The sequence below is a fragment of the Serratia sp. BW106 genome (assembly GCF_002607755.1).
In the GTDB taxonomy this organism is placed as follows: Bacteria; Pseudomonadota; Gammaproteobacteria; order Enterobacterales; family Enterobacteriaceae; genus Serratia; species Serratia proteamaculans.
Genome location: NZ_MCGS01000012.1, coordinates 57,672 through 115,342 on the forward strand (window position 1 = coordinate 57,672; position 57,671 = coordinate 115,342).

Below are 57,671 nucleotides of genomic sequence, written 5' to 3' on the forward strand. Positions count from 1 at the left end.
TTGGTGAAGGTGAAACCGCGACTTCGGAATGGAGCAAACAGCTTTCGGGTCAGGTTGCCGGCAAATCATTGAAGGAGGGCGATAAGGTTATTGCTCGTTTCTTTGACGACCAGGGTGAAGTGGCGTCACTACGTACCGAAATGACCATTGCCAGCCAGGCGCAGACGGATAAAAACCGCTGGTCACATGACCTGGCCGTGTTGATCAACAGCAAACACAGCGATATCCGTGTTGGCGTCAAGGATAACCAGGGCCAGGTCAATCCGGTTTATGGCAACAACAGCGCGTTCGTCAAGGATGACAGCCGCCTGAGCAACGTGGTCATCTCGTATGAAGAGCAGACCCAGGCCGTTGAAGAGGAAGTGGAAGTCTCCGGCGTTCAGGTGGATAAAATCCAGGATGGGCACGCCAACGTGAGTTTCAAGGTTAACGTCAAGGGCGCGGTCACGTTTGAAGCCAGGGTGATTAATCATCAGGGCAGCGAAAAAGGTTACCTGAAGCAAAACGTCGCGGACGATAGCCTGGAGATGACGTTGCCTCTGAATGAGGTGACTGCCGGCCATCATATGCTGAAATACTTCGCGACCAACAAAGAAGGCCAGTTAGTCAAACAGGATGTGATTAACCTACAAATTGAAGACACTTCTTCCGGCAACTATCAATATATCTTCCCCGAAGGCCTCGATAGCTACACCGCTGGGACAGTGGTGCTACAACCCAAGAATGGCAAAACCTACCAGTGCAAACCTTTCCCTTACAGCGGCTATTGCAAACAATGGACAGGTTCTACTACCCAATTTGAGCCCGGTGTTGGCAGCAACTGGCAAGAAGCCTGGATATTAAAAAACTAACGGCAACGCTATTTTTTGTCGGCCTGTCCCGGCCGACTTTTTTCATCAATAATAAGGAGGTTACTGAATATGAAAAGCCATGTGCCACGTTCTCGCTACGATCGTTTTTCACGCATATTACACTGGGTATTGGCCGTAGGGATTATTTATGCTGGGCTGGTAGGCTATGGTTTGCATTTTATTTCAGATCCCCAGATTTTTAGCTTTTTTTCAGAGCTGAATATGTCATTGGCAACGGTGATGACGCTGTTGATGATTGTGCGTTTCACCTGGCGTTTTTTCAGACCGGCAGTGCCCTACGGTGAACATATTCAGGGTAATAAAAAAGGGTTGGTTATTTTATTGCATGAGGTTTTTTATCTGATCATCTTCGTGGTGTTAATCAGTGGTTTTTTAATGTTGAAGGACGGCTATAGCTTATTTGGCATGCTGCCGGTTCCGCAACCGCTGCATAACCTGGAGGTGAATCTCTTCTTTTTCACCGTTCATCGTTACAGTTGTATGGCCCTGGGGCTGATGCTGTTAATGCATGTTGCTGCGGTAATCAAACACCAGCTAATTGATAAGAAAAATATTCTTTCAAGAATGGTGTAACTGCCGGGATGCCCATGATTAATCCAGGCCTAGCGTGCGCAGTAATAAAATGTAGCCTATTTACTTAAAAAAGGAAAAAGTATGTTCAGGAGCAATATTGCGAGTCTTATTTCTCTGGCTCTCTTCTTTCCTTATTTAACGCTCGCTTCCCCTTTGGTACCCGAGTTCACACCCACAGAGGTGATTGATGGTGGCGATGTTGGCATCTTTAACGTGGTATGCGATTACTCCCATACGCTGGCGGACGATGCCATTGTGATGCCGAATTTACCGGGGTTATCGATGATTCATGATTTTTTTGGCAATACCGGGGGTAATGCCATGAGTACCGCCGAATCATTGCTACAGGCCCCGAGCACCACCTGCACCTCGCCCTATGACGCCTCTTCGTATTGGGCACCGCAGCTTAAACGGGCCGATGGCAGCATAGTCACCCCCAACTATATCAAGGTCTATTACCGCAACGAGAAACCGGCACAACAAGCTGCTGCCCCCCTCCCAATGGGCTTACAACTGTTGGCCGGTAATCACCATCGGCCGCAGGGGCAATATGATCCCAACATCTGGTTTTATTGCCGCACGACGCTTGAGGGAGGGGAACATTCAAATGCTCCGCCGGAAAGCTGCCCGCAGATAGCCGGGTTTTATGAAGGCGCCGAATTCAATATTTCGCTCACCTTCCCGGACTGTTGGGACGGCCAAAGCCTGACGACTTCCCCGCAAAAACGCAATGCAGCTTACAGCGATGTGGAAAGTGGGCTGTGCCCTGCAAACTATCCGGTGAAAATCCCGCGGCTGAATATGCGTATTCACTATGCGCTGGGCGATAATGGCAACCTGAAAGGCGCTCTGTTGTCCATGAACCCGACCCTGCAGGCAGATGGCAGTTTGCAACCGATCTGGGGCAATCTTTATAGTGCCCATGCGGATTTCTTCTCTGCCTGGAGCCCGCGCGCTACCCGCTATAGTGTGGAGGAGTGCCTTAATCGCACCCTGGCCTGTGACAAGGATATACCAGGGGATTTCGAACGTAGCAGCGCCGATGCCTGGGTTTCACTGGCAGATGGACGTTTTCATGGTGATGATCCGATCATCAAAGTAGGCGGAGAGCAAAACATCGGGCTGCTGAAGTTTGCTTTGCCGGAACGCCTCGACAACCTCAACATCAGCAAAGCCGACCTGCGTCTGTATGGGCGTCAGGTCAGCGGTGAAACCGGGCAGGTGCGGTTATACGCGTTAGCGGAGGGGAACTGGGATGAAAATGAAGGCGGGCATGCTCTTACCCACTGTCCATCTGCAGCTCCACTGGATCACGCGCAGATGTGGAGTGATTCCGTGCAAAAGACCTTTAATGTGACTGCCGCCGTTATGCTGGCGATACAAACAGGCCAGCGTGAAATCAACTTTTGTCTAAGCGGCGGGGAAGCCACGGATGCCGAGTTCAGCAGCAAGGAAGGGCCTCGCAGCCCGGTGCTTCGTTTCAATTTCTCCCCCGTTACAAACGGCTAATATCCCGCCGGTCATTATGAACGCAGTGATGAAGGCGACTGACCAAAATGACGCCGAAAGTGCGTACTGAATTGGGCCGGGGCACTGAACCCACATTGGGCGGAGATCTCTGTCAGAGACAGCCGGCTAGTGATGACCAGTTGATACGCCCGTTCCAGGCGTCGCTGCAGGACATACTGATAGGGCGGCAGGCCAAAATACTGTTTAAAGACCCGGGAAAAATGGAAGGTGCTTAACTCCACGAGCTGGGCCAGAGCCTGGAGTGTGATGGTCTCGCCCAGGTTTTCTTCAATATAGCAGGCCAGCTGTTCGCGTTGTGTTTTGGAGAGTGCTTCGTGCCTGTGCGTGGTGGTGAACAACGTTCGCAGGTACTGCGAAGTTTCTGTTAGCAATGCCAGCATCAGGGACGAGGCATGCAATTCATCGGTGCTGGTTTTAAGGCTGGCACACAGCTGTTTGATTATTGGGCTGCGTATGTTAGCGCTCGGTTCAATGTTCAGCCCCGTTTCACCGGCAGGGAATAACGAAATCAATGCGGGGGAAACTGAAATGGCGGTATATTTGAGAGTGCCTTCTATATAGGTCATAGCTTCAAAGCCGCAACCGCAGGGGATCAGGTCTGCAACCTGGGCAATCGCACGTTTGCAGGGTATCCGTTTTTGGTCAAACCAAATGTCGCCATGGACGGTGGTACTGCCGTCAGGTGCCTGAAAGCTGTCATAAACGATCAGGGTGTGGCTGGGGCGTACAAGCTGAGCCAAATGAGCGCCGCTGACCTGAACGTTATCAATCTGACCGTGTTCCCATTGTGTAGAGAAAATAGTCAATTCTGTTTCATGACGGTAAGTCAGTCCATTATTATTATTTTTCATGGACAGGAGGTCTCGATAATTTAAAAAAATGACAGGTTAGGTGTCCATTGTGCCGAAATAAATAGTTAACCCTGCGTTTAATTATCTTCAATTATTATTCCTAATGATATTTTTTTGGGGTGGTTACCCACGGTTAATTTATGGCTTTTTTATAGTCAGGCCATCTGTTTTTTATCGGTGGTGAGACAGGGACATTCTTGGGTCAGGCCAGTGAATCAGAATTCAATCGCCTGAAAGCGCATGGCATTGCTGGCGGTATAGAGTACCGTATGGTGAATGTTTCGGTGCCCCAGATAGTCCTGAATCAAACGGGTATCAATACCTTGATTTGCCAGACAATAACCGCAGGCATGGCGTAGCATGTGGGGATGTGTCGGGATTTTGATATTGGCATTTTGACCATAGTGGCGTATCAGTCGATAAATTTGCTGGCGGGAGATACGTCCGCCTTTTCGTGAGAGAAAAAGCCAGGGCAGATCGGCATAACGCCAACTTTTTCTTATTTCCAACCAGCCGCTCAACATGGCAATTTCATTTTCATGCAATGGGTGCTGTACGGAAAGACCATTTTTCAGACGGGGTATGTAGATTCTTTTTGCATCCAACTCGATATTATCCAATGTCATACCGCTCAGTTCGCTGGCGCGCAGCCCATGGATAAAACACATACTGATCATGCATCGGTCACGCCAGGCGTTCAGGCTTTTTGGAATACTCTCGATCATGCTTTTTATTTCTGATTCATCCAAATATTTTCTTATATTTTGTTTCATATTTACCTCCGTTGTATATATGTGTGGTGATAATTAAATAGGTGGGTCATTCAATGATATATTTTGTAACAGATCGCAATCCTTAGGATAAGTCTTACGTGTTTATAGTTGCATAATTAGATGTTCATCTTCTACTTGATTTTTGCTGTGGCTTCATAATTTTTGCCGTATTCTGTTTGTTGGTATCTATATCATTTAAAAACAATGAGATGGCTTTATTTTATTTTTGATAAATTGCTATTTATTTATGATTTTCCTATGTATTTAAGACTATTCTTTATAAAGTCATAAGGGTTAAACAAATATCTTAATGGTTTTTGTTTCAATTCTATTCTGTATTTTTTATTACAATTGGGTAGATATTAACCATAATTAAACACCACAGGGACCTGTGCCGAACGTCAGCTCCTTCCAATCTCGTCAACCCAGGCTGGCAGGCTTGCGCGCAGAGACCGATGTCACAGCTCCTTCCTCCCGTGATGACTTCCGATAAATCTTGGTCCCCGGCGCCAGCCCCGAGATGTGACCGATCTGTGAAATAACCATGCTCTTTTTGCCACTAGTGCGTATAATCGCCGCCCGGCGATTAATTAACCTGTGAAAGAGCACCAGAATGAGCACTACCAGCCTGATCCAACCCGACCGTGAATTGTTTTCCTATAAGCCTTATTGGGCCGAATGTTATGGCACCGCGCCGTTTTTACCGATGTCGCGCGAAGAGATGGATCAACTGGGCTGGGACAGCTGCGATGTGATCATTATCAGTGGTGACGCCTATGTCGATCACCCAAGTTTTGGCATGGCGATTATCGGCCGCATGCTGGAAGCGCAGGGCTTTCGCGTGGGCATCATTGCGCAGCCGGACTGGAGCAATAAAGAAGATTTCATGCGTTTGGGCAAACCGAACCTGTTTTTCGGCATCACCGCCGGCAACATGGACTCGATGATCAACCGCTATACCGCTGACCGCAAACTGCGCCACGATGATGCCTATACCGCCGGCAACGTGGGTGGCAAGCGTCCGGATCGCGCCACGCTGGTTTACAGCCAACGCTGTAAAGAAGCTTATAAAGATGTGCCGATTGTCCTGGGCGGCATTGAAGCCAGCCTGCGTCGCATCGCTCACTATGATTACTGGTCGGATACCGTGCGCCGCTCGGTGCTGGTGGATTCCAAAGCCGACATGCTGATCTACGGCAACGGCGAACGTCCGTTGGTGGAAGTGGCGCACCGTCTGGCCGCCGGTGAAAAAATCAGTGAGATCCACGATATCCGTAATACCGCAGTGATGCGCAAGGGCGCATTGCCAGGCTGGACCGGCGTGGATTCTACCCGGATGGACAAACCGGGCCGCATTGAGCCTATTCCCAACCCTTACGGTGATGACCTGCCGTGTGCCGACGGCGGCAAGCCGGAGCCGGAAGCCAAGCCAGTCACCGTACGTGCTGCCAAGCCGAAGCCGTGGGAAAAAACCTACGTGCTGCTGCCTTCCTTCGAAAAGGTGAAGGCCGACAAGGTGCTGTACGCGCATACCTCGCGTATTTTGCATCATGAAACCAACCCGGGCTGTGCCCGTGCGCTGATGCAGTCACATGGCGACCGCTACGTGTGGATTAACCCACCAGCTATCCCGCTGACCACGCCGGAAATGGACAGCGTGTTTGCCCTGCCGTACCAGCGTATTCCGCATCCGTCCTATGGCAAGGAAACCATTCCAGCCTATGACATGATCCGTTTCTCGGTCAACATCATGCGTGGCTGCTACGGCGGCTGTTCATTCTGTTCGATCACCGAGCATGAAGGGCGCATCATCCAGAGCCGTTCGGAAGACTCCATTATTCGTGAAATCGAAGAGATCCGTGACAAGGTACCGGGCTTTACCGGCGTGATCTCCGACCTAGGCGGCCCAACCGCCAACATGTACATGCTGCGCTGCACCAACCCGCGCGCAGAGCAGACCTGCCGCCGCGCCTCGTGCGTGTATCCGGAAATCTGTACCTACATGGACACCAACCACGAGCCGACCATCAAGCTGTATCGCCGTGCGCGTTCGCTTGAGGGCATCAAGAAGATCCTGATCGCCTCAGGAGTACGTTACGATCTGGCAGTAGAAGATCCGCGCTATATCAAAGAATTGGCTACCCACCACGTGGGTGGTTATTTGAAGATTGCTCCGGAACACACCGAGGAAGGCCCGCTGTCGAAAATGATGAAGCCGGGCATGGGCAGCTACGATCGGTTTAAACAACTGTTTGACCATTACTCCAAGCTGGCGGGCAAAGAGCAATACCTGATCCCGTATTTCATCTCTTCGCATCCGGGCACCCGCGATGAGGATATGGTGAACCTGGCGCTGTGGTTGAAGAAAAACCGTTTCCGCCTCGACCAGGTGCAGAACTTCTACCCGTCACCGATGGCTAACTCCACCACCATGTATTACAGCGGTAAAAACCCGCTGAGCCGGGTCGGTTACAAGAGCGAAGATGTGGTGATCCCGAAGGGCGATCGTCAGCGTCGCTTGCACAAGGCGCTGTTGCGTTATCACGATCCGGCCAACTGGGCGATGATCCGTACTGCGCTGGAAGAGATGGGTATGAAGCACCTGATCGGCAGCCGTCGCGAGTGTCTGGTACCGGCGCCAAGCATCGACGAGCAGCGTGAAGCCAAGCGCTTGCAGCGCCATACTCGTCCGGCGTTGACCAAGCACACCGATATCACCCGTCAGCGTACGCCGTCCAATAAGCCGCCACGCAAGCCGATCCGTAACAGCAAACCCTAACGGCCAGGTCAGGCGCTTAAACGAAAAGGAGAACCCCCGGGTTCTCCTTTTTTGCTTTTGAACATCACAATTGTTCGTAGGCGGCTTCCACTTTCATCAAATGGCGTGGCGCCTGCGAGGAAGGATGGTATTTACGGACATGCCAGTTAAAGGCTTCCGGCGACAGATTGTTAATCATTGAGATGGCCTGTTGACGGTTACTGGAGAAGGTCCGCAACAGTGCACCGGTGCCATTCACGTAGGCGATGATGGTGGCGTAACGCATGGTGACAGGATCCTCGATCCCTTTAAGCTGCTGTTTTTGCAAGGTGGCAATATAGGCGGCACCGAGATCGATATTGGTATCGGGATCCAGCAGATCGTCTTCGTCCGGGCAACCGCGTTTTCCTTTATAGCGATAGGCATCGCAACCGGCGGTATCGGCTTTCAACTGCATTAAACCGATAGCATTTGACCGGCTGATGGCTGCCGGGTTAAAGCCGGACTCCACCTTGATCATCGCGGCGATCAGTTTTTGGTCGACATCGTATTTATCCGCAGCATCTTCAATCGCATCATCAAAAGCGTGAGCATCGTAGCTGGTGCGTGGTTTTTTGCTGGAACAACCGGCCAGGATCAGCATCAGGCAGACAATGCCTGCGCGTGACCAGCCTCGTAGAGTGGGGTTCATGGTGCTCCGTCTTGTTTTTGCTGGGATAAAGTCGGGCATCATAACATCTCCGTCAGTGCCTGTTCGACATACAGATAACCAATCCCCATCACCTGCTGTGCGCGCGTCAGTTGGCCAAAACCGATATGCGTGGCCTGAGCCTGGATTTGGTCGTGTCGGTCGAAAGGGTTGAAACCGGTCTGGCTGATGATGGTGTCCAGCCAGGCCTGACCGAATCCACAGCTGCGACCATACAGATAAATACGGTTGATATTGAGGATGTTAAGGAAGTTATACAGGCTCAGCCCAATCGCCTGGGCGGCGCGTTGCACCAATACCTGCAACGCAGCATCTCCCTGATGATAACGAGCAATCAGTTCAGCGGTGGTGGGGGTTTTAATCCTTTCGCCCTCCTGCTGTGCCCAGGGGGTGACTTTGAGCTGAATGCGGGCCTTTTTCTTCAGCGCCGACAGCGAAGCGATGGTTTCCAGACAGCCGTAGCGGCCACAGGCGCAGAGGCTGCCATCGGGGTCGATAATGGTATGGCCAATCTGACCGCTGCCAAACAGGCTGCCCCGGTAAATCTGCTGGTTAATCACGAACGAGGATCCTATACCGTAATCGACGTTAATCACGCAAAAGTCCTGCAGATTAGCGTTATTTTGCCACTTTTCCGCCAACCCCAGCATCACGCAGTCGTTATCCAGCAAAACCTCGGTCTTCAGACGTTCTTCCAGCAGGTATTTTATCTCTACCGGACCTTCCCACGGGGCCTGTGGCATGCGCTGCGATACCCCGGTCAGCGGGTTGACCTGGCCGTGGATCGACAAAGCGATTTTTAGCGGCATGCCCTGCTGGCGGCTGTGCAGATGGTAGATCTGCACCATTTCCTGCAGCATCGCCTGCGGCGTGGTAGCGACAATCGGCAGTGGGGTGAAAGCGCTGCAAGGTGTCATCAGGCCGTCGACCACGATGCTTTCAATCAGATAGGGGGAGACGTTCAGACACAGAATACGTTGTCCTGCGGCGGCGATGCGATAGCTGCCACCTCCCAATCCGCGGCTGTGCAGGTTATGCGGATCGTGCTCTACCCGCTGCTCTTCCTGCAGTTCGTCGAGGATTTTGCCGACCGCAGGAATAGACAATTGCGAAAGCCGCGCCAACGTCGACTTGCTGGCAACCTTTTCCCGATACAGCAGCGCGCACAGCACCCGTTTATTAAAATTGCGCACCCGCTGGTTGTTCAAACCTTGCAAGGCCATTCATTAAACCCCGTTTAGTGTATTGCGTGATGGTAGCGCATAAAGTCATCAATTCTGTCATCTAGACTGCCTGAAACGCAATGTTCAGTATTTTTAGAGAGGAAAGCATGCACGGGACAGTCAAGGTTTGGCAAGAACAGGTTGAATTACCCACTTACGGTACCGGTGAGCAGGACTCGCACCCGATGTTCCTGGAAAACCGCGTCTATCAGGGATCTTCCGGCGCGGTTTACCCCTACGGCGTGATTGATACCCTGAGCGGTGAAAGATCCCTGCGCCGCTATCAGGCGGTCTATCTGGAAAATGACTACCTGCGAGTGATGCTGCTGCCGGAGCTGGGTGGGCGTATTCACCGGGCTTACGACAAGGTGCAACAGCGTGATTTTGTCTACCACAACGACGTGATCAAGCCGGCGCTGGTGGGGCTGCTGGGGCCGTGGATCTCCGGCGGGATCGAATTCAACTGGCCGCAGCACCATCGCCCGACCACCTACATGCCGGTGGATTGTCAGACTCAGCAACAGGATAACGGTGCGCAGACCGTCTGGCTGGGGGAAGTGGAGCCGATGCGCGGACTGCAGGTGATGGTCGGTTTCACTCTGTATCCCGACCGGGCGTTGATCGAAATCAGCGCCAGGATCTTTAACGCCAACCCGACACCGCGCCATTTCCTTTGGTGGGCCAACCCGGCGGTGAAGGGCGGGGACGATCACCAGAGCGTGTTCCCACCGGATGTGACCGCCGTTTTTGACCACGGCAAGCGCGATGTGTCTTCGTTCCCTATCGCCACCGGCACCTACTACAAAGTGGATTACTCGGCTGGCGTGGATATTTCGCGTTACAAGAATATCCCGGTGCCGACGTCTTATATGGCGCACAAGTCGGACTATGACTTTGTCGGTGCCTACAGCCACGATGAGCAGGGCGGTTTGCTGCATATCGCCGATCACCATGTGTCCCCCGGCAAGAAGCAATGGAGTTGGGGCCACGGTGAGTTTGGCCAGGCCTGGGATCGCAACCTGACCGACAGCAACGGCCCGTACATTGAGCTGATGACCGGGGTTTACACCGATAACCAACCGGACTTCACCTGGCTCGATGCTTACGAAGAAAAATGCTTCGTACAGAATTTCCTGCCCTACAACACCCTCGGCATGGTGCAGAACGCCAACACCCGTGCGGCATTGAAACTGGAAAGCGACGGCCGGCAGTTGGTATGGGGGCTGTATGCGGTTGCGCCATTGCTGCAACATCGGCTGGTGATCCGCAGCGATAGCGACCAACAGTTGCTGCTCGACCGCCGTGTCGATCTCAACCCCGGAGCGGCGCTGTTGGAGACCCTGAGCGGTGATTTCCCGGGTCGCCTGACCATGGAATTGTCGGACTCGCAAGGGCGCAGCGTACTCAGCTATCGCCAGCATCAGGCCGATCCGGCAGCAGAACTGCCGCAGCCTGCCAAAGCGCCACGGGAAGCCGGACAAATCGACAGTGCGGATGAGGCCTGGTTTATCGGCCAGCATCTGGAGCAATACAATCACGCCAGTCGTTCGGCATTCGACTATTACCAGCGCGGTCTGGAGCTGGATCCGCTTGATTATCGCTGCAATCTGGCTCTGGCGACGCTGGAATATAACCGCGCCAATTTCAAACGCGCCATCGCCTATGCTGACGACGCGCTGGCACGCGCACATCACCTAAACCGTAACCCACAGTGCGGATTGGCCAGCCTGATCCGCGGCTGCGCTCATGAACAATTGGGTGACGACAGCGCGGCCTATGAAGATTTTTACCGCGCCATCTGGAGCGGCAATGGTAAACCGGGTGGCTTCTACGGCTTGGCACGAGTCGCGGCACGGCGCGGGGATGATGCGCAGGCGCTGGAATTCTGTGAAAGCAGCCTGAGCGTTAATGCCAGCCATTACCCACTGATCGCCCTGAAGGCACTGCTGTTGCAACGCCTGGGTCAGGGGGAGCAGAGCCTGGCCTATATTGCGCAACAGCTGGCCGCTCGCCCATTGCATTACAGCCTGCATTACCTGCGCTATGCGCAAACCCGCGAAGCGGTCGATTTACAGCGTTTGCGGGCGGTGACGGGCTGCCGCGGTATCAATGCGCTGACGATTGCCGGTCAACTGTGTGAGTGGGGGGCCAAACGGCAGGCGGTTGAACTGTTGACGCTGCTGGACAGCCAGGAAACCCTGCCACTTTATCTGCTGGCCAGCTTGCGCAAAGGCGAGGTGAGCGACAGTGAATACCAACAGTTGCTGGCGCAGGCGCGCGACAGCTTTAGCCGACAGGTGCGCTTTCCCAATACGCTGAACGAAGTACAGATGCTGAGCCAACTGCCGGAGTGCGATTTTGCGCAGTACCTGTTGGGTTGCTTCCATTACAGCAAGCGCAACTACTTGCAGGCGGTGGCGTTATGGCAGCGCTGTGTCGAGCGACAGCCGGGGTTTGCCGATGCCTGGCGCAACCTGGGGATCTACAGCTTCAACAAGCTCCAGCAGCATGATGTCGCGCTGGAATATCTGCAGCGGGCGTTCGCCCTGCAGCCTGATGATGCCCGGTTACTGTTCGAGCTGGATCAACTGAATAAGCATCTGCGAGCGGCTCCTGAACAGCGGCTGGCCTTGCTGGAACAACATTTACCGGTGGTGGCCAGGCGTGACGATCTTACTGCCGAACTGCTGAGCCTGTACAACCAGTGCGGGCGGCTGAGTGACGCGCAACAGGTCCTGCAACAACGGCAGTTCCACCCGTGGGAAGGCGGTGAAGGCAAGGTCACCGGCCAGTACCTGATCAACCTGCAGCGGTTAGCGTTTCAGGCGCTGCAACAGGGTGAGTTACTGCAGGCACATGACTTGCTGCAGTCGGCGTTGCACTACCCGCACAATCTGGGGGAGGGCCGCCTGGCCGGACAAAGCGACAATGATATTTACTATTGGCTCGGGATCGGTGCTGCCCGCCAGGGCAACCTCGACGCTGCCGCAGGCTATTGGCAACAGGCCTGCGCGGGGCACAGCGAGCTGACGCAAAGCCGCTATTACAACGACCAACCGGTGGATTATCTGTTCTATCGCGGCATGGCGCTCAGGCAACTTGGGCAGTCAACGCAGGCCGAACAGGTGTTCACGCAAATGCAGCAATGGGTGCACCAACAGCCTGAGGTGTCGCCTGGCGCCGATTTCTTTGCCGTTTCTCTGCCGGATCTGATGGCATTGGACAACGACCTGCAACAGGCCCATCAACAGCATTGCCTGCTGGTGACGGCGCTGGCGCAGTTGGGATTAGGGCAGCTCACGGCAGCGCAGCAAACGTTGAAAGCGTTGCTGGCGTGCAATCCGGCGCATGACAAAGCGCATTTATTCAGTGTACTGGCCGAAGCCTTAGCAAACTGATGCCCGAAGGAGGTTGATGTGACGAATAAACTGAACATGTCCTATGTCTGGACCATCTGCCTGGTCGCCGCCTGCGGCGGCCTGTTATTCGGCTATGACTGGGTAGTGATCGGCGGTGCCAAACCCTTTTACGAGGCGTACTTCGGCATTACCGATCCTGCGCAGTCCGGCTGGGCGATGAGCTCGGCGCTGGTGGGCTGTATTTTTGGTGCCCTGATCTCGGGGCTGCTGTCGGATCGTTTTGGCCGAAAGTTGCCGCTGGCGATCGCCGCGTTAACCTTCGTGATCTCCGCCTGGGGCACGGCCATGGCCACCAGCTTCGATGCCTTTATCTTTTATCGCATTGTCGGTGGAGTCGGTATTGGTCTGGCTTCGGCTCTGTCGCCGGTGTATATCGCCGAGGTCAGTCCGGCGGCGCAGCGGGGTCGTTTCGTGGCGGTGAACCAACTGACGATCGTGATTGGCGTGCTGGCGGCGCAGTTGATCAACCTGTTGATCGCCGATCCGGTGGTGGCCAATGCCAGCCAGGCGGATCTGCTGGCCAGTTGGAATGGGCAGATTGGCTGGCGCTATATGTTTGGCGCTGAACTGGTACCGGCGCTGGCTTTCCTGCTGTTAATGCTGGCCGTCCCCGAATCACCGCGCTGGTTGGCGAAGGCTGGGCGTCATGAGCAGGCGCAGCGGGTATTGAGGCGTATCGGTAACGAACAATACGCACGGCAAACACTGACGGAGATCCGCCAGACGCTGGACAAGGACAGCGGCAAGGTGCCATTCCGTGCTTTGCTGCGCGGGGATGTGCGACCGGTGCTGGTGATTGGCATTGTGCTGGCGGTCTTCCAGCAGTGGTGCGGTATTAACGTGATCTTCAACTATGCGCAGGAGATCTTCGCTTCGGCAGGGTTTGATATCAACGATACCCTGAAGTCGATCGTTGCCACCGGGTTGATCAACCTGATCTTCACCCTGCTGGCCTTGCCGCTGGTGGATCGCATCGGTCGACGCCGGTTGATGTTGATCGGCGCCTGCGGACTGACGGCTGTCTACCTGCTGATGGCGGCGGCCTATGCCTATGGTCTGTTGGGTCTGCCGGTACTGCTGCTGGTTCTGGTTGCCATCGCCATTTATGCCGTCACGCTTGCGCCGGTCACCTGGGTGCTGCTGGCGGAAATTTTCCCCAATCGTATCCGTGGCGCGGCGATGGCGGCAGGCACCTTTGCCCTGTGGGTCGCCTGCTTCGTGCTGACCTACAGCTTCCCACTGTTAAATGCTGCGTTAGGCGCCGCGGGCAGTTTCCTGCTGTACGGCGCGATCTGCCTGGCCGGAGCACTGTTTATCTACGCCAGAGTGCCGGAAACCAAAGGCATCACGCTGGAGGCGCTGGAGCAGCAGCTCGTCCCGACAGGAGCTGCCGCCGGCAAGGAAAAAGAGTTTACTTAACTCTGTTTAGTTTAATGCGTGATCCTGTGGTGAAAAGTAATCAACTTGATCATTTAGTGTAATGAGTTGGTGCTCTGGGACTGGGCCGCACAGGCGGCAAGTCCCGGCCATCAGTCGCAATAATGAAAATATGCAGCAAGGGGTTAATAAACATTAACTGGAGAACAACAATGTTGCTGAAAAAAATAAGACACATGATGTTAGCCATTACCGGGGTCATCGTTATTTTTAGTACAGGGGTGCAGGCCAAAGACGAGAAGATGACTATTGGCGCCATTTATCTTGATACCCAGGGATATTACGCCGGGGTGCGCTGGGGGGTACAAGATAGCGCAGACAAGGCCGGTGGCAAAATTGGCATTATAGAAACCAACGCACAAGGGGATGTTTCTAAAGAAAGTTCGTTTATCGATACCATGATCGCGCGCGATGTGAGTGCCGTGGTGCTCTCTGCCGTTTCAACCAACGGCAGTGTGCGGGCGATTAAACGTGCCCACGAAGCGAATATTCCGGTGATTTGTTACAACACCTGCATTAACGAGAAGGGTGTAGATAAATATGTCTATGCCTATCTGGTAGGGGACCCATATGAATTTGGTAAGAAACTGGGGAATAGCGCGGCCGATTACTTTATTGAGAAGAAAATAACGGAGCCGACAATTGCGGTGATTAACTGTGAGGCATTTGAAGTCTGCGTACAGCGCCGTAAAGGTTTTGAAGATGCGCTGAAGGCGAAAGTACCGGGCATGAAGATAGTCGCCAATCAGGAAGGTACGGTGCTGGATAAAGCGATATCGGTGGGTGAGAAACTGCTGATTTCATCCGGCAAGGTCGATGCTATTTTCGGTGAATCCGGCGGCGCTACGCTTGGTGCCGTTAAAGCCGTTCGCAATCAGAACAAGGTCGGGCAAACCGTGGTGTTCGGCTCGGATATGACCACTGAAATTGCCCAGGAGCTGGCAAACCGGCAAGTGCTGCAAGCGGTGGTGGATATCTCCGGCAAGAAGATGGGGGCATTGGCATTTGCTCAGGTGATGAGTGCCATTAACCGGCAGCCGGTCGCTCAAAAAGTGGTGCAGGTACCGATAGATCTCTATGCCACCACGCAGAGCGCGACTGACTGGCTGGCGACTCACAAAGATGGCTTACCTTGATGCAGGAGACTCCCATGAGCGACAGGGTCTTGAGCAGTCTGGCACAGCAACCGGTGGTGGCCTGTATCCAGTCCGGGCATAAACGCTACCCGGGAGTGGTAGCGTTGCAAGATGTTAATTTTACTCTGCGCCGTGGTGAGGTGCGCGCGTTACTCGGGAAAAACGGCGCGGGTAAATCCACATTAATCCGCATGCTCACCGGTAGCGAACGGCTGGATGCCGGGCAGGTCTTTATCGGTGAACAACAGTTGGATGGGCCGGAGGAACAGTTGACGCGCCGTGCCGCCAGGCTCGGTGTACGGGCTGTCTACCAGGAGTTAAGCCTGGTGCAGGATATGAGCGTAGCGGAAAACCTGTGCCTGGGCGTCTGGCCGCAGCGTGCCGGGGTGATTGATGCCCGGCGCATGGCAGAGCAGGCGAAACGGGCGCTGGACCGGCTGGGAGTTGATATCGACCCACAACAATGGGTGCGTGATCTGAGCCCGGCGCAGCAGCAATTGGTGGAGATAGCCCGCGTTATTCAGGGGGATCCCAAAGTGGTGATCCTCGATGAGCCGACCAGTTCGCTGGCCAATGCCGAGGCGGATCTGGTGGCTGCGGCGGTGATGCGCCTGTCTGCTGCCGGCATTGCGGTGGTGTATGTCAGCCACCGGATGAATGAAATCCGCCGGCTGGCGTCCTCCTGCACCATCATGCGTGACGGTTGCGTGGCTGGGGATGTGGCGTTGGATAACACTTCAACTCAGCAGATTGTCGACCTGATGTTAGGCCATCAGGATCACCACACTCAGTGGGTCACGGCACCTGTCGGGGGCGAAACGGTGTTGGCGGTCAGACAGCTATCGTTACCACCAAAATTGCATCAGGTCAGTTTTGAACTGCGGCGTGGTGAAGTCCTGGGCATCGCCGGGTTACTGGGGGCGGGCCGCAGCGAATTGCTGAAAGCGATTGTCGGCCTGACGCCCTTTACCGAAGGTGAACTGGTGTTGGACGGGGAAACGCTGATTGCCCCGAATTATGCCGGTATGCTCAAACGCGGTATGGCCTACACCCCAGAAAACCGTAAGGCTGAAGGCATCATGCCGCTGTTGGGGGTGGATGAAAACACCGTGATGACCGACAGCCGTGCGGTAAGCCGTTATGGCGTGCTGAACTGGCTGAAGATCAAACAAGCGACGTCGGCGATCGTCAGCCGTATGCGGGTGAAAACGGCAGCGACCGGTACGCCGATCGTGACGCTCTCTGGGGGTAACCAGCAAAAGGTGGTGATTGGTCGTTGGGTTTATGCCAGGAGCCGGATCTTATTGCTTGATGAGCCGACCCGTGGTGTCGATGTAGAAGCCAAAAATCAAATCTATCGCATCGCCCGTGAATTAGCGGCGGAAGGGAAAAGTATTATTTTCGTGTCCAGTGAAGTCGAGGAGTTACCTCAGGTTTGCGACCGGATCTTATTGTTACAGCAGGGAAGGATAGCGAAGGAATTTATCTCACCCGTGGACGTTGAACAATTGATGTCTGAAGTGCTGATGATCCAATAATTTTGCCGTTATTGCATACGCCGGAGGTAATGACAATGTCTACATTGGTACCTGAAATGAAAATAGCCAAGACCCATAAATTATCCAAGCATGCCAATGAGCTGGGCTTGCTGGCTATTATTATCGTGTTATATCTCGTGTTCTCTATTTATGCTCCCGGGTTTATTTCGCTGAACAATCAAATGAACATATTACGCGATGCAGCCACTATCGGCATTGCTGCCTGGGCGATGACGTTAATTATTATTTCCGGGGAAATTGACGTCAGTGTGGGGCCGATGGTGGCGTTTATATCCGTGATCCTGGCGTATTTGATGCAATACGCGATACCTCTGCCGATCGCGCTGATCTTGTCTCTGCTGTTGGGGGCGGCCCTGGGATCGGTTGCCGGGGTGCTGCGTGGCAGGTTCAACGTGCCGAGTTTTGTTGCCACGTTGGGGTTGTGGAGCGCATTGCGCGGCATGGGGCTGTTTATGACCAACGCGCTGCCGGTACCGATCGAAGAAAATACCGTGCTGGATTGGTTGGGCGGCCAGGTGCTGGGGCTGCCGGTGTCAGCGGTGATTATGCTGATCCTGTTCGTGGTGTTTCAGTTTATCAGCAAGAAAACCGCTTTTGGCCGTTCGGTATACGCGATTGGCGGTAACGCCGGCGCGGCACAACTGTGTGGGATCAACGTCAGGCGCATTCGTGTGCTGCTGTTCACCATCGCCGGTCTGCTGGCCGCAGTGACGGGCATTTTGCTGGCTGCACGCCTGGGTTCGGGTAACGCCGGGGCGGCCAGCGGTCTGGAGTTCGACGTGATTGCTGCCGTGGTGGTGGGCGGCACCGCCTTGTCCGGCGGACGTGGCTCAATGCTCGGCACCCTGCTTGGCGTACTGGTGATCACCCTGATTGGCAGTGGCTTGGTGTTACTGGGCATTAACTCCTTTTTCCAACAGGTGGTCAGGGGTGTCATTATTGTATTGGCGGTGCTGGTGAATATTATTGTGATGCAAAAGAACAGTAAGCAATAATATTTCATTGCGCACAAAAAATTCTTTATTAAATTTTAAAGGAAAATAACATGGGAAAAATGTTGGCAGCTTATTTGCCCGGAAATTCCAGTGTAACGCTGCGTGAGGTTGATATTCCACAGCCGGGTATTGGCCAGGTGTTGATTAAAATGAAATCGTCCGGTATTTGCGGTAGCGATATTCATTATATTTATCACCAGCATCGGGGGACGGCGGCCGCGCCGGATCAACCTTTATATCGGGGATTTATTAATGGCCACGAACCCTGTGGCCAGATCGTGGCTTTGGGGGTGGGTTGTCGGCATTTTCGCGAGAGCGATCGTGTGCTGGTGTACCATATTTCCGGCTGTGGTTTTTGCAGTAACTGTCGCCGGGGTTACCCGATTTCTTGCACCGGTGAGGGCAAGGCCGCTTATGGCTGGCAGCGGGATGGCGGGCATGCCGACTACCTGTTGGCGGAAGAGAAAGATTTGATCCATCTGCCAGACTCGCTCAGCTATGAAGACGGCGCTTTTATCTCCTGCGGCGTCGGTACGGCCTATGAGGGCATTGTGCGGGGTGAAGTCTCCGGCAGCGATCACGTGCTGGTGGTGGGACTTGGCCCGGTCGGCATGATGGCGATGATGCTGGCGAAGGGCCGTGGGGCGAAAACGGTGATTGGCGTTGATGTTATCCCTGAACGTCTGGCCACCGCGAAAAAGTTGGGGCTGATGGATCACGGATTCCTGACCGGCGACGGCGTGACAGAGCGTATTCGTGAACTGACGGCGGGCGGTGCCAATGTGACGCTGGACTGTTCCGGCAATGCCAAAGGTCGCCTGCTGGCGCTGCAAGCCTCTTCAGACTGGGGCAGGGTGATCTACATTGGTGAAACCGGCAAGGTTGAGTTCGAAGTCAGCGCCGACCTGATGCACCACCAGCGGCGGATCATTGGCTCCTGGGTCACCAGCCTGCACCATATGGAAAAATGCTGCACCGATCTGCATGACTGGAAAATGCATCCTCATGCTGCCATTACCCACCGTTTCAACCTTGAGCAGGCCGCAGAGGCTTATGCGCTGATGGCTTCTGGCCAGTGTGGCAAAGTGGTCATTAACTTCGCCGATTAACTCCGGAGGCAATATGGCCTTGTTCAGGTTGGATAATGGCAGTCTTACGCTGGTGGTTTCATCCTTGGGTGGCAGCGTGCTGAAACTGGCTGCACATAGCCCAGAGGGGGAAATCCCTTTGTTACGGCCGGCAACGCTGAGTGAAGACACTCCGGCGTTGCAATCGGGCTGCTTTCCGCTGGTGCCCTTTGGCAACCGGGTCAACCAAAATCGGTTCAGTTTCGAAGGACGGGACTATGCGCTTTGCCCCAATACAAGTTGGGATCGGCATTACCTGCACGGCGATGGTTGGCTGCAGCAATGGCAGTGCATTGAGCAGCGCAGCGATTTCCTTCGTTTAAGTTATCAGCATGCCGAAGGGTCTTATCAGTACCGGGTTGAGCAATGTTTTACCCTGGATCAGCAGCAACTCAGAATCGAACTGCGGGTGGAGCATGGTGGCGAAAGCCCGATGCCTTATGGGTTAGGTTGGCACCCGTATTTTCCGTTAACGCCGGATACCCGGGTGCAGGCACCGGCTCAGGCCTACTGGCTGGAGGCCGAAGAGTGGCTGGCGGGCGAACAGGTGCCGCTCAGCGAGGAAATGGACTTTAACCGGTTGGCCGCGATCCCCCGTCGCTGGGTGAATAACGGATTTGGCGGCTGGAATGGCGAGGCAAAGATCCAGTGGCCGGAGCAGGGTAGCCAACTGCAAATGAGCACCGAGCCTGCCTGCCCGGTGTACTTTATGTTTGTTTCCGATCCGGCGTTCGATCCGGGTTATCAGTTCGAATTCTTCTGCCTGGAACCGATGTCGCACGCCGCCAATGCGCATAATATGGCGGGGCTGGGTGGGTTGCGCCGCCTGGCTAAAGGTGAGAGCTTCAGCCAGGCCATGCTGCTCAGTTATTCAGCGCTTTAAGTCCGAAAATTAAAATTCGGATCTCCTTCACAGAACCCGTTTAAACCCTGCAACCGGTTACTGAAACCGGTTGCAGTTTTTCCGTTTTTGAAACCATACTCATTCCTCAACTGACCCATTTGCGTTTATTGGCTACAGGAGAACGGATGAAAAAAATATTCTTATGCTGCGCCGCTGGAATGTCGACCAGCATGGTCGTCAATAAAATGAAGAAGGCTGCCGAACAGCAGGGTATTGAGGTGGATATTATCGCCGTGGGTATTGAGGAGTTTGAAACCACGCTGGCGAATTATCAATGTTGTCTGCTTGGACCGCAGATTAAATATAAGCTGGCCGATTTTAAAAAGATCGCCGACAGGGAAAATAAACCGATCGCGGTGATTAACAGTATGGATTACGGCATGATGCGCGGCGATAAAATCCTCGCCGAAGCCTTAACGATGATCGCACAACACTGATCCCAGCAGGGCCGCCTGCTGCAGCCTGTTGCCGCCGGCTTTCTCGCCCTGTGACCATTGACTCAGAACGTCCCGAGGGTTGAACCATGAGTATCAGCCAGGCCGCATTCAATTTTATTGAAAACCGTATCAGCCCGATTGCCGGTAGGCTCTCGACCCAGAGACATATTATGGCGATCCGCGATGGCTTTATTTCCGCGATGCCATTTATGATTGTCGGCTCCTTTTTATTGGTCTTTGCCTACCCGCCTTTTTCCGCCGACAGCAGTTGGGGAATAGCCCAATGGTGGCTGGGGGCGGCAGAGAAACATCAGGTGGCGATTCTTACCCCGTTTAATATGACCATGGGGATCATGTCGATTTATATTACTGCTGCTATCGCTTATAACCTGGCGCAGAGCTATAAGCTCGATCCCTTTATGGCGGCGATGCTGGCGCTGATGTCGTTTTTACTGGTCGCCGCGCCCCAGACTGAAAAGATGCTGCCGACCGCTGCGCTGGGGGGCGTAGGGATCTTCACCGCCATTCTGGTGGCGGTCTACACCACCGAACTGATCCGTTTTCTCAAACTGCACAATATCGGTATCTCGTTACCGGAACAGGTACCGGCCAAGATCAAACAGTCGTTCGATCTGCTGATCCCGATCCTGGCAGTAGTGATCACTCTGTATCCGCTCAGCCTGCTGGTGCAGCACCAGTTTAATTTACTGTTGCCGCAGGCGATCATGGCATTGTTCCAGCCGCTGATTTCCGCCGCCGACTCGCTGCCGGCAATACTGCTGGCGGTGTTGATCGGCCACCTGTTGTGGTTCGCCGGTATTCACGGCGCGGTGATCGTCTCTGGCATGCTACAGGCTTTCTGGCTGACCAATCTGGGCATCAATCAGGATGCGTTGGCTGCTGGCCACCCGATGCCGCACATCTTTATGGAGGCTTTCTGGACCTTCTTTATCGTCATCGGCGGATCCGGCGCCACCTTTGGGCTGGTGTTGCTTTATCTGCGCAGCCGTTCGGCGCACCTGCGGTCGATCGGCAAGCTGAGCCTGGTGCCGAGCTGTTTCAACATCAATGAACCGGTGATCTTCGGCACGCCGATCGTCATGAACCCCACCTTCTTTATCCCGTTTATCACTGCGCCGATCGTCAATTCGATCATTGCCTATTCGGCAGTGAAGCTGGATCTGATCGGTCGGGTGATCTCGGTGGTGCCCTGGACCGCACCGGCGCCGATTGGCGCCGCCTGGGCCACCGGTTGGGATTTCCGAGCCGCGCTACTGGTGCTGCTGTTGGCGGCGGTATCGGCATTGATCTATTACCCGTTCTTTAAGGTCTATGAGCAACAGTTGCTGGATCAGGAAGTGAGCGAAGCGGATCAGATTGAACAGACACAAGGAGTCACCGAATGATCGACATGGAAACGGCGGTAATGGAATTGATCATCAACGCCGGTGAGGCGCGCAGTTGTGCCATGCAGGCGCTGTACGCGGCGCGAAAGTATCAGTGGGATCAGGTAGATATTCTGCTGGCGGAATCGCAGTTGGCGGCGAAGCGCGCTCACGCCACCCAGACCGAGCTGATCGGTTTTGACGAGGGGGAAGGCAAGCTGCCGGTCAACCTGATTATGGTGCATGCGCAGGACCACATCATGAACGCCATGCTGGCGCGCGATCTGGTGGAGGAGCTGGTGAGAATTTACCGATTACTGGAGCAGAACGGGGTGCAAAATCAATGAGCGTTTTTCCGAAGGATTTCCTGTGGGGCGCGGCGACCGCCTCTTATCAGGTTGAGGGCGGCTTTGATGCCGATGGCAAGGGCCTGTCCAACTGGGATCTGTTCTCCCATCTGCCGGGCACCACTTATCAGGGCACCAACGGCGACGTGGCGGTCGATCACTACCATCGCTTCCGCGAGGACGTGGCGCTGATGGCCGAGTTGGGGATGCAGACCTACCGGTTTTCGATCTCCTGGCCACGGCTGTTGCCGCAGGGGCGGGGCGAGGTGAATGAAGCCGGGATCCAATTCTATAGCGATCTGATCGACGAACTGTTGAAGCACAATATCAAGCCGATGATCACCCTGTACCACTGGGATCTGCCGCAGGCGTTGCAGGACGCGTTTGGCGGTTGGGAATCACGTGAGATTGTTGATGCGTTCGATGAATATGCCCGTCTGTGTTATCAGCGTTTTGGCGATCGCGTCGAGCTGTGGTCCACCTTCAACGAAACCATTGTGTTTATCGGCATGGGCTATTTCACCGGGGCGCACCCGCCCAAGCTGACCGATCCTAAAAAGGGCATTCAGGCTTGTCATCACGTGTTCCTGGCCAATGCCCGCGCGGTGAAAAGCTTCCGTGAAATGAAGATCAACGGTCAGATCGGCTTCGTCAATGTGCTGCAACCGAACGATCCGATCAGCGATTCGCCAGAGGATCGCCGTGCCTGCGAGATCGCCGAGGGGATCTTCACCCACTGGCTGTACGATCCGGTGCTGAAGGGCGAATACCCGGCGGAGCTACTGGCGATGGCGCAGCAGGCCTTTGGCGTGCCGCATTTCGCGCCGGGAGATGAGGCGTTGCTGAAGGACAATATCGTCGATTTTATCGGCCTGAATTACTACAAGCGCGAAATGGTGGCCCACAACGACGACGTCGAGGGCTATGCCATCAACACCAGCGGCCAGAAGGGCAGCGGGCGTGAATTGGGTTTCAAGGGGCTGTTTAAACTGGTGCGCAACCCGAACGGTGTCTACACCGACTGGGACTGGGAGGTTTATCCGCAGGGGCTGACCGACGCCATTGGCCGCATCGTCAAACGCTACGGCAACATTCCGATCTACATTACCGAGAACGGCCTGGGTGCCAAGGATCCGATCGTCGGGGGGGAAGTGCGCGATCAACCCCGCATTGACTATCTGCGCGATCATATTCAGGCGATCGGCGCGGCGATCGAGCAGGGCGCTGATGTGCGCGGTTACTACCCCTGGTCGTTTATTGATCTGCTCTCCTGGCTCAACGGCTACCAAAAGCAGTACGGCTTTGTGTACGTCGATCACGACAACAATTTGGCACGCAAGAAGAAGCAAAGTTTTGGCTGGTATCAGCGGGTGATCGCCACCAATGGCGAGCAGTTGTAGCGGGGAATAAAACAGCCCTCTCCAGAGGAGAGGGCTGGTAAGAGCTAAACCTGTAGGGGTCGAACATGTTCGACCCGATTTAACCCCTTGATTATGCTATCGGGCGCGGCATGCAGCGCCCCTACCATTAAACAACAGGGCTGGGTAACACTACAGTGAGTCGGGATCCGGCCCCAGACGGTTGCCGATATCCAGTTTGGCGATATCGTTCAGTTCGTCCTTATCCAGTTTGAAATCAAACACCTCAAAGTTTTCACGAATGCGTGAAGGCGTGATCGATTTCGGGATCACGATCAGGCCGCTGTCCAGATGCCAACGCACCACGATTTGCGCCGGGGTTTTCTCGTATTTTTCCGCCAGGTGTTTGATCAGCGGCTGATCGAATACCCCTTCACCGCCCTGTGCCAGTGGGCTCCAGGATTCGGTAGCGATGTGGTGCGTCGCGTTCCAGGCGCGCAACTGGCGCTGTTGCAGTAACGGATGCAGCTCAATCTGGTTAATCACCGGTGCGACATTGGTTTCATCCAGCAGGCGCTGCAAATGCGGGGTGTGGAAATTGCAGACCCCGATACTCTTGACCAGCCCCTGTTCGCGCAGCTTAATCAGCCCGCGCCAGGCGTCCACGTATTGATCCTGCTGCGGTTTCGGCCAGTGGATAAGATACAGATCGACGTAGTCCAGCTTGAGTTTTTCCAGACTGGTTTCCAGGGCCGCCTGTGGGTCGCCCTGATCGTCGTTCCACAGCTTGGTGGTGATAAACAGCTCATCGCGCGGCACCGAGGCAGATTGCAGCGCGGCACCGACGCCTTCCTCGTTCTTGTAGATCGCGGCGGTATCGATCGAACGATAACCCACTTCCAGCGCTTTAATCACCGCCTGAGTGGTATCTGGAATACTCGCCTGCCAAACGCCGAGACCCAACTGCGGCATCAGATTACCATCGTGGAGTTTGATGATGGGTTGTTGCGTTGTCATGCGTATCTCCTTGTCAACGGATTGCCCGGTGCTGCATGCACCAGGAACGGCTATACCCGTCATACTTCAAGCTGCAGGTGTGTTGGCTGCGAGCGCTTACCCGAATCACTTACCTCGAGTAAGCTCATCGGGATTCACGCTCTTGCCGCCTTCCTGCAACTCGAATTATTTAGGTTATGTCAGTAGATTCTAGTTGGCAAACTGGGGTAGTGCTGAGTTCGCTAAGCAAATTTCAACGATATCGGAATAGTGCTTGAGACTGCGCCCGGTGATCGGTTGGGCGCAGGAATAGAAAAGACAAACAGAAACTAAAGCCTAGCAGGAAATGGCAGATTTGCGATTAACGTGCCGCTTCATAAATGCGTTGGCTGACTTCCAGGGTGATGTCCTGATGCTCGCCCAGTGCGGTCATACCGTGCTGATGCAGCTTATCAAGCAGTGCCGGGATCGAGCTGCCGTCGAGCTGGTAATCGGCCATACGGGTTGGAACGCCCATTTGCTCGAAGAAGGCGCGGGTGGCGGCAATAGCACCGTCAATGCGGCTGTCTTCGCTGCCATCACGCAGACCCCAGACGCGCTCGGCGTACTGCAGCAGTTTTTCGCGTTTCTGTGCTTTTTTCTCGTTCAGCAGTGCTGGCAGGACGATCGCCAGCGTTTGGGCATGATCCAGACCGTGCATGGCGGTCAACTCGTGGCCCAGCATATGGGTTGCCCAGTCCTGCGGCACACCGGCACCGATCAGGCCGTTCAACGCCATGGTGGCGCTCCACATCACGTTGGCGCGTACCGCATAGTTTTCCGGTTCGGCCAGCGCACGCGGGCCATCTTCCAGCAACGTCAGCAGCAGGCCTTCGGCAAAGCGGTCCTGCACCTTGGCATCGACCGGATAGGTCAGGTACTGCTCAATGGTGTGAACAAAGGCATCGACCACGCCGTTGGCGATCTGACGTGCCGGCAGCGAGTAAGTCACTACCGGATCCAGCACGGCGAACAGTGGCTGAACGAATGGCGAGAAGAAATGCTGTTTGTCGCCGCTGCTTTTACGGGTGATCACCGCGCCGCTGTTGGATTCAGAACCGGTGGCCGGCAGGGTCAGTACACAACCCATCGGCACGGCGCCTTTGATTTCGCTGCCGACGGTTTTCAGGATGTGCCATGGATCGCTATCCGCCTGATAGTGGGCCGCTGCGGCGATGAACTTGGTGCCATCAACCACTGAACCGCCACCGACGGCCAGCAGGAAATCAATGTTCTCTGCACGGACAACCTCGACCGCTTTCATCAGCGTTTCGTAGGTTGGGTTAGGCTCGATACCGGAGAACTCCTGCACGTTGCGACCGGCCAGTGCGGAATAAACCTGATCCAGCACGCCGTTTTTCTTCACGCTGCCGCCACCGTAGGTGATCAGAATGCGTGCGTCGGCAGGGATCTGCTGTGCCAGACCGGCGATTTGGTCTTGGCCGAACAGGATTTTGGTTGGGGTATGAAGAATAAAGTTTTGCATGGGTAATTTCTCTTCTGCATAAGGCAAGCGCCGGCGGCGCAAAATATCTGAGGTGTATTGTCAGTAACTTGGTCCATCAGCACAATGCACATTCCTGCCCGAGTCTTGCCTATTTCTACAAAGCGTTGTAGAAAAGAAGAGTTTTAAACTATTATTTATGCCGAATTGTTCTTAGTGTAAGAGGGTGTTTCCATGAGTGAAATCGATGAACTGCGCAGCCGCATGGCGCGCCAGGCGGCCTGTTTTGCCGAGAGTAACGGTTATACCCCCTCGCCAGTCCCCCTGGTGAAAATCCTCTATGTTGACCGTCACTGTCCGCGTCAGCCGGTGATGTACGAGCCGGGGGTGGTGATCATTTTCCAGGGACACAAGGTAGGCTACTGCGGCAACCGGGTGTTTCAGTATGATCCGCGCAACTACCTGCTGATGACGGTACCGCTGCCGTTTGAATGCGAAACCTTTGCCAGCCCCGAGCTGCCGCTGGTGGGGCTGTCGGTGAATATCGATAGCCAGATGCTGCAGGATCTGTTGATCGACATCGGCGATGACGACTACCTGATGAAACCACGCCAAGAGAGTAGCGGGGTCAATTTGGCCGAGCTGTCGGAAGAGCTGCTGTGCGCCACCGAACGCCTGCTGGACGTGATGGCCAAGCCGCTTGATGCGCGGGTGCTGGGGCCGCAGATTGTGCGCGAAATTTTGTACCACGTGTTGCGGGGCAGCTGCGGGACGTCATTGCAGGAACTGGTTAATCGCCATACCCACTTCAGCCAAATCGCCAAGGCGCTGCGACGCATCGAAAACCAGTATGCCGACAGCCTCAACGTTGAGCAGTTGGCGGGTGAAGTGAATATGAGCATTTCGGCGTTTCACCATAACTTTAAGGCGGTGACCAACACCTCGCCATTGCAGTATGTGAAATCCTATCGGTTGCATAAGGCGCGTTTGCTGATGGTCCACGACGGTCTGAAAGCCAGCACCGCGGCAATCCGCGTCGGTTATGAGAGCGCTTCGCAGTTCAGTCGTGAATTCAAACGCTTCTTCGGCGTGACGCCAAGCGACGAAGTGGCCCGACTGCGTGACAATCCTCCACTAATGATGGAGGGCTAATCCCGCAGCCGGGGCGGCAATTCAGCGCGTCAGTACAATTTTGCCAAATGCCCCGCGATCGAGATGATCGAGAGCCTGCTGCAGTTGGTCAAAGCGATAGCGCTGATCAATCACCGGTTGCAAACCATTGGTATCTACCGCGCGCACCAGATCTTCCAGTGCGCGGCGGTGGCCGACGCCAATCCCCTGGATCACCGGTGATTTCAGCAGCAACGGTCCGGCAGGGGCCGAGACTTCGAAGCCCTCCAGCGCACCGATCACCGAGATCCGTCCCTGAACCGCGACGGCGCGAACTGAGTTGCCGAGGTTAGGGCCGCCAACGGTGTCGACCACGTGGTCAATACCGCGATCCCCTGTCAACCGATACACCTCCTCCACCCAGTCACCCTTCAGGCGGTTGATGCCATGGTCCGCGCCCAACGCCTTGGTACGCGCCAATTTTTCGTCGCTGCTGGAGGTCACGTAAACTTCTGCGCCCTGTAGCTTGGCGATCTGCAGTGCAAACAGTGCCACGCCGCCGGTGCCCTGTACCAACACCGATTGACCGGCGTGCAGTTTTCCCTGTTCCACCAGTGCGAACCAGGCGGTCAGACCGGCGCATGGCAGGGTACTGGCCTGCGCGTCGTCCAGCGAGGCGGGTGCCGCGACCAACCAGTCCTCATGCAACACCACGTATTCCGCCAGCGTGCCCTGATAAAAACCGCCCAGCGTGCGGTAAGGTGGGGTGCGTGCATTGCCGTGTGGTTTTTCCCGACCGTCGATCCAGCCGGGGCTGAAGGTGGAGATCACTCTCTCGCCGGGGTGAAAGCGGCTGACACCGGTACCGATAGCGTCGACTTCCCCAGCCATGTCGGAGGCGGGGATAAAGGGTTGTGGCAATTCCAACCCCATACCGGTCTCGATCACCAACTTATCGCGGTAATTAAGCGATATCGCATTCACTTTTACCCTGATCTCATGTGGCCCCGGTTGTGGAATGGCGCTTTGGTTCAGTTGCAGGTGCTGACGCCCCAGGGCGTCCATGGTCCAGCGTTGCATGGTTTTGGTCATGATTGACTCCAAAGTCAGCGGTAAACAGATTCTGGATAATATCGTTGATTCATCTTCGCCAGTGGCGATAAGATTTCCTTTGATTGTTTCTCTCAGGGCTACAAAACATGACCGATCGCTTGAAGGGGATTTCGGTGTTTGTCACCGCCGTAGAGGCGGGTAGTTTCGCGCTGGCCGCCAGCCGGCTGCACCTTTCGCGTTCGGCGGTGGGCAAAACCATCGCCCGGCTGGAGCAGCGGTTGGCCGTGCGCCTGTTCCATCGCACCACCCGCAGTCAGAGCCTGACCGACGATGGCGCGCTGTTCTACGAACGCTGCCTGCGGGCGCTGGAGGAGATCCGCAGCGCAGAAACCTTGCTGGAGTCGGGCAAGCAGCAGGTCAGCGGCAGGTTGAGGGTATCGATGCCGGTGCTGTTCGGCCGCATGTGCATTGCACCCTTGTTAACCGGTCTGGCGCGTGAGCACCCCGGGTTGGAGCTGGAGTTGTCATTTAACGATCGCATCGTGGATTTGATTGAGGACGGTTTTGATTTGGCGATCCGCAACGGGACGTTGGCCAGCAGCAGCGGGCTGGTGGCGCGCAGCATTGGCGACCACCGCATGACATTGTGCGCCGCGCCGGAATACCTGCAGCAGCATGGTGAGCCGAAAAGCCTCGAACAGCTGACTCAACATGATGCGGTGACCTACATGCGCGCCGGTGTGGTGCGCAATTGGCTGATCCCGGATAGCGGCGGCAAAGTACAGGAAGTGATGCCGAACAAGCGGCTGCAGATGGATGACCTGCAGGCGATGGCGGATGCCACGGTGACCGGGTTTGGCATCTCCTGGCTGCCTTGCTGGCTGGTGCGGGAATCGCTGTTGAAAGGGGAATTGGTCAGGCTGATGCGCGATCGGCCCGGCATGTCATTTGAGGCTCACGCAGTGTGGCCGCAAACGCCACATTTGCCGTTGAAGGTACGGTTGGCGGTGGATACGCTGGTGAGCAAGTTGCCCCCCAGCCTGGCACAGGTTGAAAAAGCGCTGTAGGGCGACGACTGCCGCCCTTTAATGCCTCAGGAAGAGGCGGCGCGTTTTTTGCGCCAGATAACCAACATGGCGCCCAGCAGACCAACCAGCAGCAGCAGCAACGGCAGGATCATCAGCCCGGTCATCACCTGGCTTTCGTAGCGTTTTACCAGTGGGATCTGGCTGAAAGCGTAGCCAAGCCCGACCACTGAGCCGACCCAAACCACGGCACTCAGCCAGTTGAATAGCTGGAAACGGGTACTGTTCAAACCGGAGATGCCGGCCATGGTCGGCAGCAGGGTACGGACAAAGCCCAGAAAACGGCCTATCACCAGTGCCATCAGGCCATGGCGGTTAAACAGATTGTGTGCGCGTTGATGATACTGGGCGGGCAATTGCAGCAGCCAGCCTTTGACCAGATTGGTGTGACCCAGCCAGCGCCCCTGCAGGTAGCTCAGCCAGCAACCAAGACTGGCGGCGACGGTCAAAATGATCAGCGTTGGCACAAAGGCCATCACGCCTTTGGCGATCAGTGCGCCGGATAACAGCAGCAGGCTGTCGCCGGGTAAGAAGGAGGCTGGCAGTAACCCATTTTCTAAAAATAGAGTGGTGAAAAGTACTGCATAAACCACCCAAATTACGCTTGGATCGGCAAGGGCAATGAAGTCCTGCTGCCAAAGCGCATGAACAATCTCTCGTAATACATCCATTATATATCCTGTTGCATGCCGGTTGCGCCTGGAGCCAAATTCTCCAGGATGCGGTGTTGACCGTATCTGACAGTTACCCGCCTAGTGTACCGCTATTAGCTTAAGCACACATTAAACGAGGCGAATAAAGTTGCGCTGCAACAGGTAATCTGTCAGTGCGCGTTGGCGAGACGGTCGAATCCGGCGGCGAGGTCGGCGATCAAATCCTGCACGTTCTCCAGACCGATATGCAGGCGCACCAGGGTACCCGAGAAGTCGACACCCCCCGCCGGGCGGATCGCTTCCAGCTCCTCCGGCTGGTTAGCCAGGATCAGCGACTCATAGCCACCCCAGGAATAGGCCATGCTGAAGTGGCTGAAGTTGTCCAGATACTCGGCCAACTGCGCGTCACTCAGACGCTGTTTCAACACGAAAGAGAACAGGCCGTTGCAGCCGCTGAAATCACGGCGGTAAAACTCGTGGCCCTTGCAACTTGGTAGCTCAGGGTGATTGACTACCGCCACCTCCGGCCGTGTGGCCAGCCAGTTAGCGACTTCGATACTGCTCTGCTGGTGCTGCTTCAGGCGGACGCCCAGCGTACGCAGGCCGCGGCTGGCCATATAGGCGGTATCGGCGTCTACCATCTGGCCCATCAAATAAGAGTATTCGCGCAGTTGATCCCAACAGCGTGAGTTGGCTACGGCGGTGCCGAGCATGTAATCGGAATGGCCGATAATGTATTTGGTACCGGCCTGAATCGAAATATCGATGTCGAAATCCAGCGCCTTGAACAGCACTCCGGCCGCCCAGGTATTATCGATCATGACCACCACTTCCGGTGCCACGGCACGAATGGCCTGCACCATGGCCGGGATATCCTGAACTTCCATGGTGATCGAGCCGGGTGACTCAAGGAACACCACGCGGGTATTGGGTTGAATAAGCCTGGCGATATCGGCGCCGATCAGCGGGTCGTAATAGGTGGTCGCCACGTTCATACGGTTCAGGATATGGGTGCAAAAATCCTGCGTGGGCTCATAGACCGAACCGGTCATCAGCAGATGATCGCCGGCGCTGACAAACGACAGGATGGCGTTGGAGACCGCAGCCGCGCCGCAAGGATAAAGCACACAGCCGGCACCGCCTTCCAGCTCCACCATCGCATCCTGCAACGCGAAGTGGGTCAGGGTGCCGCGCCGCCCGTAAAACAGTTCGCCATGGGCCCGCTTGGCGGTGGCGTGCTTTTTGGCTGCCACGGAATCAAAGACCAGTGAAGAAGCGCGTTGGGTGACGGGATTGACGGAACCCTGGGTATAGCGCTTGCTGCGTCCTGCGCCGATCAGGGTAGTTTCGATGTTTTTTGACGTCATAGGAGCGGGCTCACCTTTGGCTTGGTCTTCACGGGGTATTTGCGATAGCCCTTACGTTAGCATGACATATGATAGCCATCCAGACGTTTTAACTGCCAAATATAAAAGCGGGGGGAATCCTCTGTCCGACGTCGCTTCAGCACGCCATCCTTCTGCCTGTCGGCGATAACCAAGTGGGTTTATCGGCAAACCCGCGATGTGACGACAAAATGCGATAAAAACCCTGATTTTGTTACATCTCTGTGGGGTAAAAGTGACGAAAAACCTTATAAAATGGGCTTATAGGCCCGAACAGGCCGCGATTGGGTTGCCCTGGTCATTTTGCGGGGGCAGAAGCGTAATTTTCCCGATTATTTGGTAAATAATAATGAGAACTACTATCAATCCCTGATTGGTTTGATATGATCGCACGCTGAATTATTCCTCAAATTTGATCGGTAACGGGTGGAGGCACAGCGTGAAAACGGCTGGCAAGAATTTAAATCAAGGATCGTTCGGTCAGGGCCGGGCGCAATGGGGCCAGGCATTCGGCCGCGGTCTGATCGCTTCAATGGTATTGGTGGTGGGCCTGGCCGGTAGCGCACAGGCAGCTCCGGCGACTAATCCGGCCGTGACTCAAAGCGTTGCTGCGGCCTCTGCGCCTGCCGCAACCGCCCCGGAAAGTATCACCCCGGTGAACCCACAGCCGACCATCCAGCCGCCGGAAACCCGCGGAATGGATCTGTCCGTCTGGGGCATGTACCAGCATGCGGACATCGTGGTGAAAATCGTGATGATCGGCCTGGTGCTGGCGTCTATCGTCACCTGGACCATCCTGTTTTCCAAAGGCAGCGAACTGTTCCGCGCCAAGCGCCGTCTGCGCCGCGAACAGCTGGCGCTGGCCAATGTCCGCTCGCTGGATGAAGCCTCCGAGCTGGCACAGAACTTCTCGGATGAAAGCATCAGTTCCGTCTTGCTGAACGATGCGCAGAACGAACTGGAGCTGTCGGCGGAGTCTAACGACAACAACGGCATCAAGGAACGTACCGGTTTCCGTCTGGAGCGTCGCGTCGCGGGCTACAGCCGTAACATGGGCCGTGGCAATGGTTTCCTGGCCACCATCGGGGCCATCTCGCCGTTTGTCGGCCTGTTCGGTACCGTTTGGGGCATCATGAACAGCTTCATCGGCATCGCCCATTCGCAGACCACCAACCTGGCGGTGGTTGCGCCCGGCATCGCAGAAGCGCTGCTGGCAACCGCACTGGGGCTGGTTGCTGCGATCCCGGCGGTGGTGATTTATAACATCTTCGCCCGTGTGATCAGCGGTCATCGTGCTCAGGTTGGCGACGTAGCGGCGCAGGTTCTGCTGCTGCTGGGCCGCGATTTGGATCTGGCCGCCACCGCGGAAGCCAAACGTTCACAACATTCACACCAACTGCGGGTGGGGTGAGTTATGGCGATGCGCTTAAATGAAGATCTGGACGACAGCGGCGAACTGCATGAAATCAACGTGACGCCATTTATCGACGTCATGCTGGTGCTGTTGATTATCTTTATGGTGGCCGCGCCGCTGGCAACGGTAGATATCCGTGTCGATCTCCCAGCTTCTTCTGCCAAACCGCAGCCGCGCCCGGAAAAACCGGTGTTCCTGTCGGTAAAAGCGGACAAGCAGCTGTACGTTGGCGAACAGGCGGTCAGCGCCGATCAACTGACGTCGGTGCTGGATCAGCGGACTCAGGCCAACAAAGAGACCACCATCTTCTTCCAGGCGGACAAGACCGTGGACTACGAGACGCTGATGAGCGTGATGGATACGCTGCGTAAAGCCGGTTACCTGAAAGTAGGGCTGGTGGGGATGGAAGGCACCGCCAAATAGCGGCTGACATCACCAAGAGTAAGAAGGGCGCTCAGGCGCCCTTTTTTATTGCCTGAATTTCGTACAAACGCTTGACGTGCCCTCGGCAAATGAAAATACTAATAGATAGTAATTAACACTACTTTCCGGAGTCGGCTATGCCAACCAGCATTGCTTTAAGCCCTCATTTTGAGAAGTTCGTTCATGAGCAAATTGACAGCGGGCGTTACGGCAACGTCAGCGAAGTAATACGGGCGGGTCTGCGCCTGCTCGAAGAACATGAACGGGCGATGAAAATCGAACAACTGCGAGTGGCTATTGCACAGGGAATAGAAAGTGGTGAGGGAGTCCCGGCGGAGGAGGCATTTACGCGTTTGCGGACTAAATACCAACGGATGGTAGATAACGGAAGTGACTAATGGGGCTAACAATATCGCCGGCAGCGGTATGTGATATTGAAAATATTGGCGATTATATTGCGCAAGATAATCCGAGCCGTGCTCTGAGTTTTATTTCTGAGCTATACAACCAATGCCAGCGTATCGGTGAGTCACCGGAAGCCTATCAAAAGCGTCCTGAACTTGGTCCAGGTGTCAGGATTAGCACCTATGGTAAATACCTTATTGTTTTCACTGCGATACAACGCAATGTCAGGATCGAACGTGTATTCCACGGGGCGAGAAATATTTTACGGTTGCTGGCTTATCGTTAGAACGTTAAGGGCAGGCTCATCTGCTTAGCCCCCAACGTTCAGCATCATTCAGCCGCGGGCATGTGCCGCAGCGCGGGCGATCTGCTCATCGGTAGGGCGCACGCCTGTATAGAGCACAAACTGTTCCAGCGCCTGCAGCGCAATCACTTCCGCGCCGGTAATCGCCCGTTTGCCATGCTCACGCCCGTAGCGAATCAGCGGGGTTTCCGCCGGTAACGCCACCACGTCAAAGACGATTTTCGCCGCATCAATCGTCGCGGAGGCAAAGGCCAACTGCTCCGCTTCTGCCCCTCCGGCCATGCCGATTGGCGTGACGTTAATTACCATATCCACGCTTAAATCACCGACCTCTGCCAGCCACTGATAACCATAGGCCTTTGCCAGCGCCTGACCGGCCTGCGGGTTACGGGCGATGATATGGCCATTTTTGAAACCGGCATCACGCAGCGCGGCGGTGACCGCTTTCGCCATACCGCCGCTGCCGCGCAGGGCGAAGGAGGTTTCCACCGGGATCTGATGCTGCGCCAGCAGTTTGGCAATGGCGATATAATCGGTGTTGTAAGCCCGCAGGAAACCTTCATCATTGACGATAGTATTGACCGACTCAATTGCCGTGGCGGAAGCATCCAATTCGTCGAGGAAAGGAATGCAGCTCTCTTTGAACGGCATCGATACCGCGCAGCCACGAATGCCCAGCGCACGCACGCCGCCCACCGCCGCCTGAATATCCTGGGTGGTGAAGGCCTTGTAGATAAAGTTCAGATCCAGTTCCTGGTACAGATAGTTGTGGAAACGGGTGCCAAAGTTACCTGGGCGACCGGCCAGTGACATGCACAGCTGGGTATCTTTATTAATCTCACGGCTCATGAGGAGCTCCTTAACCGGGAAAAAGAAAAGCTTAAGGCTGACCGAGCAACGCCTTCGAACCGGCGTGACGCCAGTGGATGCTGCCCGGCAGGTATAGCGCGTTCTGCTCTAATGGCCGCTCGTCAATCAGCGCGCTGACCATGTCGAAACTGTGTTGGGCCAGGGCGCGGCAGTCCTGCGCCACGGTGTCGATTTTTAACGTCAGGCCGTCGAACAGGTAGTGATCGTCAAAGCTGCACAGATGCAGGTCGCTTTCCATCAACTGGTGCTGATTCAGGTAGCGCAGTACCCCTTCCAGCAGGCCGCAGGCGGCGGTAAACAGCGCCTTGGGCGGGCGGCCCAATTGTGCACAGAGTTGGGCGAACATCTCGTAGCCGGAACTGGGGTGATAATTACCGTTGATGATCCATTCCGGTTTACAGACCACCCCGGCGCGTTCAAGACCGAGCTGGAAACCGGCCAGACGATCGCGCGTCGGTGAGATACGAGGTTGCCCACCAAGGAAATAGAATTCGTCCGGATGCTGGCGTGCGACGTTTTCCACCAGTGTGGCGGTTGAGGTCAGTGAATCGGTGATCACCAGCGGCAGATCGGAGCCGATGATCAGCCGGTCCATCTGCACTACCGGCAGACTGGCATTAATCTTTTGGTATTCCGCATCGTTGAGCTGGCTGGAGGCGACAATCAGGCCATCGACCTGGCGCTGCACCAGGCTGTTTACCGCCATCATTTCCTGCGCCGGGTTTTCATCGGTGCAGGCGATTAATAACTGCAAACCGGCCTCGCGGCACAGGGTTTCCAGCTCGCGTGAAATTACCGCAAAACCGTAGTTGGTCATTTCCGGCACCACCAGCCCCAGGGTATGGCTGCGGGAAGAACGCAGCGAACGGGCGTGGAAGCTGGGCTGGTAGTGGTGCTCGCCGGCCAGCGCCAGGATACGATCGCGGGTGTCGTCGGAGACCCGGTATTCCTTGCTGCGGCCGTTAAGCACCAGGCTGGCGGTCGATTTCGACACGCCAGCCAGTGCGGCAATATCACTGATGGTTATGCGTTTATTTTTTTTCACTGACGGCATCTGAATTCATCGAAGGATGCGTCATTCTAGCATGCATGGCGTCAGCGACCAGTGCTCGAGCGCCAGCCGAGCTTCACCACTCAGGTGCAGCAGAGGTTGCGGGCCAGGGAAGTAGCGCGCGCTCATCACTGCTTCGCCATGGTTGATAAAAATCTCCACGCTGGAACGGTCAAACAGCAGTTGCAGTTGGTTGAGGTTACCCCGCCAGTAGCGGTGCTCCGGCTGCCCGCTACGCAGGTTATTACGCGTCAACTGCAGCAAGTTACCATCCCAGACCAGCGTCATTGCCCCGCCAAAGTCAGCGCTAAATGCCCCCGTGGGGGTCAGCAGCAGTTCCGCGCTGTCAACCGGCCAGACAGGGGCAGCATCGGCGATGCCCTGCCATTGGCGGCCTTCATCCCGCAGCCGTTGCAGTTCGCGCGCCGGTTGTTGGTAAAGCTTGCCATTATGCAGCGACAATTCGCGTGGGCAGGTCAGGATGTGGATCCAGCCGTATTGCAACGTCGGGTGACAATCCTCGTCTTGCTCCGGCACGCCCATCCAGCCAACCAACAGCCGGCGACCGTCTTCGGCCAGGGTGGTTTGCGGCGCATAGAATTCGAACCCGAGATCCAGCTCGTGGAAGGCCCCATGTTCGAACCTGGCCTGTTGATAATCCAGCTTGCCGGTCAGATAGCCCGCCTGATAAACGTTGAGATAACGTTCGGCCTGCGCCGCCAGCCCTTGTGGACAGCAGATCAGCACTTCGGCGTCGTCCAGCGTAAACAGGTCCGGGCACTCCCACATATAGCCGAAATCACCGATGCCGTTCAGCCGTGAACCGGCAATCTCACCCAGCAACTGCCAGTTGCGCAAATCGGCGGAGCGCAGCAGCAGCACTTTGCCGCAGTCTTGCAGGTCACGAGCGCCGAGCACCATGTACCACTGGTCCTGATGACGCCAAACCTTTGGATCGCGCACGTGGCCGCTATAGCCCGGTGGCAGCGGCAATACCGGGCCGAGCTTGTCATAGCCGCCTTGCGCATTTTCTTGCGCCAGACACTGGTAGGCGGTGCGGGAGCCGTCGGGGTATTTGACGTTGCCGGTATACGCCAGCATGATTTTGCCGTCCGCCACCACCGCCGAGCCGGAGTAACAGCCGTGGCTGTCGTAACAGGCACCCGGTACCAGGGCTACCGGCTGATGCTGCCAGTTGACCAGATCCGTCGACTGCCAATGGCCCCAACATTTGTTGCGGTGATCGCAACCCAGCGGGTTCCACTGATAGAACAGGTGGTAGACGCCGTTATGCTGAATAAAGCCATTGGGATCGTTGAGCAACCCGACGCTGGGCGCCAGGTGCCACGCCGGCCGGTGCGGATCGCGCAGCGCCTGTGGCATGCCGCTCATCAACGCCTGAACGGCCTGTTTCATTAATTGCAGTTCTTCCATTATTCACTGTCCGTTTTGTATTTCAGCAGCAACGAGAGAATAAAGGCGCTGCCAAAGGCGATCACCAGACCAATGATATAGCTGACCAGCGAGCTGGCCTGCACAATCGCCATCCCTGGGATAGCCGTCAGCCCGACCGCATTCATGCCAACATGATTGGCCACCACCCAGGCTCCCCCGAGTGCGCCGCCCACCAATGCCGCCAGGAAGGGTTTCACAAAGCGCAGGTTGATGCCGAACAATGCCGCTTCGGTAATGCCGAGCATGGCGGAAAAGGCCGAGGGTACCGCAATGGCTTTGATCTTGGCGTCGCGGGTTTTGAAATACACCGCCAGACAGGCACCGCCCTGAGCGATATTGGCCATCGACCAGATCGGCAGCAGGAAGTTAACGCCGATATTCGGGTTGCCGAGCAGCCCGGCCTCGACGGCGTGGAAGCTATGGTGGATACCGGTGATGACGATGGCGGAATACAGCCCGCCGAACAGCAAGCCGGCAAACCAACCGGCGTGAGCGATCAACGTGCTGAGCACCAGTGAGATACCGTCACCCAGCGCGCGGCCAGCTGGGCCGATAAACAGCATGGCGACGAAGCCGGAGATCACGACCGTCAGGAAGGGGGTCAGGATCAGATCCAGCGAGTTGGGGATCACTTTGCGCAGCTGTTTTTCCAGCACGCTCATAAACCACACGGTCAGCAGCACCGGGAACACCGTGCCCTGATAGCCGATCATGGCGATCTCCAGCCCAAAGAAATCCATGGTGTGGAAACCGCTGGCGACGCCCCAGGCATTGGTCAGCGCTGGATGGGTCAGGATGCCGCCGAGCGTGGCGCCCAGATAGGGGTTACCGCCGAACTCACGTGCGGCGGTGAAGCCGATCAGGATCGGTAAAATAATGAATGCCGCCGAGCTGAACATATCCAGCATCACAAACACGGCGCTGTTGGCATCGGCCCAGCCGTAGGTTTTTACCATGCCGAGCAGGCCCATCAACAGGCCGGAAGCGACGATAGCCGGGATGATCGGCACAAAGATGTTCGACAGCAGGCGGGCAATACGTTGCAGCGGATTGAGTTTCTTCGCCGCGATGTCGGCGGCCTCGGACTTGCTGGATTCGTTGACTCCGGCCGCCTTGATAAATTCTGCGTGCACCTTGTTGACCAGCCCGGTGCCGAAAATTACCTGGATTTGCCCGGCATTGCTGAAGCAGCCTTTCACGCCCTCCAGCTTGCCGATTGCCACCTTGTCCACCTTGCTGTCATCCAGCAGCACCAGGCGCAGACGCGTGGCACAGTGGGCGGCGCTGGCAATGTTTTCTTTGCCGCCGAGCAGCGGCAACAGCGCGTTAGCGGTTGCGGTAATGTCCATGTTCACTCCCTTTATAAATAAAAATGCCGCCGCAGTGTTTCGCGGCGGAAATCAACTAATTAGCGTCAGAAGAAGTACTTGAATCTGGCACGCACGCCGTAGCGCTGATCGTCGCTGGCGTTGGCTATCTTGTTCTCGGCGTTGGCCTCCAGCATTGAGACGTAGGCGCCAAGATACAGATTGAAGTTCTTCATATTCATGATGTTTGGTATTTGGTACGAAGTATGAATGGTATGAATGTCATATTTGCCCGGCTCGCTGAGCGGGTTGCTGATATCGGCACTCATCCCAGTGGTGTTGAACTCTTGGATATTGTTGTGGGCGTAGATATAACCCACTTCAAAGCGGCGCCACAGGACGTTGATGCCGGCGGTAAAGTCCTGCTCACCCGAGGCGTCCAGGTAGGCGCTGCTCAGGTTGGCGACCACGCCGTTGTCCGGATTGGCGGCGGTGTTGTTCCAACTGAGGGTCATGCCGTAGCCGTTACGTTTGGACTGGTCGACAAATTGCCCCTGGCTGTCGTGATAGCCATAAGCATTGTTGACCACGTTGCTTTCCATCGCGACCGCCGCGCTGAGCTGGTCTTTTTTCCAGGCGATCACCGGCCGCAGGTAGGCGACATTTTTCTTATTATCCAGGCTGTTGCCGTGGTAGGCCTCCTCCTGGAACAGTGAGGTGCCGTCTTCCACCAGCGTATTCAGCTCGAAGTAGAAGTCACCGGCGTACTTGCTCAGCATCAGGTTGCCGCCGCTGCTGCTACGGCCACGGCCTTCTTTCATCATGTAGATATAGCCGAAGCCATCGGCATACAGATCGTTGGCGGTATTGCCGGAATACTGGATGAAGGTGTCCTGATTGAGCGGGAACATGTCGTAGGCTTCAAACCGGCCAATCTTGGTCTGCCAGTTCTTTTCGTTACCGAAGAAGAAGGCGGCATCGTCGAGGTTCATTTTTCCGGTCATGTCGGCCAGCGGTTGCACGCTGAAGCCGGAGAAATTGCCGTCCGGATTGCGGCGGTAGCCGTCCACACCGACCAGAATACGGCCGTTGATATCCCAACGCTCTTTGTTACCGGGCTTCCAGTCCTTGTTGTCGCTGCTTTTCAGTGAGGTGAGCTGGCCGCTGCGGCTGGCGCCGTCCAGGTTGAACTCGACGTCGCCATACAGTTTCAGGTCGGTTAATCCGGTGAGTTGCAGTTTGCCGGCCGGTGCGGCGTGGGTTTCCAGCGTCGCGGTGCGCTGGGCCACCTGTACGGTTTGTCGCTCGGTGTTGGCAGTGCGCTGTTCTAGCTGTTGTGCCCGGCGTTCCGCCACCGTGGCACGCGTCTCAGCCTGAGTCGCACGTTGTTCGGCCTGTTGCAGTCGTTGTTCCAGCGCATTCAGACGCGCTTCGATACTGGTATTGGCGCCTGACGCCGCCGCAGAGGTGGAGATAAGGAGCCCTGTAGTGATGGCCAGATAGCTAAGTTTTTTCATGATTTTCTATCATCCGGGAAGGTTGTTATTATTTTTTGCTAAATTGCTAAACCGGTTTTTCAGGATGAAAGATAGTGAGTTGAACGGTGGCTGGCAATCAAGTTTGCTAACCCGATTCAGCTATTGTGATCGAGCCCGCAAAATACCGACTGGAGATGCCAGGGATGAGACTGGCACCCAATGCCAATCTCTTAAGCGATGGCATTGGGTCAGAATTCACACTTATCCGGTTAGCGCTGCAGGAAGTCCTGCAACTCGTCGGCATGCGGCAGGGCGGTCATCGCACCTTTGGCGGTGGTGGCCAGTGCACCGCAGGCCTGGGCTTGGGCGATCACCGCAGGCCACTGAGCTTCCTGCGGCAAAGCGCCGAGATGAGCCAGCGCGGCCAACAAACCGGCGACAAAGGCGTCGCCCGCCCCGGTGGTATCGACCGGGGTGATTGAAGGGGCGCGGAAATGTCGGATCTGCTTGCCGTCATGTACGCAGACGCCGTCGCCACCCAATGTCACCAGCAACAAACGCAGCGGGTAGCGCTGCATCATCCAATCGATGCCGCTCTCTAACTCACCGATATTGCTGATAAAACTCAGTTCTTCCAGCGAAATTTTCACCACGTCCGCCAGCAGCAGCGCTTTTTGCAGGCAGGGGCGCAGCGCTTCCGGCTGGCGCCAGACGTCTTCCCGAATGTTGGGGTCAAAGCTGACCCAGCCACCGGCCGCTTTGATGTTCTCCATTGCGGTGAAGGTGGTGCTGCGGCTCGGTTCCTGTGACAGGGCGATAGAGCAGACGTGCAGCCACTCATCCGCTTTGAAATCAGGCAGATCCTCAGGTTGCAGGAACAGATCGGCACTCGGGTTCACCATGAAGGTAAAAGAGCGTTCCCCCATCAGATCGAGGTCTACCACCACGGTGGAGGTGTGGTACTCGGGGTCCTGTGACAGGTGGTCGATGTCTACTTGCTCTTCGCTCAATACCCGCTGCAGGAAGGCCCCGAAGCTGTCCTTGCCTACCCGACCGATAAAAGCGCTGTCGCCACCCAGACGGGCGATGCCGACCGCCACATTGGCGGGCGCACCACCGGGACACTTAAGGTAACTGTTTGAATTTTCAGGAACCAGATCGACAACTGCGTCACCCAATACCCATACTCGATTAGCCATGTTCAATCCTGTTTTCAGCGGTCTCAGATGACGAGCTAAAATAGAAGAACCGGTTTAGCAAAGCAATATAATAATCTGTTGAGCGGTGAATAGAGGGGAGAAAGGAGAGCAAAATACAGAAAGGAATACCCGCTCCGGCGTTACTCAGAGCGGGTTCAGCAGACTTACCCCATCTTCGGATAGACGCCTGGGCCAATCGGCAGGCCGAGTGCGTACCACGCCAGCAACAGCAAAATCCACACGGCAAAGAACACCAACGGATACGGCAGGATCAGCACGTAATAGGTGCCGAGCTGGGCATCTTTGCGGTAACGCTGCAGGAAGCCGAGGAACAACGGCAGGAAGGGTGACATCGGCGCCAGCGGCAGCACCGAAGAGTCGGCGATGCGGAAAATCATCTGGGCGAACGCCGGATGGAAGCCCAGCAGCATAAACATCGGCACAAAGATCGGCGCCAGAATCGACCAGATGGCAGAGCCGCTGGCGATAAACATGCACAGGAAGGCAGAGAGGAACATCAGACCCAGAAACGCCGGAGCGCCGCTCATGCCGGCGGCCTCAAGCATATCGGTCAGGCCGATGGCCATAAACTTGCCCATGTTGCTCCAGTTAAAGAACGCCACGAACTGCGACAGCGGGAACACCATAACGATAAAGCCGGCCATGCTTTTCATCGGTTCTATCAGGTGGTGGGGGATATCATCCGGTCGCCGGATCTGTTTGGTGACCACGCCGTAGGTAATGCCGACGGTGAAGAAGAACAGGATGATGATCGGCACAATGCCTTTAATAAACGGCGATGGGATCACCGAGCCGGTTTTTGGATCGCGCAGCGGAGCGGCCTCCGGCACCACCAGGGCGGCGATAATCGCGATAAACACCAGTGCGGCAATGCCGCTCATCATCAGTCCACGATTTTGCAGTGGGGTCAGCGCCTCAATTTTGTCCTCGGCGCTGCCCTGCCATTTTGGCAGGCGAGGTTCGATAAACTTATCGGTCAGCAGTGCACCGGTGATGGTCAGTACCACCACCGAGGTGGCCATAAAGTACCAGTTGTCGATCACGCTGACGTGAACGGCGGCGTCCACTGCCTTGGTGGCCTCGGTACTGATGCCGGAAAGCAGTACGTCGGTGGTGACGATCAGCAGGTTGGCGGTAAAACCGGAGGCAACCCCGGCGATAGCGGCCAGCAGCCCGGCTATCGGGTTGCGGCCCACCGCCAGAAACATCAGCGCACCGAGCGGCGGCATCACTACCAGTGCGGCGTCGGAAGAAATATGACTGAAAAAGGCGATAAACAGTACCAGGTAGCTGGCATAGCGGGCGCTAACGCGTGAGGCCATCTTGTACATCAACGCCTGCAGCAGCCCAACCTTCTCAGCCAGTCCGGCGCCGATCACCAGCGCCAAAATCGCGCCCAGCGGAGCAAAACTGCTGAAGTTATGAATGATATTCGGGAAGATCCACTGCATGCCCGCCACGCTCATCAGGTTATTCACCTTGATCAACTCGCCGGTGGCCGGGCTTTTTACCGCCACGCCGAGCCAGGAGAACAGCGCGGTGGCCAGCATTAAAACAACGATTAAATAGACGAACAGCAAAAATGGATTGGGGATTTTATTCCCGATGCGTTCTACCCAGTAAAAAACGCGACCAGGGCTTTTATCGGCTGACGTTGTGACCTCACTCATTGTCTTACCCTCTGTGTTTGTCCTGTTGTGTTTATTTTTTATTATTTGATTTAATTATAATTATTATGACTGGCCCGGTTTCCCAGGCCTTTGCAGCTTGGTGATTACTTTAACGGTGAAGGCTTGATGTCTTTGGGGATCGGGCAGTTATAAGGCTGTTCGGCGCGCTGGCGTTCGAACTCGTGGCGGCAGTCCGCCAACAGGGCGCTGTCGCTCAGCAACTCGACGGCGGTGGCCGCCATCACCTTGCCTGCCAGGCACATGCCTTTGTGGGCGATCGAAGTACGTCCCTGTGCCACCAGTTGCCAGGTGTGCAGCGGCGTACCGAAGGCGAAGCACGGACTGAAGCACTGGGCGGTCGGTGCGACCCAACTGACATCGCCGACGTCGGTAGAGCCGTATAGCAGATCTTCCGATGCCACATAAGGGGCGACCTCGTCCATCAACACCTTGTCACCCAACTGCTGTACCCATTCGCGCCCGGCTGCGCCGCCGGTGCGGGCGACATTCAGCCTGGCATTACGCAGCTCGTCTTTATTCAGCGTTTGGCGGATCTCGCCGGCGAATTTACGTTCTGCCTCGCTGTACTCCGGCAGGCCGAAGTCACAGACATAGCGATACATCACCTGTTCCATGCGGCGGTTTGGCACGTAGTTGGAGCAAGCCTTGTCGAAACGCACCGTCATCTGGGTATCGGTCATCAGCGCCGCACCCTTGGCGATGTTGATCACCCGCTGGTAAATATCCTGCGCCTGATCGAGCTGTGGTGCGCGGATCAGGTACAGCACTTCAGCGTCGGCCTGTACTACGTTGGGCGAACTGCCGCCGGTATTGGTGATTGCGTAGTGCAGCCGCGCTTCCTGCACGATGTGCTCGCGCAGGAAGTTGGCACCGGTGTTCATTAGCGTCACCGCATCCAGCGCACTGCGGCCCAGGTGCGGTGAGTTGGCGGCATGAGCGGCAATCCCCTTGAACTGAAACGCCGCCTGTATGTTGGCCAGGGTGCTGGTATTGAACATGCCGCTGAAGCCTTCCGGGTGCCAGGTGAGGGCCGCGTCGACGTCATCGAACAGCCCTTCACGCACCATAAAGGTTTTGCCGGAACCGCCTTCTTCACCGGGGCAACCGTAGAAACGGACGGTGCCGGTCAGGTGCTGTTGCTGCATCCAGGCCTTCACCGCGAATGCCCCAGCCAGCGCGGCGGTGCCCAGCAGATTGTGGCCGCAGCCGTGGCCGTTGCCGTTTTCCACCAGCGGCTGCGGCGTGGCACAACCGGCCTGTTGGCTCAGCCCGGCGAGGGCGTCGTATTCACCCAGCAGGGCAATCACCGGCTGGCCGCTGCCGTAGCTGGCGATAAACGCGGTTTCGATGCCGCCAACGCCGCGTTCAAGGGTAAAGCCTTCCTGCTCCAGCGCGTCGGCCAGCAGATTGGCGGAATAGGTTTCGGTAAAGCGCGTCTCCGGGTGATCCCAGATGCTGTCACTCAGTGCGCTAAAGCGTGGCTGGTGTTGGTCAATGTACTGATTGATAAACGTCAGCAGCTGCGGGTTACTCATGCTTTGCTCCCAAAGGTCGGCAGGTTGAGTGCCAGCGACGCCAGCGTTTTTACCGCTACCGCCAGCACCTGTTCGTTAAAATCAAACTTCTCGTTGTGGTGTCCGGCGCTCAGTTCGGTACCGAAAATCACGTAAGAGGCCTGCCCGCCGTGGGATTTCACCCGTTCCATCATGTAAGTGGCATCTTCTGAACCGGCGGCCTGCTCGCGGCGATCGACCACCGAAGTCAGTTCGGCAATCTCCTGTGCCTGGCGGTGAATGTAGTCCACCCAGGGCTGGGTCGGTTTACTGCTCTGCGCCGCGCCCATCAGGGCGATGTCGTATTCCACTCCGTGCATTTTGGCCGCGCCTTCGATCACGTTCAGCGCCTGCTGGTAAACAAATTCGTTGATGGTGTTGGTGGCCCCGCGGGTTTCCACCTTCATAAATGCCCGATCGGCAATCACGTTGCGGCCGGTTCCGGCCTGCAATACGCCGACGTTGATGCGTGAGCTGCCTTCGCTGTGGCGTGGGATGGCGTGCAGTCCCACTGTGGCCTGCGCCGCCGCCAGCAGGGCATTACGGCCATCCTCCGGTTTGGCCCCGGCGTGAGAGGCTACGCCGCGGTAGGTGACGTCCAGTTTGCTGGTGGCCATAAAGCTGTCGCTGCCGCACACCAACTCACCGGCCGCTACCCCAGTGCCAATGTGCACGGCGGTGAAGAAATCAACGTCGTCCACCACGCCGGCTTCCACCATGGATTTCGCGCCACGGGTGCCTTCTTCTGCCGGTTGGAAAATCAGCTTGATGGTGCCGGTGAGCTGTGGCTCCAGGCTCTTGAATACCCGCGCCAGCCCCAGCCCAATGGTGGTGTGGCCGTCATGACCGCATGCATGCATCATGCCGCTGTTGCAGGAGGCGAAGCCTTCGCGGAACGGCAGGTGATCCGGCTGTAGCTTTTCGTTGAGATCGAGCGCGTCCATGTCGACGCGATAGGCGATCACCGGGCCGGCGCGGCCGGTGTCCAGCGTGGCGACAATACCGGCGAAGCCACCGGAAAAGTGCGGCAACCACTTCTCCAGTGCGCCCTGTTCGCGGGCGCGCTGCTCTTGTGCCTGCAGGGCCTCGGCCGAGGGCAGCCCCATGCGGGCATCGGCGTTAATCACTTCGCGCCCCAGTTGCAGGCGGTAGCCGAGCCGATCCAGTTCTTCTGCCACCAGGGTAGCGGTGCGGAACTCAAACCAGCCGGACTCGGCATAGCGGTGAAAATCGCGGCGCCAGGCCTGCAACTGCGGAGACAAATCGGACACCAACATCGAAAGCGGATTATTCATTGGGATATCTCATAAGTTATCGCGCCCGGGTAAACGCCGGACAGCAGTGGTGCGCTGAACTGAAATCAGACGATGAAGCTATGGAATGAAAATGACGTATTTAGTGACTAACTGCCGTGAAATGCGCTTATCGGCGCAGAAAATGCGTTTAATTAAGCGAAATAAGAATTTGGTTATTTATTATGTTTTTTTCGAATGTACACAATGGAATCGGGCTAAATAAGATGCCAATATCTTGCTATTGATAAACAACGGTTATCGCCATTCGCCTATGCCCGCCTCAATAAAATTGCACCAATTACGTGCGTTTGTAGAAGTCAGCCGTCAGGGCAGCATCCGTGCCGCCAGCCGGACTTCGCAACTTTCCCAGCCGGCGCTGACCAAATCGATTCAAGAGCTGGAAGCGGTGCTGGGGGCCAAGCTGTTTGTCCGCCGTAGCCAGGGGGTGGTACTGACCGACTGCGGCGATAACTTTTTCCAGCATGCCAGCCTGATCCTCGAAGAGCTGCGGGTAGCGCAGGAGGATATCCAGCAGCGGCTGGGGTTGGCGGGCGGCTCGGTGAATATTGGCGTCGGCGGCAGCATTGCGCGCACCGTGATGCCGCAGGTCATCAATCAGTTCCACCGTGAATACCCGAAGGTCAAAGTGCGGATTGTTGAAGGGCAACTGGTGTCGATGATCCCGGAGCTGCGCCAGGGCGAGCTGGATTTCACCGTCAATACCTATTACCCCAGCAGCCTGGACAATGAGTTGCAGTACGAACGACTGATGGAAAAAGAGTACAAGGTGGTGGTGCGCAAGGGGCATCCGATGGAGGGGGCGACGTCACTCAAGCAACTGCAGCACTGTGACTGGACCATGCCGACGCCAAAGGGCAGCTATTACCGCTTGTTGCACGATTTGTTCGGGGATTTGGGGATGGCGCCGTCGATCAGCGTCACCTGTGAAACCTTTATGGCCTGTACCAGCCTGGTGGCGCAGAGCGATTTTGTCAGCATTCTGTCGGTGGATGTGATCTCCGATCCGATACTGGGGAAGCATCTGGTGCCGCTGGCGCTGGAGGAGAGCCTGCCCAAGGCGACGTTTTATCTGATCCAGCGCAAGGACACCACGCTGACGCCGATGGGCGCGCACCTGGCGCGCCTGTTCCGGTTGCACTGCCGGTGACATTAGCGCCCCCTGAGAGGGCGCTAACCTCAGAATGCCACGGAACCCTGCACAAAGAAGGTGCGCGGTTCACCGACATACTTGCCGAAGTTGTTGTCGTTGGAACGGGTGAAGTAGCGTTGATCGAACAGGTTTTTCACCCCGGCACCCAGCGTCAGGTTCGACAGCTGTGGCCCGAAGTTATATTCCCCACGCATATTCCACACCATATAACCGGCGATGTCGCCAAACTGGCCATCGGCGCTTTCCTGCGTCACATAATCTGGCCCGGTACCCGGCGAATGCTGTTTGGACTGGGCATAGCTGTCCAGATTCCACACCCAGTTGCCGGTGGCGTAACGGGTGCCGACGGTATACACCTGACGTGAATAGAACGGCAGGTCTTTACCGGCGAAGTCGCCCTTGTCGGTGCTGGCCTTGGTGTAGGTGTAGCTGGTGTAAACGCTCACGCCGTCCAGTGCGCGGTTCAGCTCGCTAAGATCGTAACTGAGCGCCAGTTCGATGCCCTTGTGCTTGGTGGCCCCCATATTGGTCCAGCCGATATCATTGCTGATGTACTGCAACTGGTTGTCGAAGTCGATGTAGAACAGCGTGGCTTCGGCTTTGACGATGGTGTCGTCATAGCGGGTACCGAACTCGTAGGTATGGGCTTTTTCCGCCGTCAGGCCCGGTGCCGGCTGGTTGCCATTACCGCCTTTGGTCAACTGGAAGTACTGCATGCTGCCAAACGAGGTATTGGCGTTGGCGAATAGCTTCCAGGCGTCCGACATGTGGTACATCACATTCAGCGACGGCAGCGGTTCGCTGTAACTCTTCTCGCGGCTGATGTTGTTGAACGCGTCGTCCACATGGGTGCGGATACTCTCGTAGCGCAGGCCTGGTGTGACCGTCCAGTTGCCGACGTTAATGGTGTCATCGATGTACAGTGCGTGAGCGGCGGTGCCACCGGAGGTGTGCTGGTAGTAATCCGGTGTTTCCGGCGTGGAGCTGATGTCCGCCGGGTTATACCAGGCAGAGCGCGAAGCCTTCTCATCCATGGTTTCGTTCAGGTAGCGGTAGCCGAGGGTGATCTCGTGTGCCATGTCCCAGAAACGGAAGATCTGCGAATAGCTGGGTTCAATCGCCCAGGTGGAGTAGTGGCGTGGGTAGGACACCATACGTTTCATGCCCGCATTCTTGCCGGTGCCTTCCGATTCGATGCTGCTGCCGCGATAACTGTCGGTGAAGTAGGTCAGCACTTCGAACTGTTTGTCGTCTTCCTGATGCTTATATTTGAACGACATGTCCTTGCGACGGCCTTCGAACTGGTCCCACGGGCGGGTCGACTGGAACGGGTTCTGCGCGTATTGCGCGCTGCTCAGCCCGCCCGGCATACCGGCTTTGGCGTCGTAATAGTGAAAATTGGCCAGCAGCTCATCGCGATCGGTAAACGCATAGCGCGTTTTCAGCATGAAGTCATCGATGTCGGTGTTGTCGTTATTGTCGCGATAGCCCTGGCCGTGCAGGCCGGAGTACAGCAATTCGGCACCGAAGCCGTTGTCGGCGGTGCCGCCGAGTGAAGTGCTGGTCAGGGTTTTCAACCCGCCGTGGCTGGCACCCTGGGTTTGCACACTGGCTGAGCCACCGAAGGTTTTCGGAATGTCTTTGGTGACGAAGTTAATCACGCCGCCGACGTTTTGCGGCCCGTAGCGTACCGCGCCGCCGCCACGCACCACATCAACCGACTGCAGACTGCCAATGGAAAGTGGTGCCATCGACAGCTGTGGCTGGCCGTAAGGGGCTACCGCCAAAGGCACACCGTCCATCAGGATGGTAGATCGTGGGGAAAGACGAGAAGTCAGGCCGCGCACGCCGACGTTGAGCGAAATATCGCTGCCGCCAGTACCGTTGCTGTCACGTACCTGAACGCCTGGTACGCCGCGCAGGGTATCGGCGATGGTCTGGTCGCCTTGTTCATGCATCTGTTGTTCGGTGACGATAGAGCGTGCGCCAGGGTGATTGAGCAACACCGAACTGGTGTCCGGGTTATCCAACCAGTTGCCGACCACGGTAATGTTGTCAGCGGGGGCGTCATTTTGAGATTTGTTATCAGCAGCAAGGACGGGCAGCGCCATGGCAACGGAAGCCGCCAGCAGCGAAAGACGAAAAAGGATTGACATAATAATGCCTTAAAAGTTTCAAACCCAGATGTGTTTTTTTAGAAATGACAATCTTAATGATAATTATTGGCAAGTAAATAACTTTATTGCGGAATAATTCAGTGGGTAACTAAAGGGTGAGCGAGGATGTCAGGACCCGGCTGGCGGGCCCTGACACGGGGTTATTTTGCGGTGACCCAGAACACGCCGCTGTAATCCAGCGCGGTGAATTTTTGATGTACCATCTCAATATCTGCTTGCGGATCAATGTCTTTAAATAAGTCCGGGTGCAGGAGTTTAGCGATTGCCTCGACCGCAATAAAATTCAGCGGTGAGTCATAGAATTGGTGATAAATCGCCATTACGCGTTTTTCTTTTACCGCCTTCAGCACGTTCAGGCCGGTGCGGTTCATCAGTACCCCCAGCTTCTGCTGGGTGGTGGCGGCATCGGTGGCATAACCCAGCGGCACCGCCTGTGTGCCTTTATGGCCGCGGCTCCAGTCTGCACCGGTCATCAGATAGAAATCCGGGTTGCTGGCAATCATCTGTTCTACATTCACCTCGCCGCCCATTTCCGCGAACAGCTTGCTGCCGATGTTATTGCCGCCGGCGGTTTCAATAAACTGGCCAAAGCTGCCCTTGCCAAAGGTATTGCAACATTGCTCGCCTTTCATGCCGGCGCTGCGTTCGATAAATACGCTCGGGCGCTGTTCCGGTTTCAACGTCGCTACTCGCTGGCGTACCAGATCCAGACGCTGTTGGTAGAGCTGGATAAAGGCGTCGGCGTTTTGTTGCTCATCAAACACTTTGCCCAGCAACTGCATGCTGGCAACGGTATTGGTCAGCGGCTGCTGGCGAAAATCGATAATCAGTACCGGGATGCCGATTTTTTCCAGTTGGGCCAGTACGCCGCTGTCTTTCAGCTTACTCAGCAGGCCGATGTCGAAAATGATCAGGTCCGGCTTGCGCACCACCGCACTTTCCACGCTGAAATCGCTGACGTAAGGGTTGTCGAAGGTGGGGATCTTCATCACCTGTGGGAATTTCTTCGCGTAGGCCTCCACCAGGTCCGGTGCCTTCACCTTCAGCGAATTATCCCAGGCGATGATATTTTTCAACGGCTCCTGCGGATGCAAAATATTCAGTGCCAGCAGCGCACGGGCATCGGCCAGGATCACGCGTTTGGCCGGTTGCGGCAGGGTGACCTGGCGCCCGGCGACGTCGGTGACGACGATAGGGGCGGCCTGAACGGCGCAGGCCATCAGCAGGGCACAGGCGGCCAGCCAACGGCTGGCTTTGGCAATAAGAACGGCAGGCATGGAGATCCTTGAGCATCGGGCATGGAATAAAGAAGTTAATGATAATCCATATCCTTTCGCTTTTTGAACACCCTAATGAGGATATCTTAAGCTTTGCCCATCAGCGGATCGCTGACGCTGTGCTCGCCGTTCTCCAGACGGCCGGCCAGCCGACGTTGCCAACCCTGTGGATCCTGCAGTGAAAGATCGTACCAACCCCCGCTGACTTTGGCGTCAAAGGCTTGCTGGTGGCGACCACCCGCCGGCAATTCAATCTGCCAGGGGCCGTTTTGCGTATAGGGGCAGCGGGCAATAGTCACCGTTGTCGCCTGACTGCCGGGGTTAGTCAGGGTTAGCGACAGGCGGTCACCCTGCGGGGTCAGCCGCACTTCTGGCTGTGGCTGCTGAACGCTGCCACGCAGTTCACGATGAAAACCGTTGGGGCCCAGTAACCACAGGTGGTATTTGTCCTCCGTCGGCCAGTTATCACTGACGGCCTTACCGGCCTCGACGGTATAGCGCCGTGGGATCTGATCCAGATTCAGTCGGTCATAAACATGAAATACCGCGCCTTGTTCGCCAGTATTAAACAGGTTGAGCGTCAGCCTCTTTTGTTCGGGGGAAGCGGTGGCCTCAACGTGAAGTTGGTAAGGCAATGCACGCGACGGGCGTGCCAACCGGGACTGGTGCGGCAACTGCTGGCGATCCACCGCTGGCAAGGGCACCTGCGGCAACTGTTCCTGCCGCTGGCGCAGACTTTCGGCGGCGTGACGGCTGGTGGCCGGCAGGCTGGGCAAGGTTTCGTTGTTGGGATCGACAAAGTTGAATGCCGAAGTGAGATCGCCACACACCGCCCGTCGCCAGGCGCTGATGTTCGGTTCATGCACCTGGAAACGTTGCTCCAAAAATTGCAGTACCGATGTGTGGTCGAAGACCTGTGAATTGACCCAGCCGCCACGGCTCCAGGGGGACAGCACCAGCATCGGTACCCGCGGGCCGGGGCCATAGATACGGCCGTCCGGCGGCGGTTGCTCTTGTGAACCGGGTGGGGCGACGTGCTGGAAGATTTCACTGTCGAACGGCACCGTCGATTTACCGGCGAAGCTGCCGTCTTCACGTAATGACGGCGCAGAAGGAGAAGGCATATGGTCGAAGAAGCCGTCGTTCTCGTCGTAATTAACCAGCAGTACGGTTTTGCTCCACACCTCGGGGTTATCCGTCAGCGCGTTGAGGATCTCCTGGGTAAACCAGCCGCCCTGCACCGGGCTGGAAGGGCCGGGATGTTCCGAGTAGGCCGCCGGGGCGATGATCCAGCTCACCTGCGGCAGTTTACCCTGCTGTACGTCGTGGCGGAAACCGGCCAGCATCGCGTCCAAATCGTTGCCGTCGGCGGCCGGTAGCGTGTTGCCATTGCCCTTATACAGCGGCGCATCGGCATTGAGCTCATCGCGGTAAGGCACAAAGGCGGTGAAATCTTTCGGTGGCTGCGCCGGGTTGCCGACCTTAACGCTGGCGGCGCGGTACTGGCGGAAACCCGCCAGCGGGTTATCGGTGAAGTTATCCGGCAAAAATTGATAGACCTTCCAACTGACGCCGCTGGCTTCCAGTCGTTCCGGATAGGTCTGCCATTGGTAGCCGATCTCAACCGGACCGGGGCTGTCCCACTCGTTGACCACTACCGCGACCCCGGCCGCCGTCGGGCCGTTGGTGCCGGTCCAGTGGAACAAGCGGTTGGTATTGGTACCGGCGTGGATCGAGCAATGATAGGCGTCGCACAGGGTGAAGGTTTCGGCCAGCGCAAACTGGAACGGCAGCTCGTGCCGACGGTAATACCCCATCGAGGTGGGCGTTTTGTAGGTCGGCCAGGCGCTCATGCGGCCGCTGTCCCAGGCGGATTGCTCATCGACCCACGAATGCGGCGTGCCGCTAACCCGCTGGGCGTTGCCGCGCTTGCTGTCCAGATGGTAAGGCAACACCAGCCGCTGTTCCCCTTGCTGCTGCCAGACGTGACGGTCACCGGGCAAGGGAATGGTGAAGCGATCGCTAAAGCCACGCACGCCGGGCAGGGTGCCGAAATAATGGTCGAAGGAGCGGTTTTCCTGCATCAGGATCACCACGTGTTCGACATCGTTAATCGTGCCGGTGCGGTTATTGGCGGGGATTGCCAGCGCTTTGCGGATCGAGGCGGGTAACAGTGTAAAGGCCGATCCGATGGCGGCAGCCCGCAGTATTTCTCTACGCGAAAAGTCAGGCATGCGTCGTTAATCTCCCTGAGGGTTGTTTTGAAGATAGTGGTTAACGACGGTAATGGCGAAAAATAACAAGCAGATGACGGGGAAAAATAATGCCCCCGGGCGGGGGCATGACAAGATGAACGGTTACTGCCGGATCAAACGACCCAGGGTCGGCGCCGTTTCGAAATCGCTGCGGAACGGGTTGATGTCCAGGCCGCCACGACGGGTGTAGCGGGCGAACACGCTGAGTTTTTCCGGTCGGCAGCTTTGCTTGATGTCGTTAAAAATGCGTTCGACACACTGCTCGTGGAACTCATTATGCTGACGGAAGGAGATCAGGTAGCGCAGCAGGCGTTCGCGATCGATTTTCCGGCCCTGATAGTGGATCACTACGCTGCCCCAGTCCGGCTGGTTGGTGACCAGACAATTGGATTTCAGCAGGTTGGAGGACAGTGTCTCCGTTACCGTTTCCGCCTGTTCGCTGGCGGCACCGTCCAGATATTCCGGTTTGAAGTCAAAGTCATCCACGGCGATATCCAGATCGTCAATATTGATGCCCGGCAGGCTGTCGATCTGCGATGAATAACCGTCTAATCCCGGATACAGCTTCACCCCGACCTGACCGTTGGCGGCCTGCGACAGATCTTTTTGCATCGCGGCACTGACCTGTTCCACGCTGTCGAAGCGCGTCTGGTTAAAGCTGTTGAGATACAGCTTGAATGACTTGGACTCGATCAGGTTGGTGGAGGAATGGGGCAGGGTGAACTCACCGATACCGACCACCGGCTTGCCTTTGGCGTTGAGCCAGGACAGCTCGAAGGCGGTCCATAGGTCATAGCCGTGGAATGGCAGCTGCTGTTCATCTACGCCGATCAGATCACGGCCGCGAGCGCGCGGCAGGGCTTCGAGCAACTCGGGAGCATACTGGTCCGGGTAATCGGAGTTGGCGCCAAGATGAGTGATTTTATCTTGTTTTTTGATATGCATATTCATTGCTCCTTGCAAGATCGGTATTGATATAACGGTTAAACAGGCTGCGGGCGGCGTAAATCGGCCCAACGCCGACCAGGGCGTAGACCACCTTGATCAGGAACTGCGACAGGATCATGGTTTTGATGATGTCCCAGCTCAGCACGTTGTAGAACGCCAGGGTACAGAACACCACGCTGTCGATGGCCGAGGCCACCACGGTGCTGGTGATCACCCGCACAAACAGATAGCGAGAGTTGGTCAGTTCCTTGATTTTGCACAGCAGGTAGGAGTTGACGTTCTCGGAGATTAAATAAGCCGCGGATGAAGCCACCAACACCGCCATGATGCTGTGGACGATGCCGTCATAAGTCTTGCTGAACTCCCACTGCGGAATGCTCGGTACCAGCGTGGTCGCCCAAACGCCCAGCACAAAAATCAGGTTGGCCATAAACGAGATGATAATGGTGCGCCTGGCCAGCCGCAGTCCGTAAAACTCGTTCAGAATATCCACCAGGATAAAGGTGAGGGGGTAAATAAATATTGCCGGGGGCGTGATCAGGTTCAGTGCGGGGATTTGAATCGGTTTGACGCCGCACAGGGTTGAGAAGATATAAATCACGCTGAGCGCCACGGTAATGATCAGGTAGGCGTACCAGGATCGTTCATGACGATCGCTGAGCTCATAGGCGGTTTGCTGCTGATTGTTACCGTAGATTTTTCTATACAGCGCCTGCAGTTCATGCCGACTCAGATCTTCCGATATATCGCTGTCGGCCAGTTCATTCAGCCCCATGGTAATGGTTTTGCCGGTGGCTAATACCATGACATTGGCAGCCAGAGTGCCATGCCGGGTAAAGCCCAATAGCTTGAACTTTTGATTCGGTTCCATTTATAGCCTTTCTCCAAAGATATAACCCAGGAATTGCACGGTATCCTGATGATTTTTCTCCATGCTACTTTCTTCTTTGTCGTTAACCACAAAGAAGCCGTATTTTCCCGAGTGATACAATAAAGGCGAATCGCAAACTAATACCGGCGGGCGTTTTATAATAATCACCTCGCCTGGGATAAATGAACCTTTTATTTCGGTCTCTATTCTCATTGCTACCATATTTGACTCATCGCCGAAGAAATAAGTCAAAGGGAATTCGGTGACCAGTTGGCCGATCTTCTTGCCGGTAGCCGCTAAAAAACAGGACTGCGGAATAACAGGGATCGCGGAAGGGTTTTTATTGCCTTCGGTGGACAGCGTCTCATTGAGCAGTTCCAGCTTTTCCAAATCATAGTCTTCGATCTCTTCGCAGGAAACCCCAAAGAAATCTGAAATCCGATTAACGGTGGCCTGCTGCACGTTGTTGACCCGTCCGTCGAGGATCTTGTAGATAGTGGTTCGTGTCAGGCCAGTACGACTAGAGAAGGATGCCTTGGTTTCGCCACGGGTGCGCATCAGATATTCAATATTCTTAATGATGTTACTTTTGCGCTGGGCGTTAGTGGTCTTCATAAGCATTCCTTACAATATTCTGGCGGCTTCACTATATCGCACGCATCGGTATTGTCCAGAACTGACACCACAAGAGGGGCGGTAAGCGGCTGATTACTCTTTGAAAATGGATGTTCAACTACCCGGCATCACGGCCAATGATGATTTTATTATGATGAATGAAATGTAAATCAAAAGTAATTAAATATAAATCAACTGCTTAGGTTACAGGTTCGAATAAGTAGACATAAAAGTGAGTTTTGTGTCTACTTTTGTGTTGACCACAGTGGTTTTTGTGAGCTACTGTTCACGCACACTGAAGTGTTTCTTGACGGTCAAAACGGTTAATAAACGATTGTCTGACAACTTCTATAATAAAAAGCTCAGGGAGGGAGGCGTTTCCATTCTCTGGGTATTAAAGGATGTTTTAGCTACCGACACCAGGGAATTCCAAATACGTCTTCAGTTTTAAAACCACCGCTTTCCGTTCGTCAGATCCCCAGTTTCTTGTTTTGCCACTCCCCAGTTGCTGGAGAGTGGCGATGACATTTTGCCGCTAGCGATCGGCTCAGCCTTGTACTGGGGCCGGTTTCTGAGCGCGATTTAGCGCCAACTTGAATAGCCAATACAACAGGCTGGCGGCCAGCAATGAGTTGATGGTCGGCACGCCCCACTCGGTCACTAACCCGACGATGCTACCGGCAATGCTGGCGATGATAGCCGCCCAGCCAATGGTCGGCGTCTGATCGGGCAGTTTGCCTTCCCGGCGGCTCTCATCCAGAATTTTACGGTGGGTGCGCAGCAAGTAATAATCCACCAGCATCACACCGATAATTGGTGGGAACACCACGCCCAGCACCGTCAGGAAATCGACAAACCGGTCGAGGATCCCCAGCACCGAAAGCGTGGTGCCCAAAACGCCAATCACCAGCGTGGTAGCGGTGTATTTCAGCCTTTTACCGGTCATGCCTTCAACCGCATTGACGATGCCCAGTGACGATGAGTACAGGTTGAGGTCATTCACCCTTAAGGTGGAGAACACCACCACCAGCAGACCCGCACCGCCGGCGACTTGCGACATAATGGTGACGACATCCGCCGTGCCAAGCGTTTTGGCGATCAGCAGCGCCAGACCGTTAACCACGAACTCCCCGGCGACAATAGTGAGAAGGGTTACGCCAAGCACGTGCTTGCCGTTTTTGGAATAACGCGTCAGATCGGGGGTCATCAGGCTGGCGACAATGGCGCCGCCGACCACAATGGTGATACCGGCGCTGATCGACAGTGGATCGCCAGGCGGCATCATTTGGATAATCTCCGGCAGATTATGGCCGGTGAGGGTGATGTAAGAGATATAGGCCACCAGCATAATAAACATCGGCACCGCAATCCGGGCGGCGATGCGCAATGCCTTGAAGCCAAAGGCCACCAGAATGGTCAGCAGGGTACCGGACAGACCGGCCGCCAGGCCAAAGCCCAACTTGTTCCCCAGGGCGAAATCCAGCGATTTGGCGAAGATGGCGTTCTGTATGCCAAACCAGCCCAGCAGGCTGACGGCCACCACCACACCAATCAGCACCGATCCCAGTCGGCCAAAGCCGCACCAGCGGGCCAGCAGGCTGCCGGAGATCCCTTCGCGCATGCCCGCCAGCCCGAGGCCGTAGGTCACTACGCCAAAGATCAGACTGCCGACGAAAATGGCGGTGAAGGCATCGAACAGCGTCATCGAGTGACCCAATACGGCACCCAGCATAAACTGATCCAGAGCGGTCAGCATGCCCATATGCACAATGGCGACGCTTAAAAACGAGACTCTTTTATCCTGAGGTACCCGGGTTAGCGGATAGTCTTCAATTTTGATCACGGTGAGGTATTCCTTGCTATTAAATAAACTGAATGCCTTTTGCTATCAGGCGATCGGGAATGTAATTGTCCAGATGCGCATATTTGCAAAATTCTTCAAACTGCTGCTGTGTGTGGACATCTGATTTTTGATAGATGTTATATATTCTATTTTCTATGGTTTTATTGCTGATATTGTATATTTTGGCGATCTCTTTTACCGACAGCCGTTGCAGCATTAAAAATATCACATCAAGTTCGGCTCGGGTGAAAATAGCGCTGTTGGTTTCCGTGGTCAGAACGCTGGGTTTTTGATGATTGATAAATTTCAATGGGGATAAAGTGTTAAGCGGTTTGGCGTTCCACATCACCCCAAACACTTCTTTTTTATCGTTATAAATCGGCAGCTTTTCACTGATAAACGGCGTCAGGCTGTCTTTGCCGTACCAATAATGTGTTTCTATTACGGCAACCCGATCGCGCGAGACTTCCGTCATTTTGTCGTGTTCTACAAAATCGGCCGCGCATTCGGCCCAGTCGGCGGGGAACTCGTCGTCCAGCTTACCGGCTATATCAAAATTCAACGGTGTGTTGGTATAGAGGTAGGCGGCTCGGTTCATGTAAATATGTCGGGATGCCAGATCCTTAATGCCCCATGGCTCACTTAAGTGCTCCATCATGGCAATCAGACCTTTCAAATAAAATTCATTATTGTCGGGCGAATCCATTCTGACCTCACCGATTAAAACTGGGTTAAATCTCTTTTGCCAGGTAGTGACGGGTGTGTTTCTTGGCATAGCCGCCTAAATTACCGTACACCTGATAGCCCAATTTTTCGTAAAAGCCGCGTGCCTGGAAGTCGAAGGTATCCACATAGGCCATATGGCAACCCCGCTTCAGGGCCTCTTCTTC

49 protein-coding genes (2 of these 49 cut by a window edge) are annotated in these 57,671 nt (G+C 55.7%); 22 read left to right on the forward strand and 27 right to left on the reverse strand.

From position 1 onward, the window contains the following. The 3 genes from gbpA to BEI65_RS10660 all read left to right on the forward strand — a co-directional run. Positions 1-851: the 3' portion of an N-acetylglucosamine-binding protein GbpA gene (gene gbpA / locus BEI65_RS10650; RefSeq protein WP_099063297.1), read on the forward strand. It extends 565 nt beyond the left edge of the window; the window shows 851 of its 1,416 coding nt (coding positions 566-1,416); its start codon lies beyond the left edge, outside the window; its stop codon occupies positions 849-851. Positions 852-920: 69 nt separating this feature from the next. Then, a complete protein-coding gene (locus BEI65_RS10655) occupies positions 921-1,445 on the forward strand; it encodes a cytochrome b (protein WP_232519070.1) in 525 nt (174 codons plus the stop codon). A gap of 81 nt (positions 1,446-1,526) precedes the next feature. Then, entirely contained in the window at positions 1,527-2,954 is a 1,428-nt protein-coding gene (locus BEI65_RS10660) for a DUF1996 domain-containing protein (RefSeq protein WP_099063298.1), read from the forward strand. Between the two features lie 14 nt (positions 2,955-2,968). Here the strand turns inward: BEI65_RS10660 and BEI65_RS10665 are convergent, their stop codons facing one another. Both BEI65_RS10665 and BEI65_RS10670 read right to left on the reverse strand, forming a co-directional pair. Further along, on the reverse strand, positions 2,969-3,826 hold the full coding sequence (locus tag BEI65_RS10665) for a helix-turn-helix domain-containing protein (protein ID WP_099063299.1): 858 nt from the start codon (positions 3,824-3,826) through the stop codon (positions 2,969-2,971). 215 nt (positions 3,827-4,041) lie between these two features. Beyond that, entirely contained in the window at positions 4,042-4,599 is a 558-nt protein-coding gene (locus tag BEI65_RS10670) for a tyrosine-type DNA invertase (protein ID WP_099063300.1), read from the reverse strand. A gap of 613 nt (positions 4,600-5,212) precedes the next feature. On the opposite strand from BEI65_RS10670, the gene BEI65_RS10675 reads away from it, so the two are divergent. Next, positions 5,213-7,378, forward strand: coding sequence for a YgiQ family radical SAM protein (locus BEI65_RS10675; RefSeq protein ID WP_099063301.1), 2,166 nt, complete (start codon positions 5,213-5,215; stop codon positions 7,376-7,378). Positions 7,379-7,442: 64 nt separating this feature from the next. On the opposite strand, the gene BEI65_RS10680 is transcribed toward BEI65_RS10675, so the two are convergent. Together BEI65_RS10680 and BEI65_RS10685 are read right to left on the reverse strand one after the other, a co-directional pair. Then, positions 7,443-8,048: a transglycosylase SLT domain-containing protein gene (locus BEI65_RS10680; protein WP_099063302.1), complete on the reverse strand. Its 606-nt coding sequence runs from the start codon at positions 8,046-8,048 to the stop codon at positions 7,443-7,445. 38 nt (positions 8,049-8,086) lie between these two features. Further along, entirely contained in the window at positions 8,087-9,289 is a 1,203-nt protein-coding gene (locus tag BEI65_RS10685) for an ROK family protein (RefSeq protein ID WP_099063303.1), read from the reverse strand. Between the two features lie 107 nt (positions 9,290-9,396). Between BEI65_RS10685 and BEI65_RS10690 the strand changes: the two genes are divergently transcribed. The 11 genes from BEI65_RS10690 to BEI65_RS10740 all read left to right on the forward strand — a co-directional run bounded on the left by BEI65_RS10690 (position 9,397) and on the right by BEI65_RS10740 (position 23,435). Next, positions 9,397-12,687 (forward strand): DUF5107 domain-containing protein, encoded by a 3,291-nt coding sequence (locus tag BEI65_RS10690; protein ID WP_099063304.1) that lies wholly within the window; start codon positions 9,397-9,399, stop codon positions 12,685-12,687. Between the two features lie 36 nt (positions 12,688-12,723). Further along, positions 12,724-14,127 (forward strand): sugar porter family MFS transporter, encoded by a 1,404-nt coding sequence (locus BEI65_RS10695; RefSeq protein WP_099063403.1) that lies wholly within the window; start codon positions 12,724-12,726, stop codon positions 14,125-14,127. Positions 14,128-14,300: 173 nt separating this feature from the next. Further along, positions 14,301-15,281: a substrate-binding domain-containing protein gene (locus BEI65_RS10700; RefSeq protein ID WP_369804760.1), complete on the forward strand. Its 981-nt coding sequence runs from the start codon at positions 14,301-14,303 to the stop codon at positions 15,279-15,281. 14 nt (positions 15,282-15,295) lie between these two features. Continuing rightward, positions 15,296-16,819, forward strand: coding sequence for a sugar ABC transporter ATP-binding protein (locus BEI65_RS10705; protein WP_198404429.1), 1,524 nt, complete (start codon positions 15,296-15,298; stop codon positions 16,817-16,819). Positions 16,820-16,848: 29 nt separating this feature from the next. Next, the gene (locus tag BEI65_RS10710; protein ID WP_099063307.1) at positions 16,849-17,835 is read left to right on the forward strand and encodes an ABC transporter permease; all 987 of its coding nucleotides are present in this window, start codon (positions 16,849-16,851) and stop codon (positions 17,833-17,835) included. 50 nt (positions 17,836-17,885) lie between these two features. Beyond that, a complete protein-coding gene (locus BEI65_RS10715; RefSeq protein WP_099063308.1) occupies positions 17,886-18,944 on the forward strand; it encodes a zinc-binding dehydrogenase in 1,059 nt (352 codons plus the stop codon). Between the two features lie 13 nt (positions 18,945-18,957). Beyond that, a complete protein-coding gene (locus BEI65_RS10720; protein WP_099063309.1) occupies positions 18,958-19,845 on the forward strand; it encodes an aldose 1-epimerase in 888 nt (295 codons plus the stop codon). A gap of 146 nt (positions 19,846-19,991) precedes the next feature. Further along, positions 19,992-20,303, forward strand: a complete 312-nt coding sequence (locus BEI65_RS10725; protein WP_085119233.1) for a PTS sugar transporter subunit IIB — start codon at positions 19,992-19,994, stop codon at positions 20,301-20,303. Between the two features lie 86 nt (positions 20,304-20,389). Next, positions 20,390-21,709: a PTS sugar transporter subunit IIC gene (locus BEI65_RS10730; RefSeq protein ID WP_099063310.1), complete on the forward strand. Its 1,320-nt coding sequence runs from the start codon at positions 20,390-20,392 to the stop codon at positions 21,707-21,709. Beyond that, positions 21,706-22,035 carry a PTS lactose/cellobiose transporter subunit IIA gene (locus tag BEI65_RS10735; protein ID WP_099063311.1) on the forward strand — a complete coding sequence of 110 codons (330 nt, stop codon included), beginning with the start codon at positions 21,706-21,708 and terminating at the stop codon, positions 22,033-22,035. Before BEI65_RS10730 ends, BEI65_RS10735 begins: the two co-directional genes overlap by 4 nt. Further along, positions 22,032-23,435, forward strand: a complete 1,404-nt coding sequence (locus tag BEI65_RS10740; protein WP_099063312.1) for a GH1 family beta-glucosidase — start codon at positions 22,032-22,034, stop codon at positions 23,433-23,435. The genes BEI65_RS10735 and BEI65_RS10740 overlap by 4 nt, the downstream gene beginning before the upstream one ends. Before the next feature lie 150 nt (positions 23,436-23,585). On the opposite strand, the gene dkgA is transcribed toward BEI65_RS10740, so the two are convergent. Together dkgA and yqhD are read right to left on the reverse strand one after the other, a co-directional pair. Continuing rightward, a complete protein-coding gene (gene dkgA / locus BEI65_RS10745) occupies positions 23,586-24,410 on the reverse strand; it encodes a 2,5-didehydrogluconate reductase DkgA (protein WP_085119226.1) in 825 nt (274 codons plus the stop codon). A 340-nt stretch (positions 24,411-24,750) separates the two neighbouring features. Continuing rightward, on the reverse strand, positions 24,751-25,914 hold the full coding sequence (gene yqhD, locus BEI65_RS10750; RefSeq protein WP_099063313.1) for an alcohol dehydrogenase: 1,164 nt from the start codon (positions 25,912-25,914) through the stop codon (positions 24,751-24,753). A gap of 192 nt (positions 25,915-26,106) precedes the next feature. Here yqhD and BEI65_RS10755 point away from each other — a divergent pair, with 192 nt between their 5' ends. Beyond that, positions 26,107-27,024 (forward strand): AraC family transcriptional regulator, encoded by a 918-nt coding sequence (locus tag BEI65_RS10755; protein ID WP_099063314.1) that lies wholly within the window; start codon positions 26,107-26,109, stop codon positions 27,022-27,024. Positions 27,025-27,045: 21 nt separating this feature from the next. Here BEI65_RS10755 and BEI65_RS10760 read toward each other — a convergent pair whose 3' ends face one another. After that, complete coding sequence (locus tag BEI65_RS10760; RefSeq protein WP_099063315.1) at positions 27,046-28,074, reverse strand: NAD(P)-dependent alcohol dehydrogenase; 1,029 nt, start codon at positions 28,072-28,074, stop codon at positions 27,046-27,048. A gap of 107 nt (positions 28,075-28,181) precedes the next feature. Between BEI65_RS10760 and BEI65_RS10765 the strand changes: the two genes are divergently transcribed. Then, positions 28,182-29,102 (forward strand): LysR family transcriptional regulator, encoded by a 921-nt coding sequence (locus BEI65_RS10765; RefSeq protein ID WP_099063316.1) that lies wholly within the window; start codon positions 28,182-28,184, stop codon positions 29,100-29,102. A gap of 26 nt (positions 29,103-29,128) precedes the next feature. Here the strand turns inward: BEI65_RS10765 and BEI65_RS10770 are convergent, their stop codons facing one another. Together BEI65_RS10770 and metC are read right to left on the reverse strand one after the other, a co-directional pair. Beyond that, positions 29,129-29,791: a DedA family protein gene (locus tag BEI65_RS10770; RefSeq protein ID WP_099063317.1), complete on the reverse strand. Its 663-nt coding sequence runs from the start codon at positions 29,789-29,791 to the stop codon at positions 29,129-29,131. Between the two features lie 152 nt (positions 29,792-29,943). Further along, positions 29,944-31,140, reverse strand: coding sequence for a cystathionine beta-lyase (gene metC, locus BEI65_RS10775; RefSeq protein WP_099063318.1), 1,197 nt, complete (start codon positions 31,138-31,140; stop codon positions 29,944-29,946). A 457-nt stretch (positions 31,141-31,597) separates the two neighbouring features. Between metC and exbB the strand changes: the two genes are divergently transcribed. The 4 genes from exbB to BEI65_RS10795 all read left to right on the forward strand — a co-directional run bounded on the left by exbB (position 31,598) and on the right by BEI65_RS10795 (position 33,686). Continuing rightward, complete coding sequence (gene exbB, locus BEI65_RS10780; protein ID WP_099063319.1) at positions 31,598-32,569, forward strand: tol-pal system-associated acyl-CoA thioesterase; 972 nt, start codon at positions 31,598-31,600, stop codon at positions 32,567-32,569. Positions 32,570-32,572: 3 nt separating this feature from the next. After that, entirely contained in the window at positions 32,573-32,995 is a 423-nt protein-coding gene (gene exbD / locus BEI65_RS10785; RefSeq protein ID WP_085119216.1) for a TonB system transport protein ExbD, read from the forward strand. Positions 32,996-33,132: 137 nt separating this feature from the next. After that, positions 33,133-33,393 (forward strand): type II toxin-antitoxin system ParD family antitoxin, encoded by a 261-nt coding sequence (locus BEI65_RS10790; protein ID WP_099063320.1) that lies wholly within the window; start codon positions 33,133-33,135, stop codon positions 33,391-33,393. After that, positions 33,393-33,686, forward strand: a complete 294-nt coding sequence (locus BEI65_RS10795; protein ID WP_099063321.1) for a type II toxin-antitoxin system RelE/ParE family toxin — start codon at positions 33,393-33,395, stop codon at positions 33,684-33,686. Before BEI65_RS10790 ends, BEI65_RS10795 begins: the two co-directional genes overlap by 1 nt. Positions 33,687-33,734: 48 nt before the next feature. On the opposite strand, the gene BEI65_RS10800 is transcribed toward BEI65_RS10795, so the two are convergent. The 9 genes from BEI65_RS10800 to BEI65_RS10840 all read right to left on the reverse strand — a co-directional run bounded on the left by BEI65_RS10800 (position 33,735) and on the right by BEI65_RS10840 (position 45,624). After that, positions 33,735-34,553, reverse strand: a complete 819-nt coding sequence (locus BEI65_RS10800) for a shikimate 5-dehydrogenase (protein ID WP_099063322.1) — start codon at positions 34,551-34,553, stop codon at positions 33,735-33,737. Positions 34,554-34,584: 31 nt separating this feature from the next. Then, entirely contained in the window at positions 34,585-35,628 is a 1,044-nt protein-coding gene (locus tag BEI65_RS10805) for a LacI family DNA-binding transcriptional regulator (RefSeq protein WP_099063323.1), read from the reverse strand. 21 nt (positions 35,629-35,649) lie between these two features. Beyond that, on the reverse strand, positions 35,650-37,059 hold the full coding sequence (locus BEI65_RS10810) for a sucrose-6-phosphate hydrolase (RefSeq protein ID WP_099063324.1): 1,410 nt from the start codon (positions 37,057-37,059) through the stop codon (positions 35,650-35,652). After that, positions 37,059-38,429 (reverse strand): sucrose-specific PTS transporter subunit IIBC, encoded by a 1,371-nt coding sequence (locus tag BEI65_RS10815; protein WP_099063325.1) that lies wholly within the window; start codon positions 38,427-38,429, stop codon positions 37,059-37,061. Before BEI65_RS10815 ends, BEI65_RS10810 begins: the two co-directional genes overlap by 1 nt. 65 nt (positions 38,430-38,494) lie before the next feature. Beyond that, complete coding sequence (locus BEI65_RS10820; protein WP_099063326.1) at positions 38,495-39,904, reverse strand: carbohydrate porin; 1,410 nt, start codon at positions 39,902-39,904, stop codon at positions 38,495-38,497. Between the two features lie 230 nt (positions 39,905-40,134). Then, on the reverse strand, positions 40,135-41,064 hold the full coding sequence (locus tag BEI65_RS10825; protein WP_099063327.1) for an aminoimidazole riboside kinase: 930 nt from the start codon (positions 41,062-41,064) through the stop codon (positions 40,135-40,137). 164 nt (positions 41,065-41,228) lie between these two features. Continuing rightward, positions 41,229-42,755, reverse strand: coding sequence for a p-aminobenzoyl-glutamate transporter (gene abgT, locus BEI65_RS10830; RefSeq protein WP_099063328.1), 1,527 nt, complete (start codon positions 42,753-42,755; stop codon positions 41,229-41,231). A gap of 104 nt (positions 42,756-42,859) precedes the next feature. Then, positions 42,860-44,311, reverse strand: a complete 1,452-nt coding sequence (locus BEI65_RS10835) for a M20 family metallopeptidase (protein WP_099063329.1) — start codon at positions 44,309-44,311, stop codon at positions 42,860-42,862. Further along, complete coding sequence (locus tag BEI65_RS10840) at positions 44,308-45,624, reverse strand: M20 family metallo-hydrolase (protein WP_099063330.1); 1,317 nt, start codon at positions 45,622-45,624, stop codon at positions 44,308-44,310. The genes BEI65_RS10835 and BEI65_RS10840 overlap by 4 nt, the downstream gene beginning before the upstream one ends. A gap of 271 nt (positions 45,625-45,895) precedes the next feature. On the opposite strand from BEI65_RS10840, the gene BEI65_RS10845 reads away from it, so the two are divergent. After that, positions 45,896-46,792, forward strand: coding sequence for a LysR family transcriptional regulator (locus tag BEI65_RS10845; protein ID WP_099063404.1), 897 nt, complete (start codon positions 45,896-45,898; stop codon positions 46,790-46,792). 29 nt (positions 46,793-46,821) lie between these two features. Here BEI65_RS10845 and BEI65_RS10850 read toward each other — a convergent pair whose 3' ends face one another. The 9 genes from BEI65_RS10850 to BEI65_RS10890 form a co-directional block, all read right to left on the reverse strand. Next, the gene (locus BEI65_RS10850; protein ID WP_099063331.1) at positions 46,822-48,951 is read right to left on the reverse strand and encodes a TonB-dependent siderophore receptor; all 2,130 of its coding nucleotides are present in this window, start codon (positions 48,949-48,951) and stop codon (positions 46,822-46,824) included. A gap of 161 nt (positions 48,952-49,112) precedes the next feature. Further along, positions 49,113-50,192, reverse strand: coding sequence for an ABC transporter substrate-binding protein (locus BEI65_RS10855; RefSeq protein WP_369804761.1), 1,080 nt, complete (start codon positions 50,190-50,192; stop codon positions 49,113-49,115). A gap of 143 nt (positions 50,193-50,335) precedes the next feature. Continuing rightward, a complete protein-coding gene (locus tag BEI65_RS10860; protein ID WP_099063333.1) occupies positions 50,336-52,483 on the reverse strand; it encodes a phosphocholine-specific phospholipase C in 2,148 nt (715 codons plus the stop codon). A gap of 123 nt (positions 52,484-52,606) precedes the next feature. Beyond that, the gene (queF, locus tag BEI65_RS10865) at positions 52,607-53,449 is read right to left on the reverse strand and encodes an NADPH-dependent 7-cyano-7-deazaguanine reductase QueF (protein WP_099063334.1); all 843 of its coding nucleotides are present in this window, start codon (positions 53,447-53,449) and stop codon (positions 52,607-52,609) included. After that, positions 53,427-54,323: a queuosine precursor transporter gene (locus BEI65_RS10870; protein ID WP_099063335.1), complete on the reverse strand. Its 897-nt coding sequence runs from the start codon at positions 54,321-54,323 to the stop codon at positions 53,427-53,429. Before BEI65_RS10870 ends, queF begins: the two co-directional genes overlap by 23 nt. Further along, positions 54,324-54,938 carry a helix-turn-helix transcriptional regulator gene (locus BEI65_RS10875; protein ID WP_099063336.1) on the reverse strand — a complete coding sequence of 205 codons (615 nt, stop codon included), beginning with the start codon at positions 54,936-54,938 and terminating at the stop codon, positions 54,324-54,326. A gap of 547 nt (positions 54,939-55,485) precedes the next feature. Next, a complete protein-coding gene (locus BEI65_RS10880; protein WP_099063337.1) occupies positions 55,486-56,781 on the reverse strand; it encodes a cytosine permease in 1,296 nt (431 codons plus the stop codon). 19 nt (positions 56,782-56,800) lie between these two features. Further along, positions 56,801-57,487: a PAS and helix-turn-helix domain-containing protein gene (locus tag BEI65_RS10885; protein WP_099063338.1), complete on the reverse strand. Its 687-nt coding sequence runs from the start codon at positions 57,485-57,487 to the stop codon at positions 56,801-56,803. A 25-nt stretch (positions 57,488-57,512) separates the two neighbouring features. Next, on the reverse strand, positions 57,513-57,671 hold the 3' portion of the coding sequence (locus BEI65_RS10890) for a GNAT family N-acetyltransferase (protein WP_099063339.1). 252 nt of this gene lie beyond the right edge of the window; only the last 159 of its 411 coding nucleotides appear in the window; the start codon falls outside the window, past its right edge; its stop codon occupies positions 57,513-57,515.

Bases quoted from the DNA above. Each gene is read 5' to 3' on its own strand.
- BEI65_RS10715 (WP_099063308.1), top strand. From the start codon at position 17,886: ATGGGAAAAATGTTGGCAGCTTATTTGCCCGGAAATTCCAGTGTAACG.
- metC (WP_099063318.1), bottom strand. From the start codon at position 31,140: ATGACGTCAAAAAACATCGAAACTACCCTGATCGGCGCAGGACGCAGC.
- BEI65_RS10695 (WP_099063403.1), top strand. From the start codon at position 12,724: ATGTCCTATGTCTGGACCATCTGCCTGGTCGCCGCCTGCGGCGGCCTG.
- BEI65_RS10740 (WP_099063312.1), top strand. From the start codon at position 22,032: ATGAGCGTTTTTCCGAAGGATTTCCTGTGGGGCGCGGCGACCGCCTCT.
- BEI65_RS10710 (WP_099063307.1), top strand. From the start codon at position 16,849: ATGACAATGTCTACATTGGTACCTGAAATGAAAATAGCCAAGACCCAT.
- BEI65_RS10670 (WP_099063300.1), bottom strand. From the start codon at position 4,599: ATGAAACAAAATATAAGAAAATATTTGGATGAATCAGAAATAAAAAGC.
- yqhD (WP_099063313.1), bottom strand. From the start codon at position 25,914: ATGCAAAACTTTATTCTTCATACCCCAACCAAAATCCTGTTCGGCCAA.
- abgT (WP_099063328.1), bottom strand. From the start codon at position 42,755: ATGAGTGAGGTCACAACGTCAGCCGATAAAAGCCCTGGTCGCGTTTTT.
- BEI65_RS10805 (WP_099063323.1), bottom strand. From the start codon at position 35,628: ATGCCGTCAGTGAAAAAAAATAAACGCATAACCATCAGTGATATTGCC.
- BEI65_RS10870 (WP_099063335.1), bottom strand. From the start codon at position 54,323: ATGGAACCGAATCAAAAGTTCAAGCTATTGGGCTTTACCCGGCATGGC.
- BEI65_RS10660 (WP_099063298.1), top strand. From the start codon at position 1,527: ATGTTCAGGAGCAATATTGCGAGTCTTATTTCTCTGGCTCTCTTCTTT.
- BEI65_RS10835 (WP_099063329.1), bottom strand. From the start codon at position 44,311: ATGAGTAACCCGCAGCTGCTGACGTTTATCAATCAGTACATTGACCAA.
- BEI65_RS10760 (WP_099063315.1), bottom strand. From the start codon at position 28,074: ATGACCAAAACCATGCAACGCTGGACCATGGACGCCCTGGGGCGTCAG.
- BEI65_RS10825 (WP_099063327.1), bottom strand. From the start codon at position 41,064: ATGGCTAATCGAGTATGGGTATTGGGTGACGCAGTTGTCGATCTGGTT.
- BEI65_RS10820 (WP_099063326.1), bottom strand. From the start codon at position 39,904: ATGAAAAAACTTAGCTATCTGGCCATCACTACAGGGCTCCTTATCTCC.
- BEI65_RS10655 (WP_232519070.1), top strand. From the start codon at position 921: ATGAAAAGCCATGTGCCACGTTCTCGCTACGATCGTTTTTCACGCATA.
- BEI65_RS10845 (WP_099063404.1), top strand. From the start codon at position 45,896: ATGCCCGCCTCAATAAAATTGCACCAATTACGTGCGTTTGTAGAAGTC.
- BEI65_RS10685 (WP_099063303.1), bottom strand. From the start codon at position 9,289: ATGGCCTTGCAAGGTTTGAACAACCAGCGGGTGCGCAATTTTAATAAA.
- BEI65_RS10885 (WP_099063338.1), bottom strand. From the start codon at position 57,487: ATGGATTCGCCCGACAATAATGAATTTTATTTGAAAGGTCTGATTGCC.
- BEI65_RS10720 (WP_099063309.1), top strand. From the start codon at position 18,958: ATGGCCTTGTTCAGGTTGGATAATGGCAGTCTTACGCTGGTGGTTTCA.
- BEI65_RS10705 (WP_198404429.1), top strand. From the start codon at position 15,296: ATGAGCGACAGGGTCTTGAGCAGTCTGGCACAGCAACCGGTGGTGGCC.
- BEI65_RS10755 (WP_099063314.1), top strand. From the start codon at position 26,107: ATGAGTGAAATCGATGAACTGCGCAGCCGCATGGCGCGCCAGGCGGCC.
- BEI65_RS10860 (WP_099063333.1), bottom strand. From the start codon at position 52,483: ATGCCTGACTTTTCGCGTAGAGAAATACTGCGGGCTGCCGCCATCGGA.
- queF (WP_099063334.1), bottom strand. From the start codon at position 53,449: ATGCATATCAAAAAACAAGATAAAATCACTCATCTTGGCGCCAACTCC.
- BEI65_RS10790 (WP_099063320.1), top strand. From the start codon at position 33,133: ATGCCAACCAGCATTGCTTTAAGCCCTCATTTTGAGAAGTTCGTTCAT.
- BEI65_RS10680 (WP_099063302.1), bottom strand. From the start codon at position 8,048: ATGAACCCCACTCTACGAGGCTGGTCACGCGCAGGCATTGTCTGCCTG.
- BEI65_RS10665 (WP_099063299.1), bottom strand. From the start codon at position 3,826: ATGAAAAATAATAATAATGGACTGACTTACCGTCATGAAACAGAATTG.
- BEI65_RS10810 (WP_099063324.1), bottom strand. From the start codon at position 37,059: ATGGAAGAACTGCAATTAATGAAACAGGCCGTTCAGGCGTTGATGAGC.
- BEI65_RS10795 (WP_099063321.1), top strand. From the start codon at position 33,393: ATGGGGCTAACAATATCGCCGGCAGCGGTATGTGATATTGAAAATATT.
- BEI65_RS10815 (WP_099063325.1), bottom strand. From the start codon at position 38,429: ATGGACATTACCGCAACCGCTAACGCGCTGTTGCCGCTGCTCGGCGGC.
- exbD (WP_085119216.1), top strand. From the start codon at position 32,573: ATGGCGATGCGCTTAAATGAAGATCTGGACGACAGCGGCGAACTGCAT.
- BEI65_RS10850 (WP_099063331.1), bottom strand. From the start codon at position 48,951: ATGTCAATCCTTTTTCGTCTTTCGCTGCTGGCGGCTTCCGTTGCCATG.
- BEI65_RS10855 (WP_369804761.1), bottom strand. From the start codon at position 50,192: ATGGCCTGCGCCGTTCAGGCCGCCCCTATCGTCGTCACCGACGTCGCC.
- BEI65_RS10875 (WP_099063336.1), bottom strand. From the start codon at position 54,938: ATGAAGACCACTAACGCCCAGCGCAAAAGTAACATCATTAAGAATATT.
- BEI65_RS10730 (WP_099063310.1), top strand. From the start codon at position 20,390: ATGAGTATCAGCCAGGCCGCATTCAATTTTATTGAAAACCGTATCAGC.
- dkgA (WP_085119226.1), bottom strand. From the start codon at position 24,410: ATGACAACGCAACAACCCATCATCAAACTCCACGATGGTAATCTGATG.
- BEI65_RS10770 (WP_099063317.1), bottom strand. From the start codon at position 29,791: ATGGATGTATTACGAGAGATTGTTCATGCGCTTTGGCAGCAGGACTTC.
- BEI65_RS10675 (WP_099063301.1), top strand. From the start codon at position 5,213: ATGAGCACTACCAGCCTGATCCAACCCGACCGTGAATTGTTTTCCTAT.
- BEI65_RS10800 (WP_099063322.1), bottom strand. From the start codon at position 34,553: ATGAGCCGTGAGATTAATAAAGATACCCAGCTGTGCATGTCACTGGCC.
- BEI65_RS10765 (WP_099063316.1), top strand. From the start codon at position 28,182: ATGACCGATCGCTTGAAGGGGATTTCGGTGTTTGTCACCGCCGTAGAG.
- BEI65_RS10840 (WP_099063330.1), bottom strand. From the start codon at position 45,624: ATGAATAATCCGCTTTCGATGTTGGTGTCCGATTTGTCTCCGCAGTTG.
- BEI65_RS10725 (WP_085119233.1), top strand. From the start codon at position 19,992: ATGAAAAAAATATTCTTATGCTGCGCCGCTGGAATGTCGACCAGCATG.
- BEI65_RS10735 (WP_099063311.1), top strand. From the start codon at position 21,706: ATGATCGACATGGAAACGGCGGTAATGGAATTGATCATCAACGCCGGT.
- BEI65_RS10690 (WP_099063304.1), top strand. From the start codon at position 9,397: ATGCACGGGACAGTCAAGGTTTGGCAAGAACAGGTTGAATTACCCACT.